The following is a 54,298-nucleotide window of genomic DNA, read 5'->3' as shown; positions in this document are numbered from 1 at the left end:
TTCCTCCTATCGGTGCTGGCCGCCTGTTCGGCCGGCACCCCCTATTTCCGGGATATCCCTGCAACCCGCATCGCCGTGAACGGCAGTGTCTTTGACGTGCGCGTGCGCGGGGATCTGGCCGAGGCCGTGCGGATCAACACCCAATACGCCCCGCGTCTGGGTCCGATCAAAGATCGGGCGGGGCTGGCCATGGCGCAGGTTTCGGATTGTCCCATCCTGGATGTGCTGGGCGACGCGGCGGTGACTGTTGGTGTGCTGGACTGTGACCGCGAGGCGGGGGAACGTCTGTTGCTGACCGCCATCTCGACCCCGAATTACGAATGCGTCGATTATGGTATCTATGAGGATATCGGGAAGGACTACGGCTTTCAGGTGTTCGAGTGTACGCCGTACTGAGATACGCGTATTCCTGCGCATTTCGGCAAGATATTGTGGATAAGTCGGGGTGATGTCCCATATCCTGCGCATCTTCGTTGACTCAGCCCCCATCCGTTGCGCAGACTTCCTTCATATAGGAATCACAGGACTCATTGCCTTTGCGCTTTAGCAAACTCAAACTCACCGGCTTCAAAAGCTTTGTTGATCCGACCGATCTGATCATCGCGGATGGGTTGACCGGTGTGGTGGGTCCGAATGGTTGTGGCAAGTCCAACCTTCTGGAAGCTCTGCGCTGGGTGATGGGCGAAAACCGCCCCAAATCTATGCGTGGTGGCGCGATGGAGGATGTGATTTTTGCAGGCGCTGCAACGCGACCGGCCCGCAACTTTGCCGAAGTTGTCCTGACCATGGACAACTCGGAACGACTGGCACCGTCGGGGTTCAACGACGCGGATCAGCTTGAGATCGTGCGCCGTATCACCCGCGACGTGGGCAGCGCCTATAAGACCAATGGCAAGGACGTGCGGGCGCGTGATGTGCAGATGCTGTTCGCCGATGCATCGACCGGGGCGCATTCACCTGCGCTTGTGGGGCAAAACCGCATTGCCGAACTGATCAACGCCAAACCGCGCGCCCGCCGCCGCATTCTGGAAGAGGCCGCGGGAATCTCAGGCCTTTATCAGCGTCGTCACGAAGCCGAGCTGAAACTGAAGGGCACCGAATCCAACTTGACCCGCGTCGACGATGTGTTGGAGCAGTTAGGCGGTCAGCTTGCGCAACTGGCGCGTCAAGCCCGTCAGGCCGCGCGCTATCGCGAGATTGGCGAGCAATTGCGCCAGGCCGAAGGCATGCTGCTTTACCGCCGCTGGAAAGAGGCTGACATGGCCCGCCAGCAAGCCGAAGAAAAGCTGCGCGAACGGATCACCGAGGCATCTCGGGCCGAGGCCGAAGCCCGCGCGGCCGCCACCAAACGTGCCGAAATCGAGGAGACCCTGCCACCTCTGCGCGAAGAAGAAGCCATTGCAGCCGCCGTCCTGCAACGCCAGCAGGTGCAGCGTGATGCGCTGTCGGATCAGGAAACCCGCGCACGTCAAACCATCGAAACGCTGACCAACCGTATTCAGCAATTGGGCAACGATATCGAACGCGAAACCGGCCTGAATCGCGACGCCGGCCAGATGATCGAGCGTCTAGAATGGGAAGCGCGTGAATTGGCCAAAGCCGCCGAAGGGCACGAGGATAAGGTGGCCGAGGCTGCTGAAATCGCGCGTGAGGCGGCGTCAGTGTTGCAGGACCGCGAAGATCACCTGTCGCAGGAAACCGAGGATATGGCACGCTTGGTCGCCCGCCACCAATCGGCGCAGCGTCTGGTTGAAGACAGCCGCAAGACGTTGACTCGATCTGAGGCCGAAGAGGAAAAGGCGCGCAGCGCCGTGGATGAGGCCCGCGAAGCGTTGTCCAACGCAAGCGAAGCCTTTGAAGCTGCGCAGGACGGCGAAGAAGAAGCCCGCGAGGCGGCTGAGGCCGCCGAAGAAGCGCTGGCCGCTGCAGACGAATTGCGCAATGACACACAGGCGCGTGAGGCCGAGGCTCGCGCGCAACGGTCCGAAGCCGAGGGCGAGTTGGGCGCGATCCGTGCGGAAACCTCGGCGCTGGCAAAACTGGTAGAGCGCGATACAGCTGAAGGCGGTCAGGTTTTGGACCTTCTTCGGGTTGAGCCCGGTTATGAAAAGGCGCTGGGTGCTGCGCTGGCCGACGATTTGCGCGCGCCGCTGGTCGAAGGCGACGGTCCTTCGGGCTGGGTTCAGGTGGCAGGCTATGATGCCGATCAGCCCTTGCCGGATGGGGTTGAACCGCTGGCGCTGCATGTGTCCGGCCCGGATCGATTGAGCCGTCGGATCGCGCAGATTGGTCTGGTTGATGCGGATCAGGGCGCGCGGCTGCAGACCTCGCTGAAGCCGGGACAGCGTCTGGTGTCCCGGTCCGGTGATTTGTGGCGTTGGGACGGCTTCCGCGCCTGGGCCGAGGATGCGCCAAGCGCCGCTGCCCTGCGGCTGGAACAGCTCAATAAGCTGGAAGCGCTGAAACAGGAGCTGACCCGCACTGAGGCACAGGCCGAAGGTGCCCGCGCCGGGCATGAGGCGCTGTCGCAACAACTGGCCGATGTCACCGAAGCGGACCGCCGCGCGAGGGATGCCCGTCGCGCCGCCGATCAGCGTATGGCCGAAACCGCTCGCGCGCTCAGCCGCGCCGAGGCCGATCGCAACCTGGCGCAAGGTAAGCTTGAGACCCTGTCGCTGGCCGTGGATCGCCACAAAGAAGATGCCATGTCCGCCCGTGCGCAACTGCGCGAGGCCGAGGGGGCGTTGACCGATCTGGGCGATCTCGACACGGCCCGCGCGCAGGTCGAGGATATCAAGCAAACGGTCGAGGCTGCGCGGATCACTATGCTGACCCATCGCTCGTCCCATGATGAATTGCGCCGCGAGGGCGAGGCCCGCACGCGACGTTCGCAAGAGGTCACAAAAGACCTCAGCGGTTGGAAGCATCGTCTGGAAACGGCGGAAAAACGGATATCAGAACTGGCCGAACGCAAGGAAAGTTCGGAAGAAGAGCTGTCCGAAGCGATGGCAGCGCCTAGCGAGATCGCCGAAGCCCGCGAGGAGCTGAACGAGCTGATTGAAACCGCCGAGGCCCGTCGCGCCGAGGCCGCCGATAAGTTGGCCCAAGCCGAAACCCAGCAGCGCGAGGTGGTGCTGGCTGAACGCGACGCGGAACGTCAGGCTTCAGAAGCGCGCGAATCTCGAGCGGCGGCTGAAGCGCGCTGCGATGCCGCCAAGGAAAGCGTGACGGCAACGGCGGAACGGATTGCTGAGGATCAGCAGCTGACCCCAAATCAGTTACTGAATCAATTGGATGTGAACCCCGATCAGATGCCTGCCGCCGACGCGCTTGAGGCCGAAGTGAACCGTCACAAGCGCCAGCGCGATGCGATGGGTGCTGTGAACCTGCGCGCCGAGGAAGATGCCAAGGAAGTTCAGGAAGAGTTTGACACACTGAACAGCGAAAAGGCGGATTTGGAAGAGGCAATCAAAGCCCTGCGCTCTGGTATCGCCAGCCTCAACCGCGAAGGCCGCGAACGTCTGTTGACCGCGTTTGAACAGGTGAACTCAAACTTTGCCATGCTGTTCAAGCACCTCTTCGGCGGTGGCGAGGCCAATTTGGTTATGGTCGAAAGCGACGATCCGCTGGATGCTGGGCTTGAGATCATGTGCCAGCCGCCGGGCAAGAAATTGTCGACGCTTAGCCTGTTGTCGGGTGGCGAACAGACCCTGACGGCGACGGCCTTGATTTTTGGCGTCTTCCTCGCCAATCCGGCCCCGATCTGCGTGCTGGATGAGGTCGACGCGCCGCTTGACGATGCTAACGTTACCCGGTTCTGCGACCTGCTGGATGAGATGTGCCGCCAGACCGATACACGTTTCCTGATCATCACCCACCACGCGGTGACGATGGCGCGGATGGATCGTTTGTTCGGCGTGACCATGCAGGAACAGGGCGTCAGCCAACTGGTCTCGGTCGATCTGAAAAAGGCCGAGCAGATGGTCGCTTGACCCATCACTGCAACGTTATGCCCTTTTCATCACCACTCGGGGTAGGGTGTAGGTATGATCCGTCTTTTGATCCTTGCCCTGCTGACCGCAAGCCCGGCATGGGCGGCCGAATGGCCAACCAAACCCGGAGATATTCCCCTTACGCCAACGGAACTGGAGGCGCTGGCCGGGCGCACGCTGACCTTCTATGATGATGGGCAGTCCAGTTTCTCGGCCGGTGGGGCCTATTCGTACACCTACGCCAGCGGAGAATCCGCCTTTGGCACCTACAGTATCGCAGAGGATGGCAGCGTCTGTATCGCATATCGAAACGGATTCAGTCGCTGTGATCTGTATGTACACAGTGGTGAGCGGTTGATCTTGATCGATCAAAAGGGTGACAGATATCCGGTGCGGCCAGAGTGAAATCAAACGCTTCCGGTCATGCCACACTTCCGATCCATTGCGGACGGCATGCGGCATAACCGTTTCGATTTGGATTTCAGCCTATTAATATCCTGAAAATCGACACAATACGTCAGCTGTAGCGATCCATCTGAGGAGCAGTTTAGTGACCGACGAAACCGAAAGTAACCTGGCCCTTGGAAAGCAGCGGGGATCGCATGGCCGTCAGCAGGACGAGGGCGTTCTGGTTATCCGCACCGTTGCTATGCCGGCCGATACCAACCCGTCGGGCGATATTTTTGGGGGCTGGCTGATGTCGCAGATGGACCTTGCGGCAGGGAACATGGCTGGCCGTGTCTCGCAGGGGCGCGGGGCAACGGTTTCGGTTGAGGCGATGCAGTTTCTGCGCCCGGTCAAGGTGGGTGATGAGGTGACGCTCTATGCCACGCTACGCAAGGTTGGGCGTACGTCCATGCGTATTCACGTCGATGCCTGGGCGCGTCCCCGATACTCTGAGAAGGCGCAAAAGGTCACGGATGCCGATTTCGTCTTTGTGGCGCTGGACGAAGACGGCGCGCCACGTCCGGTGTTAGAGGGCACGTGACGCCCTTGATACCTTAAAGGCGGCTCAACAGGTCCGGTGTTGGCCAGGCATCTGCGGGCAAGCCCAGCCGCGCCTGTTCCGCCTGTACCGCAGCCCGCGTACCTGCGCCCAGAATCCCGTCGATCTTGCCGACGTCATGACCGCGTGCTTGCAGTTTGCTTTGCAGCTGTTTCATCTGCGCGCCGGAAAGTCCCTGTGCAGCGTTCCCGGCATCATAGATTTGACCACCTTCCAGTCGTGTGCCGAAATAGGCCGCGGTCAGAACGTAGACAAAGCTTTGATTCCATTCGAAATAGACGTCGAAATTCGGATAGGCCAAAAAGGCCGGGCCGTTGTGTCCCTGCGGCAAGATCAGCGATGCAGGCAAGTTCGTCAGGGACCCGCTGCGGGCCTGCACACCCATCGCCTGCCAGTCGGTCACGGGGCGCGGTTTGCCCGGGCCGGACAGTGACCAATCCATTTGCGCGGGCACCGTCACCTCTTGCAGCCACGGCTGCCCCGGCTGCCAGCCCAGATGTGACAGCATCTTGGCGCCCGACATCAGCGCGTCCGGCGCGGATGTTTTCAACGAGACCGTGCCGTCTCCGTCCCCGTCGACACCGTTTTCCAGAATGTCGCGAGGCAGCATTTGCACCATGCCAATCTCACCAGCCCAGGCACCGGTGGTTCGGTTCGGGTCGAAATTACCCTGTTGGTATAGCTCGATGGCCGCAAAGATCTGTGGTCGAAACAATTCGGGGCGGCGGCAATCATGGGCCAGTGTCACCAGCGCATTACGGGTGTTGAAGTCGCCCTGAAACGCGCCGTAGTCGGTCTCGAACGCCCAAAAGGCCAAAAGAACCCCGCGTGAGACGCCGTATTCCTGCTCAATCCGGTCAAACACCGCGTCATATTTGCGCGACATGGCCTGCCCTCGATCGATCCGGTTTTGCGAGATCAAGTGGCGCGAGAAATCGATGAACGGCTTTTGGAACACACCCTGTGCACGGTCGGCTTTCAGCACCGCTCCGTCCTGCTGCACGCCTTTGAAAAACGCATTGACGGTGGATTTGTCGAATCCTTGCTGGACGGCTTCAGCCTTTAGCCCTTTGACGAAGGAATTGAACCCACCACCACATTGGGCAAGGGCGGGCGAGGCGAACAGAACGGCGGCAACAAAGCCAGAGAGAATGCGCATGGGCAGGTCCGTCAGAGAATAAAGCTGACCCCAACCCACACCGATAGAAGGCCAAGCGCAAGCCCCCAAACGGTCCACAGCATGTTACATGCGCGGAAAACCTCTGACGCGCCGATTTCGCGCGGAGCATTGCTGTTCACCCAGGCCAGATCGCGGACTTTCCCGTCATAGCTGCGTGGGCCGGCCAAAGCCACGTTCAAAGCGCGTGCCATGGCAGCCTCGGGCCATCCCGCATTCGGTGAGATATGGCGGCGCGCATCCGCCACCATGTCAGGCCAGCGCGCCCATTGACCGGACAGTGCCACGATCATCACGCAGGTCAGGCGCGCGGGGATCAGGTTCAGCACGTCGTCCAGTCGGGCGGCGGCCCAACCAAAGTCGCGGTACTTTTCGGTGCGGTAGCCGATCATACTGTCGGCGGTGTTGACGGCCTTATAAATCAGCAACCCCGGCAACCCGGCGAGCAGGAACCAGAAAGCAGGCGCGATGACCCCGTCGCTAAGGTTCTCGGCTGCGCTTTCGATCGCAGAGCGGGCAACCTGAGCCTCGGTCATGTCGCGAGTGTCGCGGGACACGATCATCGCGACCTTGGCGCGGCCCTCGGCCAAGGAGTCGCGCAGCCCATCGCCTACATCGCGCACATGCGACACCAGCGATTTCTGTGCCAGCAGGATGGCGCAGAGTATGATCTCAGCGACTGGTCCTAGCAGCGCTAGCACACGTCCAAGGGTAAACGCACCAACGACCAGAAGTGCCACCACTGCGACGCCTTTCAACCGCCGCTGCGCGCCGTGGTTCAGGTGCTTGTCCAGCCATCCGATGATGTTGCCCATTGCCACAGCCGGGTGGCGAACACGCGACCATAGCCAGTTCGGCTCACCCAATGCTGCGTCCAAACACATGGCGCAGACCAGCATGAAAGTGGTGCTCACAGCGCGGCCTCTAACCTGCTCCAGCCATCCGCTGGGGGCAGGCCAAGCCGCAAGTAGGTTTGGGAGTATGGGAAGACTCGGCTCCAGATATGGACACGGGCCAGGCGGTCTTGCCATTGGGCGGCGTTGTCGACGGTGTAGAGGCGAAACAGCGAGGTGCCCCCGGTCAGAGTGGCTCCTTTGTTGATCAGTAATCGATCCAGCCGGTCAGACTCGGCGGTCAGGTGCTGACGGGTGGTCCTGGCCCAGTCAACGTCCCGCAAAGCCTGCTCTCCGATCCGCAGAGCGGGGCCGGACACGGACCACGGCCCTGTCAGGTCGTTCAGCCGGGCGATCAGGTCAGGGTGACCGATGGCAAACCCCAGCCGCAGCCCGGCGAGCCCCCAGAACTTGCCAAAGCTTTTCAGCACGATCACGCCGGGGCGATTGGCCAGATGGATCAGTGAGGCTTCGGGGCGGATATCGCAAAAGCTCTCGTCAATCACGGTCAATGGGGCGTTGGCATCCGCCTCGGACCAGAGCCGGCCATCGGGGTTGTTTGGATGGACGATAACACGGGCTTCAGCCGGGCCGTCAGGTTGAACGGTCCAGCCTTGTGCGGTGAAGGCGGCGGCGTGTTCGTTATAGGTGGGTGTCGTGATCTGAACCTTACCACAAGCGGCCAGCGCCGGAATGCGGGCAATCACCGCCGACGCACCAGGTGCGGGCAGGATCGCAGCACCTGCGGGCACCGACCAGAATTGGCGTGCGGCATCAGTCAGGCGTTCAAATGCGCCATGATCCGGCAGCTCGGCCCAGTCCGAGGGAATAAGCCCGGACATCTGGTAGGGGCGGGGATTTATCCCGGTGGACAGGTCCAGCCAATCCGCACGCGTTCCGCCATAGGATGCGATGGCTCCGTCCAGCCCTCCGCCATGGTCGCGGGCGGCGCGCGGATTCAAATTCTTGTTAGGGCTTGCCATGGGGGGTCTCGCTGGAATCGCCTGTTTCGGCCCGTTTCAAGCGGATTTTTGCCGTTTACACAAGCGAATCCGCGAGTTCCGGGCCTTCGGTCAACGCCGTTAACGCTTTGTTAAGGAATAACCGTGATCACAATTCACGGGGGGTCGGCACCATTCACTCTTTTTTGGGCCGAGGTTGTCGCAAATGAATGTTTTGATTGTCGAGAGTAACCCCGACCTAGGTCGGGTCTGGAAAAGGCATCTGGAACGGCACGGCGCCGAAGTGACGCTGGTGGCCGGGCAAGAAGCCGCGATTCTGGCGCTGTATGGTCAGGAGTTCGATATCATCGTGCTGGATCTGGTGCTTGAAACCGGCAGCGCACTGGCCGTGGCCGATTTCGCCAGCTATCGCCGCCCCGAGGCGCGGGTGATCTTTGTCACCAACACCACTTTTTTTTCGGACGGGTCGATCTTTGCCCACAGCCCGAATGCCTGCGCCTATGTGCAAAGCGCAACGCCGCCAGAGGACCTGGCGGCGATGGTCGAACATTACGCGGCGGGTCGCTGACCGCGCCTATGCGGTTCCAGATAATCCAGTTCCGGGTTCACCGGAATGATCCGGTTCGGATTGATCGTCTCGTGGCTATAGTGATAGTGGCGCACGATATGGTTCATATTCACCGTCTGCGCGACGCCCGGCCACTGATATAGCTCGCGTGTGTATGCCCACAGGTTCGGATAGTCGATCAACCGCCGCTTGTTGCATTTGAAATGCAGATGATAGACCGGATCGAACCGGATCAGGGTGGTGAACAATCGCCAATCCGCTTCGGTCACCTGATCACCCATCAGATAGCGGTTTCGGGCAAGGTGATCTTCAAGCCAGTCCAGTGTGTCGAACAGCGGATGCACTGCGGCGTCATAGGCCTGTTGCGTGGTGGCAAAGCCGGATTTGTAGACGCCGTTGTTGATGTCGGAATAAATGCGGGCGTTGACCTCTTCGATATCGTCCCGCATCGCCTTGGGCCAGTAGTCATCGGTGTTGCCGGTAATGCCGTCAAAGGCCGTGTTGAACATGCGGATGATTTCCGAACTTTCGTTCGAAACGATGGTCTGTTGTTGCTTGTCCCACAGGATCGGCACAGTGACACGGCCCGAATAAGCTGGATCAGCCTTGGTATAGATCTGGTGTGCGTAATCGAACCCATAGAGGGTGTCGCCGGTTGCTCCGTGGTCGTCAGTTTCAAAGGTCCATCCCTTGTCCAGCATGTCGGGATGCACCACCGAGACTGAGATCAGATCGCTCAGCCCTTTTAGTTCGCGAAAGATCAGTGTGCGGTGTGCCCAAGGGCAGGCGTGGCTGACATAAAGGTGATAGCGACCTGGTTCCGCCCTGAAACCGTCCTTGCCGGACGGCCCTGCGCTGCCATCTGCGGTCAGCCAATTGCGAAACTGCGCGGCGCTGCGTTTGAAGGCGCCGCCGGTGGATTTGGTGTCATACCAAGTGTCGTGCCATTTGCCGTCGACCAACAGGCCCATTGCGTATCCTCCGCTTGTACGTTTCGACAAACATAGGGTGTTGAACACAGCCTTGACACATGAAGGGTCGCGCACTGGCTCTGCGCCTGCGCACAGGGCATGCGATGATTTCCCAGCAACAGATCGTCAGCGCATGGCGCTATGTGACGGCCTTCACTAGATTTTTACAGTTGACCCGTCACAATGGAATCCATTGCCGGGGGAATAATTGTTATGAGTACCTATGTTTCAAAGGAAATAACCGCAGAATTAGACGCGGCGCGAATCGCGGGGTTGAAGAAATCCAGCCGCCTTCGTGTCGAGGTTGACGACAATACGTTCAAAATACTCAGATTGCGGAAAGATGGCTTTACGGTTGAGGCCGCTACGACGCCGCAATTGCGTGGATTGGTCGATATCTACGATGGTGCGCGCCATTTGTATCAATGCCTGATCATCGCCGACGATGAAGAGGCCGGTGAGATGCGGTATGAGTTCAAGCGCAATACAGCCGCGGCCGACAAGGCTCCGCTGGATTTCTACCGCGCACCCGACGCGCCGATTGCCTTGCTGGGGCACAAAGACTAGGGGCGGATTTCCACCACGGTGCCGTCTGGCGTCAGGCTCCACAGTTGCGCCATTTCTGCGTTTGAAAGGGCGATGCAGCCCGCAGTCCAATCTCCGGGCAGGGTCAATTCTGCGATACCGTTTGGTTGCCCGTGAATGAAGATATCTCCGCCCGGATCGATCCCCTGACTTTGGGCGCGGGCGATGTCCTCGGGCAAGGGGTAGTTGATCCCGAGGGAAAGGTGGTACGCGCTTTGCGGATTGCGTCGGTCGATCCGGAAGATACCGACCGGAGTCTTACCGTCGCCTTCCTTCTGTTTGTTCCCTTCGGGCTCAAATCCCAATGCCACGTCGGTCTGCATAACAATCGCACCGTTCAGCGTCGCAGTCAGCCGACGGGCGGATTTTTCGATCAGGATGTGATCGATTTGGGTCGCCACTTGTGCCATTGGTGGCGCCGGAGGGCGTGGGCCAAACCTATGCCAACCAAACCATACCGCGCCCGCCAGAACGACAAACAGGGATAAAAGCGCAACCTTGCGCATGGCTCTATTGGAGGTCGCCAAACGCGCGTTTCAGGCGGGCGCAGGCTTCCTCGACGCGGCTGCGCTGGGTGGCCAGATTGAACCGTTCGAAAGTCTCGCCGCCCGCGCCGAATCCGGGGCCGGAGGAAGTGGCAATGCGGGCGTCCTCGCGCAGACGTCGAACAAACTCGTCGTGATCCATCCCGGTGCCCGAGAAATCGACCCAGGCCAGATAGGTGGCCTGCAAGGGCATCGACCACAGACCGGGTATTTCGGCGGTGGCGGCGTCGAACAGTTTGCGGTTGTCGTCCAGATGCGCCACCTGAGCATCCGCCCATGCCGCGCCTTCCGGCGAATAGGCGGCGGTGATCATGGCCACGCCCAAGGCGCTGGGCGCATAATCCAACGTTTTCAGCCGATGCCGCATAGTGGCGCGCAGCTTGTCGTCGGGGATGATCATGTTGCCGGTCCGCTGCCCCGCGATGTTGAACGTCTTTGACGCCGCAGTCAGCGTCACGGTCCAGGCGCGTGCCTCGGGTGCGGCCTTGTCCATCGGCACGAATGTATGACCGGGATAGACCAAATCCTGATGAATTTCATCCGACACAAGGATTAGCCCGTTGCGCTCGGCAAAGGCGGCGACGGCCCGCAGTTCCTCGGGGCTCCAGACCCGACCCGAGGGGTTTTGCGGCGAGCACCACATCAACAGCTTTTCTGACCCGTCCAGCCGTGACTGTGCATCCTCAAGATCAATGCCATAGCTGTCGCCTTGCCGCGCCAGCGGGCATTCCACCACGCGCCGCCCGGCGGTGTTAATCTTATGAGCAAACTCGTGATAGACTGGGGTGAAGATAACGACGCCATCCCCCGGCTGCGTCCAGACGTCCAGACACAGGGCAATTGCATTGCCCAATCCTTGCGAGGTCAGCACCCAATTGGTGTCAACCGCCCAATCGTGGCGGCTCTGCATCCACCACTGTACAGCGGCAAGGTATTGCGGGTGTTCCCAGGAATAGCCAAAGGCCCCATGATCGGCGGCATCCCGGACCGCCTCAATCACGCAGGGCGCTGTGGCATAATCGGAGTCGGCGGTCCACATGGCCAGCCCGTCCTGCGGAGAAACCCCATAGAGTTTCTCCATCTTGTCCCATTTTGAACTGTTGGTGCCCCGGCGGTCGATCAGGTCGTTGAAAGTCATGTCTGCTCCATCTGTCCGCAGGAAAGCTAGCTACAATTCCCGCAGGTGCAAGGGGGGCGTTGCGGCGGGGGGCGGGATGGCCTAAATCAACCCCATGAAACGCAATATCCTGATCCATCCCGACCCTCGTCTGAAAAAGGTCTGCGCCCCGGTGACCGACCTGTCGGACGAACTGCGCAAACTGGCCGACGACATGCTTGAGACGATGTATGATGCGCCCGGCATCGGGCTGGCGGCGCCACAGATCGGCGTGCTGGACCGGCTGATTGTGATGGACTGCATCAAAGAAGAAGGCGAGACACCTCGCCCCCTGATCATGTTCAACCCCGAGGTCATCGCCTCTTCAGACGAGACCAACGTCTACGAGGAAGGCTGCCTGTCGATCCCTGAGCAGTTCGCCGAGGTGACGCGCCCGAAAGTGGTGGACGTGACGTGGATGGATCGCGACGGGAACTTGCAGCAAGAGACGTTCGATGGCCTCTGGGCAACCTGTGTGCAGCACGAGATCGACCACCTGAACGGTAAGCTGTTCATTGATTATCTCAAGCCGCTGAAACGTCAGATGATCACCCGCAAGATGCAGAAACTTAAGCGTGAGCAGGCCCGCGCATGACCGTTCGTGCCTGCCTGCCATGGCCCGACAAACGTCTGCGGACCAAGGTCGAGGATGTGTCTGAAGTAACTGACGAAATTCGCACCATCTGGGATGACATGATCGACACGATGGAGGCCATGCCCGGCGTTGGCCTTGCCGCCCCGCAGATCGGCGTGATGCTGCGGCTGGCGGTCGTTGACGGTTCGACCGAGAGGGGCCGTGCAGTACGTCTGGCGAACCCCGAAATTCTGCATAGCTCGATCGAGCTGCGCGAACACGAAGAGGCCAGTCCAAACCTTCCCGGCGTCTCGGCGAAGGTGAAACGCCCACGTGCGGTGACGGTCCGGTTTCTGAACGAACAGGGTATGATCGACCGCCGCGACTTTGTCGGGATCGAGGCCACCAGCGTGCAGCATCAAATCGACCATCTGAACGGCCGGATGTATTTTGATCGTCTCAGCAAGGTCAAACGCGACATGCTACTGCGCAAAGCCAAGAAACAGGGGTAGAAATGCGCGTCATTTTCATGGGCACGCCCGATTTTTCGGTCCCAGTTCTGGATGCGCTGGTTGAGGCCGGGCATGAGATCGCCTCAGTCTATTGCCAGCCTCCGCGCCGGGCAGGGCGGGGTAAGAAGGACCGTCCGACGCCCGTACATGCCCGTGCCGAGGCATTAGGTTTGGCCGTCCGCCATCCGGTTTCACTAAAGTCACCTGAGGAACAGGATGCCTTTGTCGCACTGAACGCTGATGTGGCCGTAGTGGTGGCCTACGGGCTGCTGCTGCCGCAACCCATTTTGGACGCACCGGTGCAAGGCTGCCTGAATATCCATGCAAGCCTGTTGCCACGCTGGCGCGGGGCCGCTCCGATCCATCGGGCGATCATGTCGGGCGATGCGGAAACCGGCATCTGTATCATGCAGATGGAGGCCGGTTTGGACACCGGCCCCGTGCTGCTGCGGCAGGTTACCAGAATCGGCCCACAGGAAACCACGGCGCAGCTGCATGATCGTTTAGCGCCGATGGGGGCTGATCTGATCGTGAATGCGCTGGCCCGTCTGCCCGAACTGACGCCCGAGCCTCAGCCCGAGGACGGCGTGACCTATGCCTCGAAGATCGACAAGGCTGAGGCGCGGGTCGACTGGGCCCGCCCGGCGGTCGACGTGGATCGCCAGATCCGTGGCCTGTCCCCTTTTCCTGGTGCGTGGACTCTGATCGGGGGGGATCGGGTCAAGCTGCTGGCCTCGAAACTGGCAGAGGGGCAGGGGGCGCCCGGAGAGGTTCTGAACGATACGCTGCGTGTGGCCTGCGGTGAGGGGGCAATTGACCTGTTGCGCTTGCAGCGGGCAGGGAAAGGGGCACAGGATACCGAAACCTTTCTGCGGGGATGGCCGGTCGTGGCCGGAACCTGCCTGACCGCGGAGTAAGACAGATGTTCATGGTCTTGATGGGCACCGTCGTGATTGCCGGTATCGTGGGCTACCTGGCTGAAAAAACCGGCTTTACCCATAACGGATACCTGCCCTCGATCATCATTTGCGTGGGTGGGGCGTTTCTGTTCTATTTTGTCCGCATCATGTTCGGTATCAGTTTTGGCCCGCCCGGCCTGAATGCTGTGATTTCGTCCATCGGTGCGTTGATCATCGTGCCAACCCATTGGAGAAAATAACGTGCCCGTCATTGCCCTGATCGTCATTGGTGCTGCCGCCGGATTCCTGGCCACCCGGTTAATGCGGATCGAGGCAAATATACCAACGACCATGCTGATTGGAATCGTAGGTGCGCTGGTGGGTGGGTTCCTGTTGCGCTTTTTTATCACCGTGGCGGGTTGGCTGTCGGGCTTTGTGGGCGCGGTGTTGGGTGCGCTGTTGGTGATCTGGATCTGGCAAACCTATCTGCGCCGCTAACCTCTTGACCTTTGGACAGGATACCGACCAGATCGCCGGAATATCCAACCTGAAAGGTGCCTCATGCCTCATGACCTGAATTCCGGTGACGTCGCTTTGATGGGGGTGCCGATGGATCTGCACTCGTCCTTTCTGCAAGGGCCGGCCTTTGCGCCGGGTCGTATCCGCGAAGCGCTGCATTCCGGGGCCGCCAACCTGACAGCCGAGGATGGAACCGATCTGGGCGCGACGGACCGCTTCAAGGATACCGGCGACCTGGATGTGTTCGAGATGATCGGGCAGGAACCCATCGACCGGATCGAAAAGGGCGCTTCCGCCCGCATCGCAACCGGTGCGCGGCTTTTGTCGTTGGGCGGGGACCACTCGGTCGCTTATCCGCTGATCAAGGCGCATGCTGAGCGGTATGAGGGGCTGAACATCCTGCATATCGACTCGCACCCCGACCTTTATGACAGCCAGCAGATCGGCCCTTTGGGCCACGGTTGCCCATTCGCGCGGGTGATGGAAACTTGCCGGATCAAACGCCTGGTGCAGGTGGGTATCCGCACCATGAACAGACACCAGCAGGAACAGGCCGACAAGTTCGGGGTCGAGGTTGTCGACATGCGTGCTTGGCGTCCCGATATTGAAATCCGCTTTGATGGTCCGGTCTACCTGTCGCTGGATCTGGACGCGCTGGATCCGGCCTTTGCGCCCGGAGTGTCGCATCACGAACCCGGCGGGTTGAGTACTCGGGAAGTGATCAACCTGATCCACCGGTTCGAAGGTCAGCTTGTTGGTGCGGATATTGTCGAGCTGAACCCCCATCGCGATCCCTACGGAATGACCGCAATGGTGGCGGCGAAATTCGTCAAGGAAATCGGTGCGCGGTTGTTGTCGCGTTAATGGCGGGGCGGGCGGCTTTTGTAAGCGGGCAGCCTCCAGCCGAACATCAACGAACCCGCCCGCAAGGCCCAGCATATCAGCGCACAGGTTGCTAGCGTCACAAGTTCGTCGACCCCAAGACGGTATGCGATCACGGCGGTCACAGCACCCGCGAAAGCGCACGAGACGTAGAGTTCCCCCTGTTTCAAAACCAGCGGCACCTCGTTACAGACAACATCGCGCATCAGCCCGCCCAGACAACCGGTGCAAACCCCCATCAGAACCACGATGGTTCCGGATTGTCCTAGCGACAGCGCCGCGCCAGTCCCGGCAGCCACCGCAATCGAAAGGGCAAAACTGTCCAGCCAGACCAGCCAGTTATAACGGCTTTCAACCAGGTGAGCGGTGAAGAACACCAGCACCGCTGCTGCAACGGCGATCAGGATATAATCGGGCTGGCCGACCCAAAATATGGGGTGACGATCCAACAACAGATCGCGCACAGTGCCGCCGCCCACTGCTGTCAGGCAGGCGATGAAGGCAAAACCCACCAGATCTAGCTGTGCCCGGCTGGCCACCAATGCGCCCGTCAGTGCGAAAACCAGAACCGAAGCATAGTCAAGAAAGGCCAGCCAGCTCATGCCTGTGTCTTTTTGGGCTTAAAGGGCGCCATCCCGGCGCGAGCCAGTTCATCTGCCTTTTCATTCTCGGGGTGGCCCGCGTGGCCTTTGACCCATTCCCAGGTCACATCGTGACGGGTCTGAGCCTCATCCAGCCGTTGCCACAGATCGACATTCTTGACCGGCTTTTTGTTCGAGGTCTTCCAGCCGTTTCGCTTCCATCCAAAAATCCAGCCGGTTACGCCGTTTTTTACATAAGCGCTGTCCGTGATGACGGTGATTTTCGAAGCACGCTCGAGTGTCTCAAGCGCGCTGATCGCGGCCAGCAGTTCCATGCGGTTGTTAGTAGTCTCGGCCTCGCCGCCCTTCAGCTCGCGCTCTTTCAGGACTTTGTCGCCATCCATTGCGCGCAGTAGTACGCCCCAGCCGCCGGGGCCGGGATTGCCGGAACAGGCGCCGTCGGTATAGGCAAACAGCTCAGGCATGGGCCAGCACCAGAATGAACCCGTCATAAGACCCGGCCAGACCTGTGCCCATACCGGTGGTAATCCGGTCGATGGTGAACCCGGCCTGTTCAAGCGCGGCCTCGATCTCGGTCTGAGAGAAATAGGTGTAGTAGCGATCCAGATCGTCGCGGTGTTCGCCCGTGCCCAGCTTCAGGCCGAGGAAAAAGATGCCCTCGGGCTTCAGTGCCCGGTGAATGGCCGCCAGGTGGCGCGGGAAATCTGTGCGGGGGGCGTGTAGCAGGGAAAAGCTGGCATAGATGCCGTCATAGGCGTCCACCTCGTTCACATCGTCAAACGTGCCCAGATGCGCGTCGACACCATTTTCCCGCGCGTGATTGACGAAGGCAGGGGTTGCGTCAAGCGCGCGAACCGACAGACCCTCGCGCATGAAAAAGGCGCTATCTGATCCCGGGCCCGAGCCCAGATCCAGAATGTGGCCACTGCCAACGGCTTCGGTAAAGGCCAGGCGGGCCTCAATCTGTTCCGGGGGCAGGGGGACTTGCAGGTACTCCGCCACATGTGTCGTATAGGCGTGGATCGTTTTGTCGTCGGTCACAGGTACACTCCCACAGCCAAGCAGGCCAGCACGATAGCAGTCAGCGTAACACGCAGCCGCAGCCACCAGGTTGGGGTCAGGCGCCAATAGGCAAAGATGGCATCCAACACCAACAGCCCGGCGAAACCGTACATTAGATTGGTGCCGGTGCTGACAGGGCCGCCCCCGGTTTTGAAGAACGCCCATAGCGCGGGCAGAACCGACAGGGCGTAACATGTTGCCGCCTTGCCACCTGAGGTTTTGGTGGCGAACCCCCACAGAACGCCGGACATGAAACTCAGGATTACCGAGCCATAGAACAGCTGTACATATGGCCCGACGAAACGCGAGCCAAACATCTGCGTACCCCAACTGTGCAGATCATCGTTCAGATAAGTCAGTGCGCCCCAGACAAACGGTATCAGCCCCGCCAATCCAAGAAAAAGCGGGGCCGTTGGTATGCCCCTCATGCAGGTTCTCTCAGCACGCGGGGTACTTTGAACTCGACATTTTCCGTGGCCGTTTCGACCAGCTCGACGGTCACGTCATAGTGGGCGCGGAAGGCGTCGATCACTTCGTTGACCAGCACTTCAGGAGCCGATGCCCCGGCGGTGATCGCAACCGTTGAGATTCCTTCGAGCGCCCGCCAATCGATCTCGGTCGCGCGTTGCACCAGCTGCGCATAATTGCAGCCCGCACGCGAGGCGACCTCGACCAGGCGGCGCGAATTCGAGGAATTCGGCGCGCCGACAACCAGCAAGGCATCCGATTTCGGGGCTACGGCCTTGACGGCCTCTTGCCGGTTGGTGGTGGCGTAGCAGATGTCTTCCTTATGCGGTCCAACGATAGCCGGGAACCGTCGTTCCAGCGCGGCGATGATGTCCTTGGTGTCATCCACCGACAGGGTGGTCTGGGTGACAAAGGCCAGTTTGGCCGGATCGCGCACCTGTACGGTGGCCACATCCTCGACGGTTTCGACCAGCAGAACCTCACCCTCGGGCAGCTGGCCCATGGTGCCGACGGTTTCGGGGTGACCTTTGTGACCGATCATGATCATTTGCAACCCGGCCTCGGCGTGGCGCTGGGCCTCGACATGAACCTTGGACACCAGCGGGCAGGTTGCATCGACATAGATCATCTCGCGCTGTGCCGCGGTGGCTGGGACGGATTTTGGCACGCCATGGGCTGAGAAGATCACCGGGCGGTCGTCGGGGCATTCGTCCAGTTCTTCGACGAACACGGCACCTTGCGCGCGCAATCCGTCGACAACAAATTTGTTATGCACGATCTCGTGGCGCACATAGACCGGCGCGCCCCATTTCTGTAGCGCCATCTCGACAATCTTGATGGCGCGGTCGACACCGGCGCAGAATCCGCGCGGGGCAGCAAGGTAAAGTGTCAGGGGTGGCTTAGTCATGTCACGGTCTCCTTAGGCCACAGGTAAGTCTTTTCCCGGCCTTGGTCCAGACAGGAGCTTGTCATTTCCCTGACATGAATCGGTGCTAGCCAATAGATGTTTCAGCACCTGTTCATTGTTAAAAAGGCGCGGTCAGAAGTGAGACACTGACCGCGCCGATTACTTTCCCCGGGTTTGATAGGTGACCGGGGTCTATTGTCCACCGGCAGCCGCAACGCTGCGCGGTTCCATCGGCATTTCCCGCGGAGGCCGTCCGATTACATCACGCAAGTCTTCCAGCTCGATGAAGTTATCGGCCTGGCGGCGCAACTCGTCCGAAATCATCGGCGGTTGGCTGCGGATGGTCGAAACAACCGAAACACGCACGCCTTGACGTTGCAGACTGGCAATCAGCGGGCGGAAATCCCCATCGCCCGAAAACAGCACGATATGATCAACGCGCGGTGCAAGTTCCATGGCATCAACGGTCAGTTCGATGTCCATGTTCCCTTTGACTTTCCGACGCCCCATGCTGTCGGTGTATTCTTTTGCCGGTTTGGTCACCATCGTGAAGCCGTTGTAATGCAGCCAGTCAACCAAGGGACGGATCGGCGAATACTCGTCATTTTCCAATAGCGCTGTGTAGTAGAAAGCACGAAGCATCTTGCCGCGGCGCATGAACTCCTGGCGCAGCAATTTGTAGTCTATGTCAAACCCCAGTGCTTTTGCGGCCGCATAAAGATTCGAGCCGTCGATGAACAGCGCTAGCCGTTCGTCTTTATAAAACATAAATAGATCCTTCCGGTACTAACCAGAACGCCGGATGATTAGGTGAGTGAGCTAGAAAATAGGCGGCGCGCTGATATGCCTATAATTAGGGCTTTTATCATGTATCGCAACCATGCAATTCACCGAATATAGCGAGGAGTAGGAGCAAATCTTTGTCAGAAGCAGTGATTGCACTGGGGGCGAATCTCAATTTGAGAGCATCTGGGCCCAAGGTGACACTTCAAAAGGCAATTGACGCGATTTTGCGTCAGGGGGTGCTGATTCGCGCCGTCAGCCGCTTTTTCGAGACCCCTTGTTTCCCTGCCGGAGCTGGGCCGGATTACGTCAATGCCGCCGCATTGATCGAGACTGAAAAGACCCCCGCCGAGGTTCTGCAATTACTGCATGAGGTCGAACACGAATTCGGCCGTGAGCGGGTGCAACGGTGGGGCATGCGAACCTTGGATTTGGATCTGGTCTGTTACGACGACCTAGTCCTGCCGGATCGTGCCGAATACGACCGTTGGCTAAACCTGCCGCCCGAGGTGCAGAAACAGCAGGCGCCCAAGCAATTGATCTTGCCGCATCCACGCTTGCAGGACCGGGCATTTGTGTTGGTTCCGATGGCGGATGTGGCCCCTGATTGGCGGCACCCGGTGCTTGGTCGGACCGTCACCGAGATGGTCGCAAGTCTGCCCACCGAGGATATCGAGGCCGTCACCCCTCTGTGAATGGTGCAATTGACGCCATTTCCTGCTTGTCAAGGCGGGGATTCGCCCTTAGATAAACGTCTTCCTGACATGGATTCAGTAACGGAGAGCGCCCCATGGCCCGCGTGACGGTTGAAGATTGCGTAGACAAGGTTCCAAACCGGTTTGAACTGGTGATGCTTGCCGCCCATCGTGCGCGCGAGATTTCCGCCGGTGCATCGATCACCGTCGACCGTGACAACGACAAGAACCCCGTCGTGTCGCTGCGCGAGATCGCGGACGAAACCCAGGGTGCCGACGACTTGCGTGAACGTCTGATCGAAGCCAACCAGACCCAGATCGAGGTTGATGAGCCGGAAGAAGATCAGATGGCTCTGCTGATGGGTGCAGAATCGGACAAACCGGCCGAGGATGACATGTCGGAAGAGAAGCTGCTGCGCGCTCTGATGGAGGCTCAAGGCCAGGGGTAACCCCCAAACACGAAGGTGCGGACCGGATGATTTCTGCTGAAGACCTGATTGCGCTGGTCCGCAACTATAATCCCAAAACCAATGCCGACCGCATCGCCCGGGCTTATGAGTTCGGGATGCAGATGCATGACGGTCAGTTCCGCCATTCCGGCGAACCCTATTTCACCCATCCCGTTGCCGTTGCCGCTATCCTGACTGAACAGCGTCTGGATGATGCGACCATTATCACAGCGCTGCTGCACGACACGATCGAGGATACCAAGGCCAGCTATGGCAAAGTGTCCGAGTTGTTTGGGGATGAGGTCGCCAAGCTGGTCGATGGCGTCACCAAGCTGACCAATCTGCAGCTGTCCAGCCGTGAGACCAAACAGGCCGAGAATTTCCGCAAACTGTTCATGGCCATGTCCAAGGACCTGCGGGTCATTTTGGTCAAGCTTGCCGACCGTTTGCACAACATGCGCACCATCAAAGCGATGCGCCCGGAAAAGCAGGTGGTCAAGGCGCGCGAGACGATGGATATCTACGCGCCACTTGCGGGACGGATGGGTATGCAGTGGATGCGCGAGGAACTGGAAGACCTCGCATTCCGGGTGCTGAACCCTGAAGGCCGCCAATCTATCATCCGCCGCTTTATTACTCTGCAACGCGAAACTGGCGATGTGATCCACCGCATCACCGGCGATATGCGGCACGAGCTTGAAAAGGCAGGGATCGAGGCAGAAGTGTTTGGCCGCGCCAAGAAACCCTATTCGATCTGGCGCAAGATGCAGGAAAAGGATCAGGGGTTTTCACGCCTGTCCGACATCTATGGCTTCCGCATCATCACCCAGACCGAAGAAGACTGTTACCGTACCCTTGGCGCTATCCACCAGCGCTGGCGCGCAGTGCCGGGACGATTCAAGGATTACATCAGCCAGCCGAAATCGAACGGATATCGCTCGATTCACACGACGGTGTCAGGGCGTGATGGCAAACGGGTCGAGGTTCAGATCCGCACCCGTCAGATGCATGACGTGGCCGAAACCGGTGTTGCGGCGCACTGGTCATACCGCGATGGTGTGCGGTCGGAAAACCCGTTTGCGGTCGATCCCGCCAAGTGGATTGCCAATCTGACCGAACAATTCGACAGCGAAGATGATCACGAAGATTTCCTCGAAGCCGTCAAGCTTGAGATGTATTCGGACCAGGTGTTCTGCTTCACGCCCAAGGGTGATGTGGTGAAACTGCCGCGCGGCGCGACGCCGATCGATTTTGCCTACGCTATCCACACACGGATCGGCCATGCATGCGTCGGGGCCAAGGTAGACGGTATCCGCGTGCCGCTGTGGACTAGAATCAAGAACGGGCAATCGGTGGACGTCATCACTGCGGATGGGCAAACCCCACAGGTCACATGGCTTGAGATCGCAGTTACCGGCAAGGCCCGCACCGCCATCCGCCGCGCCTTGCGCGAGGTGGATCGTGAACGGTTCATCAAACTGGGCAAAGAACTGGCGCGTTCGGGGTTTGATCACGTCGGACGCAAGGCCACTGACAAGGCGCTGGACACCGCAGCCAAGCACCTGCGTCTGAAAGATCGGCACGAGCTGCTGGCCCGCCTCGGCAGCGCCGAGCTAACAGCGCATGATGTGGTCAGCGCCGTTTACCCGGAGCTGACCCAGGATGACGGCGATGCCATTTCCCCTCGTCGTGCAGTGATTGGTCTGGAACCGGGTCAGAAATTCGACCGCGCGCCCTGTTGCCAGCCGTTGCCGGGCGAACGCATTGTTGGCATCACTTTTCGCGGCAAGGGCGTGGTGGTTCATGCCATCGATTGCGACCGCTTGTCCGACTACGAAAGCGAACCGGATCGCTGGGTCGACTTGCACTGGCATTCTGGCACACACCCGGCAGTCTATGGGGTGACGCTGGACCTGACCATCGGCAATGACGCGGGTGTGCTGGGGCGTATCTGTACATTGATCGGTGAGAAAAAGGCCAATATCTCGAACCTGGAATTCGTTGACCGCAAACCGGATTTTTACCGTCTTTTGATCTCTGTCGAACTGCGCGACCTTGAACAGTTGCATTCGCTGATGTTGATGCTTGAGGCTGAAAGCGACGTTGCCGCGGTCGAGCGGCATCGGAATCGGGAAAAAACCGCAGTTGCGGCAGGCTGAGAAGGGGTGATCAGGAGTGGTATTCAAGCGCCGAGACCGACGCTCGCCCATTCAGATCGCTTCGGAATTTATCTATCCGCGCGGCGGCTGGACCCGTGCCTTTCATTACGTCAAACACCGCATCCGGCGGCTGCCCGATTCACCAGAGCGTATCGCGCGCGGGGTCGGGGTGGGCGTGTTCACGGCGTTCACACCGTTTTATGGGTTGCACTTCTTTATCGCGGCCCTGCTTAGCCGGATTTTCAATGGCAATTTGCTGGCATCGCTTAGCGGCACGTTCTTTGGCAACCCGCTGACCTATGTGCCCATCGGGGTTGTCTGCCTGCAAACGGGCCATTTCCTCTTGGGCGACGATTTTCAAGAGGAAGAAACCCACGGCCTGATGGACAGTTTCTTCAAGGCCCTGAGTGATCTGAAGAACAACTTCCTGGCGATGTTCACGGGCCGCGATGCTGATTGGCGCGGGCTGAGCGTGTTCTATGATGAAGTGTTCTTTCCCTACCTTATCGGTGGCATCTTTCCAGGGCTAATTGCCGGGTATATCTGCTATTATCTCAGCCTGCCGGTGGTACGCACCTATCAGCAGCGCCGCCGCGCCCGGATCAAGGCGAAATTCGATGAAATCAAACGTTTGGCCGAAACCAAGGCTGCCGTTCCGGTGGCAAACCCTCTAGGCTCGGGCCGGAATTCGGGAAAGGAATCAAGCGATGTCTGACAAACACCTGCGTCTGGGCGTGAATATCGACCACGTGGCCACCGTGCGTAACGCGCGCGGCGGGGCATATCCTGACCCTTTGCGTGCGGCCAAGCTGGCCGAAGAGGCTGGTGCCGACGGCATCACTGCTCACCTACGCGAAGACCGCCGCCATATCTCGGACGCTGATATCGATGGGCTGATGGAGGTTCTGTCGGTGCCGTTGAATTTTGAAATGGCCGCCACGCCCGAAATGCAGCAGATCGCCCTGCGTCATAAACCGCACGCGGTTTGCATCGTTCCCGAAAAGCGCGAAGAGCGGACCACCGAAGGTGGGCTTGAGGTTGCGCGCGAGGAAAACAAGCTGGCCCATTACGTCGCCCCTTTGCGCAAGGCCGGGTGTCGGGTGTCGATCTTCATTGCAGCCGATCAGCGCCAGATCGAAGCTGCCCACCGCATCGGCGCCGAAGTGATCGAACTGCACACCGGCGCCTATTGCGATGCCCACGCCGAGGGCCGTATGGACGAGGCCACGCGTGAAATGGAATCACTGCGCGAGATGTCCGCCTATGCCCACTCGCTGGGGCTGGAGGTTCACGCGGGGCACGGCCTGACCTACGACACGGTGCAACCCATCGCCGCGTTCCCCGAGGTGCGCGAGTTGAATATCGGTCACTTTCTGATCGGTGAATCAATCTTTCGCGGCCTGACCCCCGCGATTGCCGAAATGCGCCGGTTGATGGATGAAGCTCGGGGGTGATCGTGTTGTGTATCCAATGTCGGAAGGTGAGGTAATGTAATGAAAGCAATTGCATATCGTAACTTTGGTCCGGCAGAAGACGTGCTTGAACTGATCGATATACCTGATCCGGTGGCCGGGCCGGGTGACGTGGTGGTTCAGATCAAAGCCACCGGAATCAATCCATCGGATGTTAAGTTGCGGGGTGGTGCGCGGCCAGGCGCTGTCATGCAGCACCCGCTTGTCATTCCACATTCGGATGGTGCCGGAGTGGTTGTGTCAGTTGGCTCCGATGTCGATCCGTCTCGGGTCGGTGAAAGGGTCTGGATCTGGAACGGCCAGTGGCAACGCGCGTTCGGAACCGCTGCTGAGTATATTGTTTTACCGTCAGAGCAGGCCGTTACCCTTCCTGACACCACCAGTTTCGCCGAAGGTGCGTGTTTTGGGATTCCGGCAATGACCGCATGGTACGCCTTGTATGCTGACGGGCCGATCGCTGACAAAACCATCCTGGTGACCGGAGGGGCGGGCACTGTGGGGCGTTACGCCTGCCAAATGGCCGCTCTTGGCGGAGCGCGGGTTATCACCACGGTCAGCTCACAGGAAAAAGCTGCGCACTCTGGCGCAAGCGAAGTTGTGAATTACCGCACCCAGAACGTGGCCGAGACCGTGCTGGAAATGACAGACGGTGCGGGCGTTGATCGCATTGTCGAAGTGGACTTTGCGGCAAACCAGGATGCGTCTCTGGCACTGATCCGGCCGGGCGGCACCATCGCGAGTTATTCATCCGTGTCGCAAATGCGACCACAGCTCGATTTCTACGGCTTCATGTTCAAGAACATCCGCTTGCATATGTTGATTGTCTACCAACTGGATGCTGCCGCGCGGCGTCGGGGCGAAGCACAACTGAGTGAATGGCTGGAGCAGGGGGCATTGAGCCATGCGGTAGTACCAGGCGGGGAGCTGGCCAACGCAGCTTCAGCCCACCAAATGGTTGAAGCCGGTGACAAGATGGGCACCGTGGTTCTGGAGGTTTGACGTGATCCTCGGCATCGGCACAGACCTCGCGAATATCGAACGCATTCAGGGTACGCTCGACCGGTTTGGGGATCGGTTCCGCAATCGTGTTTTCACCGACACTGAACAGACCAAGGCTGAAGGCCGCGCCGATACGGCCGGGACCTATGCCAAACGCTGGGCCGCGAAAGAGGCTTGTTCCAAGGCGCTGGGCACCGGCCTGCGCATGGGTATCGCGTGGAAGGATATGGCGGTCACCAACCTTCGTACAGGCCAACCCGTCATGCATGTCACCGGTTGGGCCGCCGAACGTCTAAAAGAGATGACGCCCGAGGGCCATGAAACCATCATCCATGTCACCCTGACCGACGACCACCCTTGGGCACAGGCCTTCGTGGTGATCGAGGCCCGGCCACTTCAAGATAACGCCACGCAGCCTTGACTTGCCCCCTTTGGCCCCGCATGTAGCACCCCAACAACCAAAGGACCGGAGAGCAGTATGGCCGAGGACGTCAAAACCGGAAATCCCGTGTGGGAGACGATCAAAACCATCGTCTATGCCCTGTTGATCGCAGGCGTTTTCCGTACTTTGTTCTTTCAGCCGTTCTGGATCCCATCCGGCTCAATGAAACAGACGTTGCTGATCGGGGATTTCCTGTTCGTCAATAAAATGGCCTATGGCTATTCTTATGCCTCGTGTCCAAGCCTGATCATCCCCAGCGTCGGGCTGAACGTCGATGCGGAAGATATTTGCGGTTGGATGAAAGGTGACAACACGCGCATTTGGGGTGGTGAGCCCGTGCGTGGCGACGTCATCGTTTTCCGCCATCCTGTGACCGGGCGCGACTATATCAAGCGGCTGATTGGCCTGCCGGGGGACCGCGTTCAGGTCCGCGAGGGGCAGATCATCTTGAACGGCACACCAGTGCCGCAACAGCCCGACGGGGTCTTTACCGAAGTCGCCGAACCTCAAGGCCCGCAAGGCCTGCGCCCGCGCTGCGAGAACGGGCCTGTCGGCATCGGCGGTGTCTGCGAAAAGACCCGCCTAATCGAAACCCTGCCGAATGGGGTCTCTTACGATGTGCTGAACATTACCAATCAGGGTTCGGACAATACCGGCATTTATACTGTGCCCGAAGGCCACTATTTCTTTATGGGTGATAATCGCGACAATTCCAGCGACAGCCGCCTGCCGCAATCCGCCGGGGGCGTGGGGTATGTTCCCTATGATAACCTGATCGGGCGGGCTGATCGGATCATGTTCTCGTCCGCGGGTCGGTCAATGCTGTTCTTCTGGACCTGGCGTGGTGACCGCTTCTTCAAGGCGATCAATTGAAGCTTTCCGCCGAGATAAAAGCGTTTCAGCAGCGATTGGGGTATGAGTTTGCAGATCCCGAACTGCTGGTGCGTGCGTTGACTCATGGATCGGTCTCTTCGGCGACCCGACCTGATAACCAGCGGTTGGAGTTCCTGGGCGACCGCGTTCTGGGCCTGGTCATGGCGACAGCTTTGTTGGAGGCAGACAAGAATGCATCCGAAGGCCAACTTGCGCCCCGCTTCAATGCTCTGGTCCGCAAAGAGGCGTGCGCTGATGTGGCCCGTCAAATCGACCTGGGCGCAGTGTTGAAACTGGGCCGGTCTGAAATGATGTCAGGCGGCCGTCGTAAACAGGCCCTGCTGGGCGACGCGATGGAGGCGGTCATCGCCGCGATCTATCGCGATGCCGGGTTCGAAGCGGCACGGGATGTAATCCTGGCGCTTTGGGGTGATCGTATCCACACGGTCGAAGCTGATGCGCGGGACGCCAAAACCTCGTTGCAGGAATGGGCGCAAGCACGGGGCCAGAAGCCGCCGTCTTATGTCGAAATCAAACGCAGCGGCCCGGATCACGCCCCTGTCTTCACCATTGCCGCTCGACTGCAGGATGGCACCGAGGCCCAGGCGACGGCAGGTTCAAAACGTCAGGCAGAACAGGCCGCAGCCAAATCGCTGTTGGAAAACCTGCCAAAATAACTCGCAGCCTTAAGCAAAAGATCCTTCTTCATCTGGACGGAAAATACCTTGGGGGTGAGCCCGGATGAAATCTGGGCGAGGGGGCTGGCCCCCTGCCGGTCGGATTGGCCTAGCCAATTCGAGCCCTATACCACCCGAATATATCCGGTAAGCCCGGTCTTTTGATGCTCGATCACGTGGCAATGAAACGCCCAGTCGCCCGGGTTGTCGGCGACCAAACCGATCTCGACCACCTCATCTTTTAACAGCAACATCGTGTCGGTCAGCAATGGCGGTAACGGGCGAAGGTTCGACTTTATCGGTACAAAAGCCATCCCATGCAGGTGGATCGGGTGCAGGTTCGGAGACTCATTACGCAAGCGCAAAACATAGCTTTTACCTCGTTGCAGCGTGGTCAGCGGACCAACCTCTTTCGCGGCATCCCCCGGCCAAGGCATTCGGTTGATCGACCAGAAGCTATACCCCAGAGAGCCACAAAACCCATTGGTCGGTTCGCCACCTTCGGGCGTCCAGCCAAAGACAAATTCGTGCAATTCGGCATTGGTCAGATCAGGTTTGGCCGTGGGGTTCACCGGTAGTGGGCGCAACTCGCGCAGATTGCGCGACACGGACGCGCCAACGGCACGCAAGCGGGTCATCGGGCGATGCGGCTGCCCAGGAAACTTGGCCATCAGATCGACAGTCTGACCTTCACCTTGCGGCATTTTCACAGCAAAATCCACACGCTGTCCGGGTCCGATCAGCAAGGGGTTTTCGGCAGTGGGCGGCTGAACTTCAACTTCGACCGGGTGACCGTCCCATGCGATAATTCGGGCCTCGGCACCGTCCAGATGCACCTTGTAGATGCGGGTTGTGTCCGTATTTACCACGCGCAGCCGCACAAGGCTGCCTGCGGTGTGATCATAAACCGGGCCATTCAGCCAGTTCGCTGTTTGCACATTGCCAAAGGTTCCAGCCCGCGCGGCCCCGCGCGCGGTGTAGGCAGGCAGGAACGACCCGTCATCATTCAAGCGGAAATCCCGCAGGTTGATCACCTGCTCGCTGTCAAAACCGGGATCTTCGGCCTCGGCGATCACCAGCACTCCAGTCAGGCCATGGGCCATCTGTTCCATCGTCATGCAATGAGGGTGATACCAAAAGGTGCCCGCATCCGGAGGCGTGAATTCATAGTCAAACACCTCACCCGGTCCAATCGGCATTTGGGTCAGATAAGGCACACCGTCCATGTCATTCGGAATACGCAGCCCGTGCCAGTGCATCGCCGTATAATCAGGCAGGGTGTTGCGCACCGGCAGGCGCATCACTTCACCCTGTTTGCCAAATAAAACCGGTGGCGGCGCGTCGGGCGACAGGCTGACCATACCGGTGGTGACCTGATCGCGCAGGGCAAAGCTGGCGGGTTGGACGACCAGCTCTTGCGCACCTGCCGCTAAACCAATGCATCCCAGTCCTAACGCCCCGGCGGTGGCACCACTGCCCAAAAGAAACTCGCGACGGTTCATTTCAGCCTCATGAAAAGAAGGATTGCCTGGCTGTTATTGGCGTGGCGTGATCCAGTGATGCCATCCCGACCGCATGGCCGCAATGCGACAAATGCCTCTGGCCCGCGGGGGCTTTCTGCTATAGGGGTGCGCACTTGCAAACAGGATCGCAACACACATGACCACACGCGCCGGATTTATCGCCCTGATCGGAGAGCCCAACGCAGGCAAATCCACCCTTCTGAACCGCATGGTCGGGGCCAAGGTCTCGATCGTGACACATAAGGTGCAGACCACACGCGCCCGCATTCGCGGTGTGGCGATGGAAGGGGATGCGCAACTGGTTTTCGTCGACACGCCCGGCCTGTTCAAACCCCGGCGTCGTTTGGATCGCGCCATGGTCGCCGCCGCCTGGGGTGGCGCCGCCGACGCCGATGTCGTCGTGCTGATGGTCGAAGCGCATCGCGGCATCACCGAAGGGGTTGAACGCATCCTCGAAGGTCTGGAAGAGATAGGGCAGGGCCGTACCATCGCGCTGGCGATCAACAAGATTGACAAGGTTCCGTCCGAGAAGTTGCTGGCGCTGACCAGCGATCTGAACGCGCGCTATCCTTTTGCCGAAACTTTCATGATCTCGGCCGAGCGCGGTTATGGTGTGGACGATCTGCGTAAGTGGCTGGCCGCAGAACTGCCCGAAGGGCCGTGGCTGTATCCCGAAGATCAGATTGCCGATCTTCCGATGCGCATGATCGCCGCCGAGATGACGCGCGAGAAACTGACCCTGCGCCTGCATCAGGAACTGCCCTACCAGTTGACTGTCGAGACTGAGAATTGGGAGGAACGCAAGGACGGATCCGCCAAGATCGATCAGGTCATCTATGTCATGCGCGATGGTCATAAAGGTATCGTGCTGGGCAAACGCGGCGAGACCATCAAGGCCGTCAGCCAGGCGGCGCGGGCCGAGCTGGAAGAGTTCCTCGACCGCAAGGTTCATCTGTTCCTGCAGGTTAAGGTGCGCCCGAACTGGCTGGAAGAATCCGAGCGATATTCGGAAATGGGTCTGGATTTCAAAGACGGCAACGCATGACGCGCCTGACGGCTGATTTCTGGGTCCACGCCTATCTGGCAAGGCTGCGGTTTCAAGAGATTCCGGCTTTTGTAGTGGCCCATGGCGACGACACGGCGGGCGCGGTGCTGGTCAAGCTGAACACTCTGGACGGGCAGGCAGTGGCCTTACAACGCAGCTTTGATCTGATGAGCGGCGAGCGCAAATGGGTTGAACTCTCCAGCGGTGCGGAAATGGATGTGGATGAAGCCATTCAACGCCAGCGCAGCTTTGACCCAGACCTTTGGGTGATCGAGGTCGAGGATCGGCAGGGGCGGCATCTTCTTGGAGAAGAAGGGCTGGATTAACTGCAGCTTGGTCTGGCGGACAAAGTCTAACAATCTATTTCTATTTTGCGTTACACCCTGCACACTGAAATACTATCTGGAATTGTGCCCCTTCCTAAGAGTTTGGAATTTATGAAAACCTTCTTGTTAGCCTGCCGTCTTCCCTTTTTGCTCTTGGTTTGCACAGCGACTTCCGCAGCGGCGCAGCCCAGATTGGGTTGGATCTATCAACTTGACGGGCTTGCTGCTTTTCAGGGCGATGCGAGTTTGAGTGGAGGTGGAGAGTTCTCGGCAAGCCGTGCTTTTGTGCGAACCACCGCGCTTTATAACATGGACGGAGGGAACTCCGTTGGGGTGTCGGCTAGCTTCGGTAGGTTCGACTACAACTTTAGCGAAGCAAATAACCAGCCTTGGGAAGATATCCGAGACATTCGCGTTTCCATGCCAGTGCGGTTTCGAGTTGGAAATACAGCGACCGCCTTTATATCGCCACAGATCAGATGGGACTATCAAAGCGGCGCTACTGCCTCGGACGGACGTACCTATGGAGCTTTTGCGGGTATTGCATGGAAGCTAAGTGAGCGTCTTACCATCGGCCCTGCATTTGGCGTGTTTTCGCAGTTGGAGGATGACGATATCGATTTCTTCCCAGCCTTGTTGGTGGATTGGGATATAAACGACCGCTGGAACTTAAACACAGGCTCAGGGATTGGTGCTACGCAAGGTCCAGGACTCACGCTCAGCTACGCGCTAAATAACGAAATGAACCTGTCGCTTTCGGCTCGCTCCGAGAGAATACGGTTTCGATTGGATGGAGATGGCTTGGCTCCGAATGGGGTGGGTGAAGACAAAAGCATCCCTGTTGTGCTGGCGTTAGGTTACAGTCCCAATCCTGGCGTTTCGTTGAATGTCTTTGCAGGGGCTGAGTTGGATGGCCGTTTGACGTTGGACGATGCAAATGGTTCGGAACTCAGTCGCCAGAATTACGAAACGGCACCATTGGTCGGCTTTGCATTCAGAGTAAGGTTCTAATTGCCCTTCTGGTTCAGTTTTTCCCTCTAGACTACCCGACCTGCGACTATCCTCCGAAAACCTGGACCCATGGGGGACCGGGATTGGCCTAGTGCGATCACGGCATACTTCTGAATCTAATTGTTGCGTCAAAATCGGAGGTATTGATATCGCACAGACAATTGTCGATTGACGCGCAAAGAAACCACTCTTATCCAGCCAGTTCCACCCCGGTTTTGCGCAATACCTCGGCAATTTTGGCACCGTCCTGACCTGGGCCGGGTGCTTCGCGATCAAGGTCCGTGAACATCTCGATGGCGCGCGAACCCCTGCCGCTTATCTCAAGCAGATGTGCGCCCCCGGGGCCAAACTTGAAACTGTGTACTGTCCCGGCCGGGAAATGAACCAGCGTACCGGCGGGGGCGCTTCTGGTTTCCCCGTCCATCACAAATTCGACTTCGCCCTTCACCACGAAAAAGGTCTCATCCCATGGGTGCGTGTGGGGCGGTGGGCCATTGCCTTCGTGACCGTAATTGAGCGTGACGGCATAATCTCCGATCTGTTCAAGACGTGCCAGCACAGTGATTTTGTCGCCTAGAACGTTCAGGGGTTCAGGGTAGTCGGAAGGTGAGGTGAAAAAAGGTGTTTTCATGGTGTACTCCTGTCTGTTCTCGGGGCGTATCCCGTTCAAATCAATCAATGAACCTGCCCCAGCGGCGCGCTGGTCCCGTTGATCATAGCATTTGTCGGAAGGTCTGGGGACTTTTGCAGAATTGCAGCGGAACCGGCATATATCTTGCGCATGATCGGTTGTTGCGGTCTTGTGGCCGGGAAGTTCTATACCCATCAGGAGCCCACTTTGGATTGGCGTGATCATGGCATCCTTCTGACCTCGCGCCGCCACGGCGAAACGGCAGCGATTATCGAGGTTTTTACCGAAGGCCACGGTCGCCATGCCGGTGTCGTGCGCGGGGGTGCCAGCCGAAAGACCGCGCCGATCCTGCAACCGGGGGCGCAGTTGGACGTCCTTTGGCGGGCGCGGCTGGAAGAGCATATCGGGACGTTTCAGGTTGAACCCCTGCGGTCCCGTGCAGCTGCTGCGTTTTCGGGGCGGATGGCGCTGGCTGGGTTGAACGCTGTTGTGTCACTGTTGTCCTTTTGCTTGCCGGAACGGGAGCCGCACCCGGCCATCTACAAACAGACAGAACAGCTAATGGATTTGCTGGGTCAGGATGAAATCTGGCCGCTGGCCTATCTGCGGTGGGAGCTAGCGCTGCTGGAGGAACTGGGGTTCGGGCTTGATTTGTCCGCCTGCGCTGTGACCGGCGCGCGCGAGGGGCTAGTTTATGTCTCTCCTAAAACCGGTCGGGCGGTTAGCAGCGAAGGGGCAGGGGAATGGGCGGACAAATTGCTGCCTCTGCCACCCTGCCTGCGTGGAGAAGGCGCTGCGCCGGATACTGAGATTGCGGCTGGTTTGCAGACGACAGGGTATTTTCTGGAGCATCGCCTGGCCCCGTCGCTGGGGCATCACCCGTTGCCCGAGGCGCGGGCGCGGTTTGTGGATCAATTCACTCGACGGCTGTGAACACCATCTCGTGCCTGTCCTCATTGCGCAGGATCAGCACGTCTCCGGATACTTCGGATTGGGTCATGGCCATCAGGGCGGCGAAATAGAACCCTTCGGCCTCTAGCCCGGCACAGGCGGCGCGGGTGGCGATCAGGTCTGTCACCTCAAACCACGGGTAAGGGGCGTTCAGAGTGCCGCTATAGCTGTTGCAGGGGGCATTTCCTGCGATCGTGCCTTCTTCGGGAAAGCGCAGCAGGGCGCTGGCCTCAAAGGGTTGCCCGTCGATTTCCTGCAAGGCCCATGTCTGATCAGCCGCGCCGTAGGCAGCGACGGTTTCGTCCTTGTCGCATTGGAACAGGGCCAGCAGGGGCAGGGTCAGGATCAGGCGGGTCATGGGATGGTCTTAGCGCAACCTTTGAGCGGACGGAACCGACGTCAGTAGGGGATCTCGCCGCTAATCAATTCTTCCCGGACCTCCAGACGAGGGCGCCAGTTGTATCTGGTATCTTCCCTGACCGGAGCCCATGTTAGCGCGCCGCTGGCGCGCCAAGGGTCAAGGATGATCCCGTCATACATCGAATCCCCCTTGGCACTGATCAGGGCCGAGTGGTGGATGATCCGAAACGCCGTCGGCGGGGAAGTCGCCCAGTGCAGGTCCAGCGTGCGGAAATTCTGTTGCTTCAGGCGTGTGGTCATGGCTTGGGCCCAATCATTGCACAGCCCAAACTCGCGAAAGCCGTTGATGACCTTGGCGTTGTGGATGATGGCCGAGTCGGTGACGTTCCATTCCTGCTTCAGTTGCTGGGAATAAGAGTAGGCAATCGTGGCGGCTTTGTTTGCCTCGACCGGATCGACCTCGGGACCAAGGGCCCGGATGGCCATCGCGAGATCGTCAATATCGCTTTGGCCGACGGTCGGTTGCTTGGTGGCGCATCCGCCAAGGGCGATTGCGGCTAGAACCGCACACAATGCGAAAAGTCGTCTGGTCATTCTTCGTGCCATTCTTTCTTGAGCGCAGGATGCTCTAACCAGGTTCGTACCTGAGATCAAAGGGGAAGTTCGCCATGAGCGGATCACAACCCGCCCCGAACAGAAAAAGACCCGGCGCCAGGGCCGGGTCAGTTGGGGAAACGGGAATACCGAAAACGGTCAGCTCAGCAGTCGTCGTGCGATAACCTGAGCCTGGATTTCAGCAGCCCCTTCGAAAATATTCAGAATACGTGCGTCGCACAGAACGCGGCTGATCTTGTATTCCAGCGCAAAGCCGTTGCCGCCATGGATTTGCAGACCGTTGTCCGCAGCCGCCCAGGCCACGCGAGCGCCCAGCAGTTTGGCCATACCAGCCTCAAGATCGCAGCGTTGGCCGTGATCCTTTTCCCAGGCCGAGAAATAGGTCAGCTGCCGTGCGATCATGATCTCAACCGCCATCATCGCCAGCTTGCCCGACACGCGGGGGAAGTTGATCAGGGATTTGCCAAATTGCTTACGGTCCTGCGCGTATTGCATCGCGATGTCCAGCGCGCTTTGCGCCACGCCGATGGCGCGAGCAGCGGTTTGGATGCGGGCCGACTCGAACGTCTCCATCAGCTGTTTAAAGCCTTTGCCCTCTTCGCCGCCAAGCAGGTTTTCACCTTTGACTTTGAAGCCATCAAAGCCCAGCTCGTATTCCTTCATGCCGCGATAGCCCAAAACTTCGATCTCACCACCGGTCATGCCGGGGGTGGGGAACGGGTTGTCATCGGTGCCGGGCGTTTTCTCAGCCAGGAACATGGACAGGCCGCGGTGATCGGTGGTGTCCGGATTTGTCCGCGCCAGCAGGGTCATCACATGGGTCCGGGCCGCGTGGGTAATCCAAGTCTTGTTGCCGGTGATCTGGTAATCGCCGTTCTCATCCTTAACGGCGCGTGTGCGCAAGCTGCCAAGGTCGGACCCGGTGTTAGGTTCGGTGAACACAGCGGTGGGCAGGATCTCGGCGCTGGCCAGTTTCGGCAACCAGTTGGCTTTTTGCTCGTCGGTACCGCCTGCGATGATCAGCTCGGCCGCGATCTCGGACCGGGTGCCCAGCGAGCCGACGCCGATGTAACCGCGCGACAGTTCCTCGGACACCACGCACATCGAGGCTTTGGACAGGCCGAAGCCGCCGAATTCCTCGGGGATGGTCAGGCCGAAGACGCCCATCTCGGCCAGTTCTTCGATGATTTCAATCGGGATCAGCTCGTCCTTGAGGTGCCAGTCATGGGCGTTCGGTTCGACCTTTTCCTGTGCATAGCGGCGGAATTGGTCGCGGATCATTTCCAGTTCTTCATCCAGACCCGAAGCGCCGAACATGGTGGAACCGGCCTGATCGCCCATCAGACCAACCAGTTGTGTGCGGGCGGCCTGGGTGTTGGCCTGCGCCATCAACGTCTGGACTTCGGCGCACTGGAAACCGGACAGGGCATCCCAGCCAAGGCCCATATCTTGCAGGCGCACGACCTCACCCTGGTTCATTGGGATGCCACCAGCGACCTGATGAAGGTACTCACCAAAGGCGATCTGGTGCAGCAGTTGTTCCATTTCGCCAAATTTGCCGTCTGCATCCAGGGCCTCGGCCCAACGCTGCATCTGTTGCAGTGATTGGTTGTATGTCGCCAGCCACGAAAGGCCGTGGGCGGCAGTTTGATTGGCTTCGATCAGCGCGCCAGAGACCCGGCCGTCAGCGGTGACTATCCCACGGACCGACTCGCGGGCGCGTTCAAAAACTGCTTCAACGGCAGGCAGGGCCGCGCGGGTCAGCGTCAGAAGGTCGGGCAAAATCGCGGATGTCGTCATCTGGGTCATATCCTGTCCGTCATGGGCCATGAATCACGTCCTTCTTTAGAGTCGTCCGGTCATACCATGCTGCACGTGCAGCGCAACAAAAATACGAATTGGACAGTGAAAAAGTTCTAAAATTACCTGAGCGATTTTGCAGTGCAGCGCGCGCCAAGAGTGTTATCAGGGGCGCATGACGTTGTTTTCTTTACTCAGTCCGCAAGACCTGTTGATGGCCGCCGCTATTGCCTTTGTGGCGGGGTGGGTCAAAGGCATGGTTGGATTTGCCATGCCAATGATTCTGGTGTCGGGGCTGAGTATGTTCCTGCCACCCGATCTGGCGATCGCCGGGCTAATCTTGCCAACGCTGGTAACCAACGTGTTTCAGGCACTTCGCGAGGGCGTGCCCGCCGCCGTGTCCGCGATCAAGCAGTTCCGTATCTTCTTGTTGGTAGGTTTTGTGTTCCTGGCACTGGGGGCGCAGGTTGTGAGCGCCGTGCCCGCGTCTACGTTTCTGTTGATGATCGGCCTTCCAGTTACGGTATTCGCGCTGTTTCAAGTACTGGGAATGCAGTTGACCCTCAGCAAACCATCGGCACGTGTCGAGGTGGGCATAGGCGCGATTGCAGGGTTTGTCGGGGGAATGTCCGGTATCTGGGGGCCACCGACCGTCGCCTATCTGACCGCGCTGAACACCCCGAAGGCTGTGCAGATGCGTGTACAGGGTGTGATCTATGGGCTAGGGGCTGTGGCGTTGTTGCTGGCACATTTGGGGTCGGGCATCCTACGAGCAGAGACAGCACCTTTCTCAGCTGCTCTGATCGTGCCGGCTGTGTTCGGGATGTGGGTCGGCTTGCAGTTGCAATCGCGAATTGATCAGGTGCTATTTCGCAGGGTGACCTTGTTGGTTCTGCTGGTTGCAGGGCTCAATTTGCTGCGCCGTGGGTTAATGGTTTAATGGTGCTTGTCCGCAAGCCGAAAGGCAAAATATAGCCCCAGCATCAGGAAAAACAGACCCGAGATATCGCCGATCAAAAAGGCGACATATTCTACTCGCGCGCTGCCAAAGGCCAGATTGGTCAACCCAGAGACAAGGAAAGAGGTGACGATCCCAACCCCCATGACGCATGACCAGCATGGCTTGCGATCAGCGCGGGGAAACAGATCCCAACCTGCCCACTTGAATAGATAGAACACCGCAGGAACGGTGGTGACGGCAATGAACATCGCCATAAGTCGGCTTGGCAGAAACACGTCGCTGCCGCCGAGAACGGCAAAAACCAGGAAAACGCCGGGCAACAAGGCGAATATCGCCCGCCATCCTAACAGCCACGCCGATAGAACCCGCACCCCGTGCGGAAGAAACAAAAGACTGGCCCGACTGGGGTATTCCGGAAAAAACACGTTCTGAAGCGGCATCAGGACCTCAAAAGTGAGGTACGATGCGGCGACGTAAGCCGATGAGGCAAAGAGCGTGTCAGTAGCCCACCTGCGCACGTTGATCAGCCACCTGTACGCAGGAAGAAGGCATTACTTGGGTGCATGAACGATATACCGGCCCCGGTTGGCGGTACCGCTTTGCGACAGATACCCTTTCTGTACCAACGATTTCAGCGCACGAAAGAATGTCGGGCGCGAGACGCTTTCAACCAGCGTGTGTTCAATCAAGCCGAATGTGCGCACTTCGTCATCGGATTTGGACAGCTCTTCGGCGGCGTAATAAATATCACGCTCAACCGGAGACAGCTGTTCCAGGCCCAGCGTCCGTTCCATGCTCTGCATCAGTTTACGCAGTTCGGTCAGTTTTGAGATTTCTGTCATGTTCTACCTGTCGCTCTTCGTGTCGATGCCGCTGCTCGGCGACAAAATGCGATATACTGAATTCTTAAACAATATCAGTAAGTCTCATATTGACACTCATCCCCTTTAGCTTACACTAGTCATGTTTTCAGGTTGCTCATCGTGCTGATGTGAGAGTTCGCCCGAGCCACCCAAAGGTCTTTTCACTTTCCGCCCGGTGCGTAAGCGCCGGGCTTATTCATTCCAATGGTGCCAAAATTACCTCAGCCAGGCATACCGGGCAACGCATTTGTATGTGATGTCTGCATTATGCAACTTTAGAGAGAGTGTTTTTGCGATCCCCTCTAAAGAAAAAGGGGGCGTCAGCGCCCCCTTGTCCATTTACCCGATTGCAACGGCCTTGATGTCGTCGTCGATGAACGGCAGGTACTGCTCAAAGTTCTCGGCGAACATCTTCACCAGTTTCTCGGCCTGTTTGTCGAATGCCGCCTGATCGTCCCAAGTGCGGCGCGGGTCCAGCAGAACCTCGGCCACGCCGGGTACCGTCACCGGCACGTCAAAGCCGAAATTCGCGTCCTTGCGGAACTCGGCATCACGCAGCGAGCCGTCCAGTGCCGCAGTCAGCAGCGCACGGGTGGCTCTGATCGGCATCCGCGAGCCTACGCCATAGGCACCACCGGTCCAGCCAGTGTTCACCAGCCAGCAGGTCGCGCCGTGCTGAGCGATTTTTTCCCGCAACAGGTTGCCGTAAACTTCCGGTCGGCGTGGCATGAACGGTGCGCCGAAACAAGTCGAGAAGGTCGGCTGAGGTTCGGTGACGCCACGCTCGGTCCCGGCCACTTTCGATGTGAAGCCCGAGAGGAAGTGGTACATCGCCTGTGCCGGGGTCAGCCGCGCAATCGGAGGCAGAACGCCGAACGCATCACAGGTCAGCATGATGATGTTCTTGGGGTGACCCCCCAGCGCGCTGCTGGACGCGTTCGAAATGTATTCGAGCGGGTAAGCACAGCGCATGTTTGCGGTCAGTGAGTCGTCGTCGAAATCCAGTTCTTTGGTTTCAGGATCGAAAACCATGTTTTCGATGACAGTGCCGAATTTGCTGGTTGTCGCATAGATTTCCGGCTCTGCCTCGGCATTCAGATTGATGGTCTTGGCATAGCAGCCGCCTTCGAAATTGAAGGTGCCGCGATCCGACCAGCCATGCTCGTCGTCCCCGATCAGGGTGCGTGACGGATCGGCTGACAGGGTGGTTTTACCGGTGCCGGACAGGCCAAAGAACACGGCGGTGTCGACTGGATTGCCGACCGCATGGTTGGCCGAGCAATGCATCGGCATCACACCTTTTTCCGGCAGCATATAGTTCAGCAAAGTGAATACGGACTTCTTGTTCTCACCCGCGTATTCCGTGCCGCCGATCAGGATCAGCTTGCGATCGAAGTTCAACGCAATCACCGTCTCGGACTGGCAGCCGTGCTTTTTCGGGTCTGCCTTGAAGCTGGGGCAGTTGATGATGGTGAAATCCGCGGTGAATTCGTCCAGATCCTCGCGGTCCGGACGACGCAGCAGGTGGCGGATGAACAGGTTGTGCCAGGCCAGTTCGGTAACCATGCGAACATTGATCGAATAGGCTGGGTCTGCTCCGCCGACGAGGTCCTGCACGAAATAATCCCGACCCTTCATGTGAGTCAGCATATCTTCATAAAGCGCGTCAAAGCCTTTGGGGCTCATCTCGGCGTTGTTTTCCCACCAGATGGAATCAACGACGCTTTCAGTTTTGACAACATGTTTGTCCTTGGGCGAGCGACCGGTAAACTTGCCGGTCGTGACCAGAAAGGCCCCACCGTTTCCAAGTGTGCCCTCGCCACGCTTCAGCGCTTCTTCGATCAGCGCCGGTTCCATGAAGTTGTAATAGACATTGCCCAATCCCTCGATGCCCTGATCTTCGAGGCGGAATTGCGGGTTAACCCGTCCAGATGTCATGTGTGTCTTCTCCTGTGGCGGCGCATTGGCGATTGGCCTGGATGCGCTCTTGGGGCATTTGTCGGAAAAACCCGACGGTCAGGCGCCTCTTATCATGGTCGTTTAGGGCATGAACAGGACGGTTTGGCGCAGTTAGCGCCACCAAGCTCAAGTTTAGCGCCACCAAGAATTTCCTGATGGAAATCTGGGCAGTATTTTGCGGGCTGCAAGGCATTTTTGCCGCATAGCTGCCGCAAGAATGGCATGATTCGCAGTTACGGATTGATTCGGCGCGTCAAAACCGCCAACAATGACTTACAAAAAAGCGTATTATTGCGTAGGTGAGCAGGAATAGGGGTGAACCCGATGTCAAAGATTGCACTGGTGGACGACGACAGAAACATTCTGACGTCCGTGTCCATGACGCTCGAAGCTGAAGGATTCGAAGTCGAAACCTATAATGATGGGCAGGCGGCTCTGGATGCGTTCAATAAGAAACTGCCCGATATGGCCGTGCTGGATATAAAGATGCCGCGTATGGACGGTATGGATCTGTTGCAACGACTGCGACAGAAAACCCAGATGCCGGTGATCTTTCTGACCTCGAAAGATGATGAGATCGATGAGGTTTTGGGCCTGCGCATGGGCGCGGACGACTATGTCAAAAAGCCCTTTTCCCAACGTTTGTTGGTCGAACGCATCCGCGCATTGCTGCGTCGGCAAGAGGCGACGGCGGGTGATGCGACCAACGCCAATACTGGCGAAACCAAGGTGATGGAACGTGGCGAACTGCGGATGGACCCGTTGCGCCATGCGGTCAGTTGGAAGGGTGCGGATGTCTCGTTGACGGTGACCGAGTTCTTGTTGCTTCAGGCGTTGGCGCAGCGACCGGGCTTTGTCAAAAGCCGTGATCAGCTGATGGATGTTGCATATGACGACCAAGTCTATGTCGACGACCGGACCATCGATAGCCACATCAAGCGCCTGCGCAAGAAGATGCGCACCGCAGACCCTGAGTTTTCGGCCATCGAAACGCTGTATGGTATCGGATACAGGTACAACGAAGAATAAGTGTGGCCACTGAGAAGGGGTAACCGGGTCTCGTGCGCGATACGGAACAAGCAAACGAGTTGCACGACGGTGACGTCGTTCTGGGGGATGATTGGGTCATCCCGCAAGATCCGGATTCGGCTGAACTCCGGGCCTCGCGCCGACGTCGCAACATGTTCTCGCTGCGCGGGTCGCCCCTTGCGCGTCGGATTATTACCTTCAATCTGATTGCCCTTGTGATCCTGGTCACCGGGTTGCTGTATCTCGACGATTCCCGCGAAGAGCAGGTCCAGCAGACTGCGCGCAACCTGATCGGGGACGCGCAGCTTGTCAGCAATGTGTTCGAAGCCCAGCTGCGCCAGAACCAATCCGGAACCGCACAGGATGCGGCGGCGTTGGACGTCAAGGATACGCTGGCGGGGCTTAGCCTTCCTGACGGCGGCGAGGTCTTTGTCTATGACATGGATGGAACGCTGATCGGCTGGACGCGCGGGGTTTCGACCTCAACGCAGACCTACGCATTGCTGAAAACCGAAGCCGAAGTGCAGACCGGAAGTACCCTGATCAGTGACGCGCTGAACGCTGTGTGGACTGGGCTGTCCCGGGTGTTCACCCGTTCCGACCCCGACGAAGCACCAACGCTGGCGCAGCGCGTGCAGGAAATCATTCCATTGTCGATTCAGGGGCAGAAGCAGATTGAGGCGGTAAAGGATGACGCTGGTCAGACGGTAATCGTTGCGGCGGCTCCGATCCTGCAAGGCGGGGAGCCGGTGGGTGCCGTTGCAATGGCTGGTCCTGCTGGACAGATTGATGCGCTGGCCCGGCGCGCGCAGGAACGCATTCTGCAGATGTTTGTTGTGGCATTGCTGGTGTCCATTGGTCTCAGCCTTGTTTTGGCCTCGACTATCGCCAACCCGCTGGCCGATCTGGCCGCTGCGGCCGAGATGGGCAAGGATCGCGGTGCCGGGGTAAATCCCGGCCGTATCCGCATCCCGGACCTCAGTGCGCGGCCGGATGAAATCGGACGCCTCAGCCGCGCCCTGCGCGGGATGGTAACAGCGCTGTATAATCGTATCGATGCCAACGAACAGTTTGCTGCCGATGTGGCGCATGAAATCAAGAACCCGTTGGCCAGCCTGCAATCTGCGGTGGGAACCCTGCGCGTGGTCAAACGCGACGACCAGCGCGACAAGTTGCTGGGCGTGATCGAGCATGACGTGCGGCGGCTGGACCGTCTGGTCAGCGATATCTCGAACGCATCGCGTCTGGATGCCGAACTGGTCAAAGAAGAGGAACAACCTTTTGATCTGCTGAAATTACTGGGCAATATCGGTCAATATCTGGGCGAAGAGGCCCGTACCAAAGGCATCGACTACATTACTGATCTGCCGTCTCAGCCGATTGTCGTGAACGGGCTCGAGGCGCGGTTGGCGCAGGTGTTCGTCAACCTGATAACCAACGCGATTTCTTTCTGCGAAGACAGCGATGCCATTCGCGTCTGGGTGCGGCGTCGCGAAAACCGGGTGTTGATCGTGGTCGAGGATACCGGTCCGGGCATCCCGGAACAGGCGCTGACCAAAATCTTCAAACGGTTCTATTCACAGCGTCCCGACGAGCATTTCGGTAACAACTCGGGCCTTGGACTGGCGATCTCGAAACAGATTGTCGAGGCCCATGGCGGCGTGATCTGGGCCGAGAACATCCGCCCGACTGAGGCAGATATTACGTCAGACCCACAAGGCGCGCGCTTTGTCGTGGGGCTGCCTGTATAAGCGCATGAGTGGCAAGACCCTCTTGGACATCCAACATCAAGACAAGGCCATCCTCCATGCGACGTGTGTTGCCGTCGAGGGGCAAGGCGCATTGATTCTGGGGCAGTCGGGCTCGGGCAAATCGGCGCTGGCCTTGCAGATGATGGCGCATGGCGCAACTTTGGTGGCTGACGACCGGGTTGCTCTGTCGATGGTGGGCGATACGGCCATGGCTGATGCTGCTCCAAACCTGCGTGGATTGATCGAGGCACGGGGCATTGGTTTGCTTCGGGCACACACGGCGGGGACAACGCCGATCCGATACGTGGTGGATCTTGATCAAAATGAACCCGCCCGCTTGCCCGATCCCGACAAGACCCTAGTTCTAAAGCAATCCGTTCCCTTGCTTCGGGCGGCAGGCGTCCACAATTTGGCGGCAGCACTCATGCAACTTTTGAAAATGGGACGCGTGGACCCGGAATGGCCCAGCACATGACTTCGCAACGGCGCATCGTTCTGGTAACCGGCCCCTCGGGCGCCGGGCGCTCGACGGCGATTCGCGTTCTTGAAGATCTGGGTTTTGAAGCCATCGATAACCTGCCAATGGGCCTGCTGACGCGCCTTCTGGATGGTCCGCAAAGTGATCGACCAATGGCGCTGGGTATCGACGCCCGTAACCGTGATTTCTCGACCACCGGGTTTATTGAACTGGCCGTTCGGTTGCGACGGATGGAACAGGTGGATCTGACAACACTCTATCTGGATTGCAGCGATGATGTGTTGTTGCGGCGTTTCTCGGAAACCCGGCGTCGGCACCCTGTGGCCACCGATGCCAGCCCGGAAACCGGGGTGCGCCAGGAAAAGGAATTGTTGGCCCCGATCCGCGAGATCGCCGATACGCTGATCGACACCACTCCGCTGAACATCCACCAACTGCGCGAAGAGGTCGAACGATGGTTCGCCCCCAAGGATGGTCGGCATCTGGCGGTGTCGATCGAATCTTTCTCGTATAAGCGCGGTTTGCCGCGCGGGTTGGATATGGTGTTTGACTGCCGGTTTCTGGCCAATCCCTACTGGCGTCCGGAATTGCGGGCGGAAGACGGTCGAAACCCGGGTGTCGCGCGCTATGTACAATCGGACACGAACTACGCACCGTTTTTCGACCGGGTGGTGGATCTGCTGAAACTCTTGTTGCCAACCTTCCGTGCCGAAGGCAAAGCACACCTGTCGGTGGCCTTTGGATGTACCGGAGGGCAACACAGATCGGTGGCCATGGCCGAAGCGGTTGCAAAGGCCCTTGCAGAAGAGGGGCAGCAAGTGGCAATTAGGCACCGCGAAATAGAACGTCGATCGTTGAATGTGAGGCCGGATTGATCGGGATCGTACTCGTAGCACATGGTGGGTTGGCCAAAGAGTATCTGGCCGCAATGCAACATGTGGTCGGACAGCAGCCCGGCCTGGTCGCGATATCGATCGAGGCCGACCATGACCGTGCCGCAAAACAGGCTGAAATCTGTGCGGCTGCTGACAGCGTCGATGTCGGGGACGGGGTTGTTGTTGTAACTGATCTGTTCGGGGGCAGCCCATCGAACCTGAGCTTGCGGGCCTGCGCTCCGCAGGATCGCCGTATCCTTTACGGTGCAAATTTGCCTATGTTGATTAAACTGGCCAAAACCCGCCACCTGCCGATTGCGGATGCCGTGCGGCAGTCGATGGAGGCTGGACGCAAATATATCAATGCGCAAAATGTGACATTAGAAGAAGACCGGACAGATTAAGAATGACCAATCGAAGCCTGAAAATCATTAATGAAAAAGGTTTGCATGCCCGCGCCTCGGCCAAGTTGGTTGAGGTGGTCGAGGGCTTTGACGCACAGGCCGAAGTATCCAAAGACGGATTTTCTGCATCCGGAGACAGTATTATGGGCCTTTTGATGTTGGCAGCCTCGCGCGGAACGACTATTGACGTCGAGACGTCCGGACCGGATGCTGAGGCGTTGGCTGATGCCTTGGAAACCCTGGTGAACGACAAGTTCGGGGAAGGTTTCTGATTTCATCCGCCGCGCAACGAAGAACGGGAAGACCTGGAATTGGCGGAAACAACGCACGAGACGAAGACCGGCCCAGTGGTGGATGGGACCACGGATCAGGGTGAGATCTACGATCGTAGAACCCTGACCTATGCGAACTCGTTCGATGATGTCTGGACGTCGACGGCCATTCGCGCCATCGAATGGTGTACTGGCAAGCTGACCATTCTGCGTATGGTCAACAAGTTCGAAAAGAAGAACGAATATTATCGCGGCCAACGGTTCTGGGGTGGTGCCCTCAAGACGATGGGCATCGACCTGACCACCCCTCAAGAACAAATCGCCCGTATACCTAAAGAGGGTCCCGTTGTTGTGGTGGCGAACCACCCCCACGGTATGGTTGACGGGATGATCTTGGCTGAACTCATTGGCCAGGTGCGCAGCGATTACCGCATCCTGACCCGTTCTGTTCTGACGGGGCTGGACGAAGCCGCGACGTCTTTCATGATCCCGGTGCCATTTCCCCATGACCCCGAGGCGCAAACCAAGATGCTGGAAATGCGCAGCAAGTCGATGGACCATCTAAAAGAAGGTGGCGTCGTTGCGTTGTTCCCGTCAGGCGTGGTGATGTCCTCGGACGACTGGTTCGGTCCGGCGCAAGAGCGGGAATGGAACGTGTTCACCGCCAAGATGATCCGCCGGTCCGGCGCCCAGGTGGTTCCGATCTTCTTTCCGGGCAGAAACTCTCGCGCCTATCAGATTGCCAACAAACTATCCCCGATCCTGCGACAAGGCCTTCTACTGCATGAGATCGTGCGGTCGTGCAACAAACCGCAATCTCCGGTTATCGGCGATCCGATCTCGGACGAGGACATGCAATTGCTTGAACGCGACCCGCGTGGCTTCATGGCTTGGCTCAGAAAGCACACGATGTCGCTGGCCGAAACGCTAAAAAACTGATCCGTTTCTTCATCTGGCCAAAAATACCTCGGGGGTGAGGGGGCTGGCCCCCTCTGCCTTAACGGGTCGGAATCGGAACCTCGCCCCGATAGTCATAAAACCCACGTTCGGTTTTGCGGCCCAGCCATCCGGCTTCGACATATTTGGTCAGCAACGGGCAGGGGCGGTATTTTGTGTCGGCTAATCCTTCGTGCAGCACATTCATGATAGCCAAACAGGTGTCCAAACCAATGAAATCGGCCAATTCCAACGGCCCCATCGGATGGTTCGCGCCCAATTTCATGGATTGGTCGATAGATTGCACATTGCCCACGCCTTCGTACAAGGTATAGACCGCCTCGTTGATCATCGGCATCAGAATGCGGTTCACGATGAAGGCGGGGAAATCCTCGGCGCTGGCGGCGGTTTTACCCAGACGATCCACCACGGATTTGCAAGTCTTGAAGGTCTCTTCGTCCGTAGCGATCCCGCGGATCAATTCGACCAGCTGCATCACTGGCACCGGGTTCATAAAGTGAAACCCCATAAACCGTTCGGGCCGGTCCGTACGACTGGCCAGGCGGGTGATTGAAATTGACGACGTGTTCGACGTCAGAATCGTGTGCGGTTGCAGGTGCGGCTGGAGGTCCTCGAAGATCGCCTGCTTGATTGACTCTCGCTCGGTGGCGGCCTCGATCACCAAATCCGTTTGCCCCAGTTCCGGCAGTGCCAGTGTCGTCTTTACGCGTTTAAGGGCGGCTTGCATCGCCTCATCGGTGATTTTCCCGCGCGAGGCCTGACGTGCCATGTTGCCTTCGATTGCGGCAACGGCAGCTTCCAGTGCATCCTGGTTTACGTCATTCAGCAGAACGTCATATTCCGCAAGGGCCAGGACGTGGGCGATACCATTGCCCATCTGGCCTGCGCCAATCACTCCGACTGATTTTACGTCCATGTTCTGATGCCTCTGTGTCTCGGGATTGAAGGGACAGTACCGGCAGATCGGTAGGGGCGGCAAGGGGATCGGACCCATCGAATTTGTTTAAAATGCGCGCATTAGGAATTTCTCAAGACATGCGGCTGCAAGATGGCAACCGGGTGAAAAATGGGTGAGTGTTATGAGCTATCATCAAACAGGCTCGGCAGGTGCCGGGCATGCCGTATGCCAATACGGTCAGTCGCGTCTTTGGTTTCGGGGGCCAGAGAGGTCTTTGGACACGGCCTATATGGCCTGTGTCGGCGGGGATGAGACCTATGGCCGATTTGTTGACCGTCCTTATGCAGCGATTCTAGAGGACAGGCTGGACCGGCGCTGCCTGAATTTGGGCAGCCTGTTTTGCGGGGTCGAGGCGCTGTGCGGCGATGCAGGCCTGTTCACGCTGTTGAATGGGGCCGAACTGTGTGTGTTACAGGCGCCCGGGGTTCTGAGTCAGTCAAACCACTTTTACCGTGTCCATCCCCGGCGCAACGACCGGGTTTTGTTGCCAACTCAGGATCTGATCGACCTCTACCCCGAGGTTGACTTTACCGATGTCCATTTTGTGGGCCACCTGATGCGGCGTTTGCAAGACTATCAGGATGCCCGCTTTGAGGTTGTGGCAGAAGAGCTGCGTCGTAATTGGGTTCGGCAAATCAGCGACCTGCTGCAAAGGTTGAAGGTACCGGTCCTGCTGTTGGCGCTGAAGGTGCTGCCGCAAAAAAATGATGAACATCAGGAAGAGAGGGCACCAATCACAGTCACTCCTGAAATGCTAAAGGCCGTGCGGCCTTTCTGCGCCGATTGTGTCGAAGGCACGGCTTATGTGTCCGGGCAATCTAATGAGCTTGAGGATATGTTGTTCGGTACATTACAACAGCCGATGGCCGAGCACATGATTGGCCCGGCGGCACATCGGTCAATCGCGGAGGCATTGGTCGGACCCATTCGGAACCTGCAATGAAAAAGGCCCGCCAAGTGGCGGGCCTTGCTAGATTTTTCGGCGAAAAATCTTTTCCTGCTATCAGCCAAGCTTTTCGGTCAGTTCCGGCACGGCCTGGAACAGATCGGCAACCAGTCCGAAGTCTGCGACCTGGAAGATCGGAGCTTCTTCGTCTTTGTTGATCGCGACGATGACCTTGCTGTCCTTCATACCGGCCAAGTGCTGGATCGCGCCCGAGATGCCGACGGCGACATACAGGTCCGGGGCAACAACCTTACCGGTCTGCCCAATTTGCCAGTCGTTCGGTGCATAGCCCGAATCGACCGCCGCGCGCGAGGCACCAACCGCCGCGCCCAGCTTGTCGGCCAGCCCCTCGATCAGTTTGAAGTCCTCTTCCGAGCCGACACCACGGCCGCCCGAGACAACGACCCCAGCCGAGGTCAGTTCCGGACGGTCGCTTTCGGCGACCTTGTCCTCGACCCAGGACGACAGGCCTTCCGAACCCGGAACCGAAACGGTTTCAACCGGGGCCGCGCCGCCTTCGCCCGCCGCGTCAAAGCTGGCGGTCCGCAGGGTGACAACCTTTTTGGCGTCGTTCGATTTCACAGTCTGGATGGCGTTGCCCGCATAGATCGGGCGCTCGAAGGTCGAGCCGTCGACCACGCCGGACGCATCCGAGATCACCATCACGTCCAGCAGGGCTGCAACGCGCGGCATCACGTTCTTGGCGTCGGTGGTGGCAGGGGCAACGATATGTTCATAATCGCCTGCCAGGCTGACGATCAGCGCAGCGGTCGATTCCGCCAGGCGATGACCCAGCGAGGCATCCTCGGCCACCAGAACCTTGGAGACACCGTCGATCTTGGCAGCAGCCTCACCAGCAGCGGCGGCGGAACCACCAGCGGCCAGAACCGTAATGTCGCCCAGTGCCTTTGCGGCTGCAACAGCCTTGGCGGTGGCGTCCAGCGCCAGCTCGCCATTGTTAACCTCGGCAAGAAGAAGAACAGCCATTACACAGCCCCCGCATCTTTGAGTTTCGTAACCAGCTCATCAACCGAGCCGACAATGATGCCCGCAGCACGCGCCGGAGGTTCCTCGGTCTTGACGATCTCAAGGCGCGGGGAAACATCTACGCCGTAATCGGCGGCAGTTTTCTCATCCAGCGGCTTTTTCTTCGCCTTCATGATGTTGGGCAGCGACGCATAGCGCGGCTCGTTCAGACGCAGGTCAACAGTGACGATGGTGGGCATCTTGACGCTGATGGTCTGCAGGCCGCCGTCCACCTCGCGGGTGATCTTGGCGGCGTCGCCTTCGATGTCCAGCTCGGATGCGAAGGTGCCTTGCGACCAGCCCAGCAGAGCCGACAGCATCTGGCCGGTGGCGTTCATGTCATTGTCGATCGCCTGCTTGCCCGCCAGAACGATGCCGGGCTGCTCTTCTTCGACCACTTTGGCCAGGATCTTGGCGACGGCCAGCGGCTCGATGTCTTGATGCACGTCATCGGCGGCCACAACCAGAATGGCGCGGTCGGCGCCCATGGCCAACGCAGTACGCAGCGTTTCCTGCGCCTGTTTCACACCAATCGAAACGGCCACAACCTCATCGGCCTTGCCGGCTTCTTTCAGGCGGATCGCCTCTTCCACCGCAATCTCGTCGAACGGGTTCATCGACATTTTGACATTGGCGAGATCGACACCGCTACCGTCCGCTTTAACGCGAACCTTCACATTGTAGTCAATCACGCGTTTGACAGGCACGAGTACCTTCATTTTAGCGCTTGCTCCTCACAAAAAACGGTAAGCCGCGTTGCGACTCCACCAATGCTCTCGGACGACTGAATAACGTCTGAATTCGCCCTGCAACAGAGCAAAATCGTCACGTCATGGGTTTGGGACGTCGCGTTTCGTGTTTTTTGACGTTAGGGCCCGCGACTTAGCGGTTCGCACCCGGAACCCACAGCACATCTCGCGTGCCGTTTTCATTGGCGCAGCGCGCGGCGACGAAGAACCAGTCGCTGAGACGGTTGAGGTATTTCACTGCGACCGTGTTCACCGGTTCCATGTTGGTCAGTTCAACCGCCAGCCGCTCGGCCCGGCGCGAAACAGTGCGGCACACGTGCAGATGCGCGGCCAGACGCGAACCGCCAGGCAAAATGAAGCTGCGCAGTGGTGCCAGTGCTTCGTTCATGGCATCGATTTCCGCTTCCAACCGGTCGATTTGGGTGGGCACGATGCGCAGCGGGGGATAATCGGCCTCGGCATCCTTTTCCATGTCGGGGCGGCAGAAATCGGCACCCAAGTCGAACAGATCGTTCTGGATGCGGGACAGGGCGGCTTCGACATCGCCCTCGGCTTCGGTGCGGGCCACGCCGACAAAGGCGTTCAGTTCGTCCACGGTGCCATAGGCAGCCACACGGCCGGAATATTTGGCAACGCGCTCACCATTGCCCAGCGCGGTTTTGCCGTCATCGCCAGTGCGGGTGTAAATCTTGTTGAGAACGACCATCTATTGGGCTCCTTGTCCACGCAGCCAGACGTAAAGCACGATCAGCATCACGGCAATGAACTGAAACAGGATGCGCAGGCGCATCATCTTGTTACTTTTCATCGCGGCCTCTTTGCCGCTTTTGCCAAAGTTTGAGATGCCAATAGCCAGCACGACGACAACAGCCGCCATGGCCAACAGCAAAACGACCATCATTAGGTCCATGGGTACACCGTCCGCGTTTTTTGTTTCCTTGGGCTATCATCTAGCCCCGTGAGTGTAAAAAGCGAACGGGTAATATTGCCTCAGACGTCCGACAAAATGCGATCAATCGTGCGGGTCGGCAGAATGCGGCGCAGGTACCCGGCGATATAAGTTGGTGTCGTCACATAGTATCGCGCACGTGGCCGTTTCGATTCGACAGCATGGGCCAGCTTATCAGTCACGGCCGACGCGGGCAGTTCGAACCGGTCCGGCCCCGAGGATTCGTATAGCCTTTTCAACAACGAAGACTCGTACCGCTCTCGTAGGGGCGAGTTCTGCCATTTGATGAATTTTTCAAAGAAAGGGATCGAATTTTCGCGAATTTTCGAGGTGATTGGGCCGGGTTCGATCAAGACGACCTTAATGTCCGTATCTGCCAATTCCAGGCGCAGCGTGTCCGTCAGACCTTCGACCGCGTATTTCGTGGCCACATAGGCGCCGCGCCAGGGATAGGCCACCAGGCCCAGCACGGACGAGTTCTGAACGATTCGCCCATGTCCTTGCGCCCGCATGGCTGGGATCACCTGCCGGGTCAGCTCGTGCCAACCAAAGAAATTGGCCTCAAATATTGCGCGCAAGCCATCCGTCGGCAAATCCTCGACCGCACCAGGCAGGCCATGCGCACCATTGTTGAACAGCGCATCCAGCGTACCGCCCGTCGCCTCGAACACCGAAGCCAGCCCCGAGGTGATGCTGGCGGCGTCGGTGTAGTCAATATGCGGGCTTTCAAAGCCTTGTGCCCGCAGCCGGTCGCAATCGCGCTGCTGACGGCAGGAGGCAAACACCCGCCAACCTCGGGCGCGCATGCCGTGCGCCGCATCCAGTCCAATGCCCGAGGAGCAGCCGGTGATAAGAATGGTCTTTTGCATGGTCTTCCTGAATCTGAACCTGATCTATAGCTATGGCGCGGTTCAGGTCAGGACAATGACACGGCTGCGTCAGTTCGCGGTTTTTCGCACCAGTGAGGCCGAAATCCATCCGACCTGTTGCTGAGGCAACACGCGCAGGCGCAACCAGCCAGTTCCGGATTCGCTCAGCACTTCGACTTTCTGGCCGATGGTGGCCTTGCCGACGATCGGATAGATCGTACCCGGCCCGTCGCGCATGTTTACGCGGGTTCCCGATATTTCGCGAATGTCCTTTTCGGGTTCGGGGATGGCGGGTGTTTCGGCCACATCTTCCTGCACGTCATCCGTGATCTGGCGCAGCCCGGCTACACCATCCTCAAGCGAAGCAAGCGTGATGTTGGCGTCTCGGTCCGCGAAAACCGTAAGGGTTGAGAAAGACCCCAGCGTGGCATCATCGGCCACAAATTCGACCACCTCTTCCACGGCGGGCTTGGGTTGCACACGTGCAGTTGGCGCACGAACTGCGACATTGGTCACAAGCTCTTCGGCCCGAGCAGGAGCAATGATTTGCGTCGGGGCGGTTGCGATACGAACGGGTTGCTCGGCACGCAGCCCACGCGGTTCGAAATCCGGCCCGCCGCTCATTACGTAAAAGCACCAACCAAGTGCAGCGAAAGTAAAAACAATAAGGCGCGTCATGGCGCATCCCCCAGGGTCAATCGTAAGATACAAGAAATAGGCAGCAGTCTAATCCAGTCAGCGTACCATATTTCAGGGTCCAAGTCGAAAGACGGGGGAAATCGGGGGGTTGCCTCCCCCTGTTGCAAAAAGCGCCACTTGTCCCCAGTAAAATGCGTGCTGCTCGCTTTACCAGCGCGCGGTTGCGGCGTATCACATCATGTATGACCGATACGATCGACGACCCCAACATGGAGGCCCCCGACAACGGGGGCGAGATAGCCGAACCGCTGCGCCGCGCGATTGGCGAACGCTATCTGACCTATGCTCTGTCCACCATCATGCACCGTGCGCTGCCCGATGCGCGCGACGGGCTGAAGCCGGTTCACCGGCGAATCCTCTATGCGATGCGCGAGTTGCGACTCAGTGCGACTGGTGGTTTCCGGAAGTCTGCGAAGATTTCCGGCGACGTGATGGGCAACTATCACCCGCACGGCGACGCCGCGATTTACGATGCGATGGCGCGTCTGGCGCAGGACTTCAACGTCCGTTATCCGCTGGTCGACGGGCAGGGGAACTTCGGCAATATCGACGGCGATAACCCTGCGGCCTCGCGATACACCGAGGCACGGATGACCATCGTCGCCGAGGCGCTGCTTGAGGGGTTGAACGAAGACGCCGTCGATTTCCGCGATAACTATGACGGCACGCTGACCGAACCGGTCGTGCTGCCCGCGCAGTTTCCGAACCTGCTGGCCAATGGCTCCAGCGGCATCGCGGTCGGTATGGCGACAAACATTCCGCCGCATAACATCGCCGAGCTGTGTGACGCCTGCCTGCATCTGATCAAAACACCGGACGCGCGCGACGATACCCTACTGAACTACGTGCCCGGCCCCGATTTCCCGACTGGTGGCGTCATTGTCGAGCCGCCCGAAAATATCGCGCAGGCCTATCGCACCGGGCGCGGTTCCTTCCGTCTGCGCTGTAAGTTCGAGGTTGAGGATCTGGGCCGTGGCCAGTGGCAGATCGTGGTCACCGAGATCCCCTATCAGGTTCAGAAATCCAAGCTGATCGAAAAGATCGCGGAGCTGATCCAAACCAAGAAAATCCCGATCCTGGCAGACGTTCGCGACGAATCCGCCGACGACATCCGCCTGATCCTTGAGCCGCGTTCCAAAAACGTGGACCCCGAGGTTTTGATGGGAATGCTTTACCGCAACTCGGACCTTGAGGTGCGGTTCAGCCTGAACATGAACGTGCTAATCGACGGCGTGACGCCCAAGGTCTGTTCGATGAAGGAAGTGCTGCGCGCCTTCTTGGATCACCGGCAAGAAGTGCTGTTGCGCCGCTCGCGCCACCGGATGGCGAAAATCGACCATCGGTTGGAAGTGCTGGAGGGCTTTATCGTTGCCTTCCTGAACCTCGACCGCGTGATCGACATCATCCGTTACGATGACGACCCTAAAGCCGCGCTGATGCGCGAGGACTGGGGGATCGATCATGTCCGTGCCACTAGCGAGGCGGACTATGTTTCACCCAAACCGGGTGAGGGCGAGCTATCCGAGGTTCAGGTCGACGCGATCCTCAATATGCGCCTGCGCAGCTTGCGCCGTCTGGAAGAGATGGAGCTGGTGCGCGAGCGCGACGAGTTGATGATGGAGCGTGCCAATCTTGAGGACTTGCTGGCCGATCCGGCCTTGCAATGGGCCAAGATCGCCGAGCAGTTGAGAGAGACCAGAAAGACCTTTGGCAAAGACTACGAAGGCGGCGCGCGTCGAACCCAGTTTGCCGAAGCCGGACAGGTTGAAGAGGTTCCGCTTGAGGCGATGATCGACAAAGAGCCGATCACGGTCGTCTGCTCTCAGATGGGTTGGATTCGCGCCATGACCGGCCATATCGACCTGAAGCGAGAGCTGAAGTTCAAGGACGGCGACGGCCCGCGTTTCATCTTCCACGCGGAAACGACGGACCGACTGCTCGTATTTGCCTCGAACGGGCGATTTTACACGGTCAGCGCCGCCAACCTGCCCGGCGGGCGGGGCATGGGCGAACCGCTGCGTCTGATCGTCGATCTGCCGAACGAGGCGCAGATCATCGATATCCTGATCCATAAACCCGGGCGCAAGCTGCTTGTGGCCTCGGATGCGGGTAACGGATTCATGGTGCCCGAGGATGAGGTGCTGGCCCAGACCCGCAACGGTAAACAGGTGCTGAACGTCAAAGGTGATGAGACCGCAATGATCTGTAAGCCTATCGATGGCGATCACGTGGCGGTGGTGTCTCAGAACGGTAAATTCCTGGTCTTCCCAACCGAAGAATTGCCCGAGATGACCCGAGGCAAAGGCGTGCGTCTGCAGAAATACAACATGGCGCGTGGACGGCAGGGCACACTTGAGCTGGATGGCGGCTTGTCCGACCTGACCACCTTTAACTGGGAAGAGGGTCTCAAATGGTCGATGGGTGGGGATAAAACCCGGCACGAGGCGGATATGTCCCAATGGCTCGCCAAGCGCGCCAGTGTTGGGAAAAAGCCACCCTATGGTTTCCCGCGCGACTATAAATTCTCGTGATTGCGCGCCGGGTGCAGGTAGAATTTTGCTGATACGGCTTGGCACAGGCCGTATCGGTGCGCTAGACCAAAGAAAAACAGGCCTATCGAGAGACAATATGCTGCGCATTCTGACCCTGATCACCGGATTTGCCCTGATGGGTGCTTGTACCCAAACGCAGATTTATGAAGAGCCTGAATCGCTGGGCGAATTCAAGCTGCGGGTCAACTATGCCTTTGCCGACAAGGCTGTTCAGGGGCCGGTCAGCCGCGATGCTACGCCGGATGAATGGACCTCCGCTATTCAGAATGCAGTCGATATTCGGCTGGGGCGTTATGAGGGTGTGCAGGAATATGACATCGGCATCAGCCTCGAGGGGTATATGCTGGCCCCTCCGGGCATTCCGGTTATCTACAACCCCAAAAGCACTGCGATCGTGCTGGTCAACGTGTATGACGTGAACAAGAAAGAGTTTCTTGCCAAGGGCAAGCAGTTCCAGGTTCTCGAAGATACGACTGGCGAAAGTGCTCTAGCGGGATCGGGTCATTCGCGCACCAAAGAAGAGCAAATGAGCGGTTTGGCCCTGAAAGTCGCGGACCGAGTCGAGGAATGGCTGGCCGAAGAACACAAGGACAATGGCTGGTTTGATCGCCGCCCGGACCTGATCCAACCTCTCGTTTCCAGTGAACTCACGCAAAATCCGGCGTCTTAACCGTCTTTTAACGCAGGATGTGCTTGATTTTCCCCTTTGAACCAAATATCTCGCGCGCGCAGATGTAACCACGGGACCAAGGGTCCCCCAAATCGCAAAAGGGTGCCTGAGGAATGGCAAAGGAAAAGTTTGAGCGTACAAAACCGCACGTCAACATCGGCACGATTGGGCATGTTGACCACGGTAAAACCACGCTGACCGCAGCAATCACCAAGTATTTCGGTGACTTCAAAGCGTATG

At 58.6% G+C, this 54,298-nt stretch carries 64 protein-coding genes (1 of these 64 cut by a window edge); 37 read left to right on the top strand and 27 right to left on the bottom strand.

The window, feature by feature from the left end:
- The 4 genes from AB1A64_RS13855 to AB1A64_RS13840 all read left to right on the top strand — a co-directional run.
- On the top strand, positions 1-396 hold the 3' portion of the coding sequence (locus tag AB1A64_RS13855) for a hypothetical protein (RefSeq protein WP_366551950.1). It extends 15 nt beyond the left edge of the window; 396 of the gene's 411 nt are visible here — the last part of the coding sequence; the start codon falls outside the window, past its left edge; the stop codon is at positions 394-396.
- A 140-nt stretch (positions 397-536) separates the two neighbouring features.
- Positions 537-3,992, top strand: a complete 3,456-nt coding sequence (locus AB1A64_RS13850) for an AAA family ATPase (protein ID WP_366551949.1) — start codon at positions 537-539, stop codon at positions 3,990-3,992.
- A 54-nt stretch (positions 3,993-4,046) separates the two neighbouring features.
- The gene (locus AB1A64_RS13845) at positions 4,047-4,397 is read left to right on the top strand and encodes a hypothetical protein (protein ID WP_366551948.1); all 351 of its coding nucleotides are present in this window, start codon (positions 4,047-4,049) and stop codon (positions 4,395-4,397) included.
- 244 nt (positions 4,398-4,641) lie between these two features.
- On the top strand, positions 4,642-4,980 hold the full coding sequence (locus AB1A64_RS13840) for an acyl-CoA thioesterase (protein ID WP_366552125.1): 339 nt from the start codon (positions 4,642-4,644) through the stop codon (positions 4,978-4,980).
- A gap of 13 nt (positions 4,981-4,993) precedes the next feature.
- Here AB1A64_RS13840 and AB1A64_RS13835 read toward each other — a convergent pair whose 3' ends face one another.
- The 3 genes from AB1A64_RS13835 to AB1A64_RS13825 are packed head-to-tail and all read right to left on the bottom strand — an operon-like array spanning position 4,994 to position 8,051.
- The gene (locus AB1A64_RS13835) at positions 4,994-6,157 is read right to left on the bottom strand and encodes a lytic murein transglycosylase (RefSeq protein ID WP_366551947.1); all 1,164 of its coding nucleotides are present in this window, start codon (positions 6,155-6,157) and stop codon (positions 4,994-4,996) included.
- An 11-nt stretch (positions 6,158-6,168) separates the two neighbouring features.
- Entirely contained in the window at positions 6,169-7,089 is a 921-nt protein-coding gene (gene cbiB / locus AB1A64_RS13830) for an adenosylcobinamide-phosphate synthase CbiB (RefSeq protein WP_366551946.1), read from the bottom strand.
- Positions 7,086-8,051, bottom strand: coding sequence for a threonine-phosphate decarboxylase (locus AB1A64_RS13825; RefSeq protein ID WP_366551945.1), 966 nt, complete (start codon positions 8,049-8,051; stop codon positions 7,086-7,088). Before AB1A64_RS13825 ends, cbiB begins: the two co-directional genes overlap by 4 nt.
- A gap of 184 nt (positions 8,052-8,235) precedes the next feature.
- Here AB1A64_RS13825 and AB1A64_RS13820 point away from each other — a divergent pair, with 184 nt between their 5' ends.
- Positions 8,236-8,598, top strand: coding sequence for a response regulator (locus AB1A64_RS13820; protein ID WP_170507384.1), 363 nt, complete (start codon positions 8,236-8,238; stop codon positions 8,596-8,598).
- Here AB1A64_RS13820 and AB1A64_RS13815 read toward each other — a convergent pair.
- A complete protein-coding gene (locus AB1A64_RS13815; protein ID WP_366551944.1) occupies positions 8,580-9,569 on the bottom strand; it encodes a glutathione S-transferase family protein in 990 nt (329 codons plus the stop codon). The two genes, AB1A64_RS13820 and AB1A64_RS13815, sit on opposite strands and share 19 nt — an antisense overlap.
- A gap of 213 nt (positions 9,570-9,782) precedes the next feature.
- On the opposite strand from AB1A64_RS13815, the gene AB1A64_RS13810 reads away from it, so the two are divergent.
- Positions 9,783-10,136, top strand: a complete 354-nt coding sequence (locus AB1A64_RS13810; RefSeq protein WP_366551943.1) for a hypothetical protein — start codon at positions 9,783-9,785, stop codon at positions 10,134-10,136.
- Here AB1A64_RS13810 and AB1A64_RS13805 read toward each other — a convergent pair.
- Together AB1A64_RS13805 and AB1A64_RS13800 are read right to left on the bottom strand one after the other, a co-directional pair.
- A complete protein-coding gene (locus tag AB1A64_RS13805) occupies positions 10,133-10,564 on the bottom strand; it encodes a L,D-transpeptidase family protein (protein ID WP_366551942.1) in 432 nt (143 codons plus the stop codon). The genes AB1A64_RS13810 and AB1A64_RS13805 overlap by 4 nt on opposite strands.
- A 100-nt stretch (positions 10,565-10,664) precedes the next feature.
- Complete coding sequence (locus AB1A64_RS13800) at positions 10,665-11,837, bottom strand: MalY/PatB family protein (RefSeq protein ID WP_366551941.1); 1,173 nt, start codon at positions 11,835-11,837, stop codon at positions 10,665-10,667.
- 94 nt (positions 11,838-11,931) lie between these two features.
- Between AB1A64_RS13800 and def (AB1A64_RS13795) the strand changes: the two genes are divergently transcribed.
- The 6 genes from def (AB1A64_RS13795) (at position 11,932) to speB (ending at position 15,223) form a co-directional block, all read left to right on the top strand.
- A complete protein-coding gene (gene def, locus AB1A64_RS13795) occupies positions 11,932-12,450 on the top strand; it encodes a peptide deformylase (protein WP_170411354.1) in 519 nt (172 codons plus the stop codon).
- Positions 12,447-12,941 carry a peptide deformylase gene (def, locus tag AB1A64_RS13790; RefSeq protein WP_366551940.1) on the top strand — a complete coding sequence of 165 codons (495 nt, stop codon included), beginning with the start codon at positions 12,447-12,449 and terminating at the stop codon, positions 12,939-12,941. Before def (AB1A64_RS13795) ends, def (AB1A64_RS13790) begins: the two co-directional genes overlap by 4 nt.
- 2 nt (positions 12,942-12,943) lie before the next feature.
- Complete coding sequence (gene fmt, locus AB1A64_RS13785) at positions 12,944-13,858, top strand: methionyl-tRNA formyltransferase (protein ID WP_366551939.1); 915 nt, start codon at positions 12,944-12,946, stop codon at positions 13,856-13,858.
- Positions 13,859-13,863: 5 nt separating this feature from the next.
- The gene (locus tag AB1A64_RS13780) at positions 13,864-14,100 is read left to right on the top strand and encodes a hypothetical protein (RefSeq protein ID WP_366551938.1); all 237 of its coding nucleotides are present in this window, start codon (positions 13,864-13,866) and stop codon (positions 14,098-14,100) included.
- A 1-nt stretch (position 14,101) separates the two neighbouring features.
- Positions 14,102-14,338: a GlsB/YeaQ/YmgE family stress response membrane protein gene (locus AB1A64_RS13775; RefSeq protein WP_170377505.1), complete on the top strand. Its 237-nt coding sequence runs from the start codon at positions 14,102-14,104 to the stop codon at positions 14,336-14,338.
- A gap of 63 nt (positions 14,339-14,401) precedes the next feature.
- On the top strand, positions 14,402-15,223 hold the full coding sequence (gene speB, locus AB1A64_RS13770) for an agmatinase (RefSeq protein WP_366551937.1): 822 nt from the start codon (positions 14,402-14,404) through the stop codon (positions 15,221-15,223).
- On the opposite strand, the gene AB1A64_RS13765 is transcribed toward speB, so the two are convergent.
- The 6 genes from AB1A64_RS13765 to AB1A64_RS13740 form a co-directional block, all read right to left on the bottom strand.
- Positions 15,220-15,843, bottom strand: a complete 624-nt coding sequence (locus tag AB1A64_RS13765) for a trimeric intracellular cation channel family protein (RefSeq protein WP_366551936.1) — start codon at positions 15,841-15,843, stop codon at positions 15,220-15,222. The two genes, speB and AB1A64_RS13765, sit on opposite strands and share 4 nt — an antisense overlap.
- Positions 15,840-16,307: a ribonuclease HI gene (rnhA, locus tag AB1A64_RS13760; protein ID WP_366551935.1), complete on the bottom strand. Its 468-nt coding sequence runs from the start codon at positions 16,305-16,307 to the stop codon at positions 15,840-15,842. The genes AB1A64_RS13765 and rnhA overlap by 4 nt, the downstream gene beginning before the upstream one ends.
- Positions 16,300-16,884: a class I SAM-dependent methyltransferase gene (locus AB1A64_RS13755; RefSeq protein ID WP_366551934.1), complete on the bottom strand. Its 585-nt coding sequence runs from the start codon at positions 16,882-16,884 to the stop codon at positions 16,300-16,302. Before AB1A64_RS13755 ends, rnhA begins: the two co-directional genes overlap by 8 nt.
- The gene (locus AB1A64_RS13750; protein ID WP_366551933.1) at positions 16,881-17,333 is read right to left on the bottom strand and encodes a DUF3429 domain-containing protein; all 453 of its coding nucleotides are present in this window, start codon (positions 17,331-17,333) and stop codon (positions 16,881-16,883) included. The genes AB1A64_RS13755 and AB1A64_RS13750 overlap by 4 nt, the downstream gene beginning before the upstream one ends.
- Positions 17,330-18,280: a 4-hydroxy-3-methylbut-2-enyl diphosphate reductase gene (gene ispH / locus AB1A64_RS13745; protein ID WP_366551932.1), complete on the bottom strand. Its 951-nt coding sequence runs from the start codon at positions 18,278-18,280 to the stop codon at positions 17,330-17,332. Before ispH ends, AB1A64_RS13750 begins: the two co-directional genes overlap by 4 nt.
- Positions 18,281-18,472: 192 nt before the next feature.
- Entirely contained in the window at positions 18,473-19,048 is a 576-nt protein-coding gene (locus tag AB1A64_RS13740; protein ID WP_058283597.1) for an NYN domain-containing protein, read from the bottom strand.
- Positions 19,049-19,176: 128 nt separating this feature from the next.
- On the opposite strand from AB1A64_RS13740, the gene folK reads away from it, so the two are divergent.
- The 9 genes from folK (at position 19,177) to rnc (ending at position 26,829) form a co-directional block, all read left to right on the top strand.
- Positions 19,177-19,758, top strand: a complete 582-nt coding sequence (folK, locus tag AB1A64_RS13735; RefSeq protein ID WP_366552124.1) for a 2-amino-4-hydroxy-6-hydroxymethyldihydropteridine diphosphokinase — start codon at positions 19,177-19,179, stop codon at positions 19,756-19,758.
- A 95-nt stretch (positions 19,759-19,853) separates the two neighbouring features.
- Positions 19,854-20,207: a DNA-directed RNA polymerase subunit omega gene (gene rpoZ, locus AB1A64_RS13730; RefSeq protein WP_058283599.1), complete on the top strand. Its 354-nt coding sequence runs from the start codon at positions 19,854-19,856 to the stop codon at positions 20,205-20,207.
- A 26-nt stretch (positions 20,208-20,233) separates the two neighbouring features.
- Entirely contained in the window at positions 20,234-22,366 is a 2,133-nt protein-coding gene (locus AB1A64_RS13725) for a bifunctional (p)ppGpp synthetase/guanosine-3',5'-bis(diphosphate) 3'-pyrophosphohydrolase (protein ID WP_170360026.1), read from the top strand.
- A 16-nt stretch (positions 22,367-22,382) separates the two neighbouring features.
- A complete protein-coding gene (locus AB1A64_RS13720; protein ID WP_366551931.1) occupies positions 22,383-23,081 on the top strand; it encodes a DUF2062 domain-containing protein in 699 nt (232 codons plus the stop codon).
- A complete protein-coding gene (locus AB1A64_RS13715; RefSeq protein WP_366551930.1) occupies positions 23,074-23,820 on the top strand; it encodes a pyridoxine 5'-phosphate synthase in 747 nt (248 codons plus the stop codon). The genes AB1A64_RS13720 and AB1A64_RS13715 overlap by 8 nt, the downstream gene beginning before the upstream one ends.
- A gap of 39 nt (positions 23,821-23,859) precedes the next feature.
- Entirely contained in the window at positions 23,860-24,837 is a 978-nt protein-coding gene (locus tag AB1A64_RS13710; protein ID WP_366551929.1) for an NADPH:quinone reductase, read from the top strand.
- A gap of 1 nt (position 24,838) precedes the next feature.
- Positions 24,839-25,258 carry a holo-ACP synthase gene (acpS, locus tag AB1A64_RS13705; RefSeq protein WP_366551928.1) on the top strand — a complete coding sequence of 140 codons (420 nt, stop codon included), beginning with the start codon at positions 24,839-24,841 and terminating at the stop codon, positions 25,256-25,258.
- 57 nt (positions 25,259-25,315) lie between these two features.
- Entirely contained in the window at positions 25,316-26,152 is an 837-nt protein-coding gene (gene lepB / locus AB1A64_RS13700) for a signal peptidase I (RefSeq protein ID WP_366551927.1), read from the top strand.
- Positions 26,149-26,829, top strand: coding sequence for a ribonuclease III (rnc, locus tag AB1A64_RS13695; RefSeq protein ID WP_366551926.1), 681 nt, complete (start codon positions 26,149-26,151; stop codon positions 26,827-26,829). The genes lepB and rnc overlap by 4 nt, the downstream gene beginning before the upstream one ends.
- A gap of 125 nt (positions 26,830-26,954) precedes the next feature.
- On the opposite strand, the gene AB1A64_RS13690 is transcribed toward rnc, so the two are convergent.
- Positions 26,955-28,331 (bottom strand): multicopper oxidase family protein, encoded by a 1,377-nt coding sequence (locus tag AB1A64_RS13690; protein WP_366551925.1) that lies wholly within the window; start codon positions 28,329-28,331, stop codon positions 26,955-26,957.
- A 157-nt stretch (positions 28,332-28,488) separates the two neighbouring features.
- Between AB1A64_RS13690 and era the strand changes: the two genes are divergently transcribed.
- The 3 genes from era (at position 28,489) to AB1A64_RS13675 (ending at position 30,734) form a co-directional block, all read left to right on the top strand.
- Positions 28,489-29,397: a GTPase Era gene (gene era, locus AB1A64_RS13685; RefSeq protein WP_170350374.1), complete on the top strand. Its 909-nt coding sequence runs from the start codon at positions 28,489-28,491 to the stop codon at positions 29,395-29,397.
- Positions 29,394-29,723: a DUF1491 family protein gene (locus tag AB1A64_RS13680; RefSeq protein ID WP_366551924.1), complete on the top strand. Its 330-nt coding sequence runs from the start codon at positions 29,394-29,396 to the stop codon at positions 29,721-29,723. Before era ends, AB1A64_RS13680 begins: the two co-directional genes overlap by 4 nt.
- A gap of 111 nt (positions 29,724-29,834) precedes the next feature.
- Positions 29,835-30,734: a hypothetical protein gene (locus tag AB1A64_RS13675; RefSeq protein ID WP_366551923.1), complete on the top strand. Its 900-nt coding sequence runs from the start codon at positions 29,835-29,837 to the stop codon at positions 30,732-30,734.
- A gap of 190 nt (positions 30,735-30,924) precedes the next feature.
- Here AB1A64_RS13675 and AB1A64_RS13670 read toward each other — a convergent pair whose 3' ends face one another.
- Positions 30,925-31,365, bottom strand: coding sequence for a cupin domain-containing protein (locus tag AB1A64_RS13670; RefSeq protein ID WP_366551922.1), 441 nt, complete (start codon positions 31,363-31,365; stop codon positions 30,925-30,927).
- 207 nt (positions 31,366-31,572) lie between these two features.
- Here AB1A64_RS13670 and recO point away from each other — a divergent pair, with 207 nt between their 5' ends.
- Positions 31,573-32,298 carry a DNA repair protein RecO gene (gene recO, locus AB1A64_RS13665; RefSeq protein ID WP_366551921.1) on the top strand — a complete coding sequence of 242 codons (726 nt, stop codon included), beginning with the start codon at positions 31,573-31,575 and terminating at the stop codon, positions 32,296-32,298.
- Here recO and AB1A64_RS13660 read toward each other — a convergent pair.
- The 3 genes from AB1A64_RS13660 to AB1A64_RS13650 all read right to left on the bottom strand — a co-directional run bounded on the left by AB1A64_RS13660 (position 32,282) and on the right by AB1A64_RS13650 (position 35,121).
- Positions 32,282-32,674 carry an META domain-containing protein gene (locus AB1A64_RS13660; RefSeq protein WP_366551920.1) on the bottom strand — a complete coding sequence of 131 codons (393 nt, stop codon included), beginning with the start codon at positions 32,672-32,674 and terminating at the stop codon, positions 32,282-32,284. The two genes, recO and AB1A64_RS13660, sit on opposite strands and share 17 nt — an antisense overlap.
- A 41-nt stretch (positions 32,675-32,715) precedes the next feature.
- Positions 32,716-33,270 (bottom strand): hypothetical protein, encoded by a 555-nt coding sequence (locus tag AB1A64_RS13655; RefSeq protein WP_366551919.1) that lies wholly within the window; start codon positions 33,268-33,270, stop codon positions 32,716-32,718.
- A gap of 159 nt (positions 33,271-33,429) precedes the next feature.
- Complete coding sequence (locus tag AB1A64_RS13650) at positions 33,430-35,121, bottom strand: acyl-CoA dehydrogenase family protein (RefSeq protein WP_366551918.1); 1,692 nt, start codon at positions 35,119-35,121, stop codon at positions 33,430-33,432.
- 145 nt (positions 35,122-35,266) lie between these two features.
- Here AB1A64_RS13650 and AB1A64_RS13645 point away from each other — a divergent pair, with 145 nt between their 5' ends.
- Positions 35,267-36,031 (top strand): sulfite exporter TauE/SafE family protein, encoded by a 765-nt coding sequence (locus AB1A64_RS13645; protein ID WP_366551917.1) that lies wholly within the window; start codon positions 35,267-35,269, stop codon positions 36,029-36,031.
- Here AB1A64_RS13645 and AB1A64_RS13640 read toward each other — a convergent pair.
- The 3 genes from AB1A64_RS13640 to AB1A64_RS13630 form a co-directional block, all read right to left on the bottom strand.
- Positions 36,028-36,492, bottom strand: coding sequence for a hypothetical protein (locus AB1A64_RS13640; RefSeq protein ID WP_366551916.1), 465 nt, complete (start codon positions 36,490-36,492; stop codon positions 36,028-36,030). The two genes, AB1A64_RS13645 and AB1A64_RS13640, sit on opposite strands and share 4 nt — an antisense overlap.
- A 111-nt stretch (positions 36,493-36,603) precedes the next feature.
- Positions 36,604-36,894: a hypothetical protein gene (locus AB1A64_RS13635; protein WP_366551915.1), complete on the bottom strand. Its 291-nt coding sequence runs from the start codon at positions 36,892-36,894 to the stop codon at positions 36,604-36,606.
- Between the two features lie 360 nt (positions 36,895-37,254).
- Complete coding sequence (locus AB1A64_RS13630; RefSeq protein ID WP_366551914.1) at positions 37,255-38,853, bottom strand: phosphoenolpyruvate carboxykinase; 1,599 nt, start codon at positions 38,851-38,853, stop codon at positions 37,255-37,257.
- 345 nt (positions 38,854-39,198) lie between these two features.
- Here AB1A64_RS13630 and AB1A64_RS13625 point away from each other — a divergent pair, with 345 nt between their 5' ends.
- The 7 genes from AB1A64_RS13625 to AB1A64_RS13595 are packed head-to-tail and all read left to right on the top strand — an operon-like array spanning position 39,199 to position 44,622.
- Positions 39,199-39,903: a response regulator transcription factor gene (locus AB1A64_RS13625; RefSeq protein WP_170350387.1), complete on the top strand. Its 705-nt coding sequence runs from the start codon at positions 39,199-39,201 to the stop codon at positions 39,901-39,903.
- A 32-nt stretch (positions 39,904-39,935) separates the two neighbouring features.
- Positions 39,936-41,654: an ATP-binding protein gene (locus AB1A64_RS13620; protein WP_366551913.1), complete on the top strand. Its 1,719-nt coding sequence runs from the start codon at positions 39,936-39,938 to the stop codon at positions 41,652-41,654.
- A 4-nt stretch (positions 41,655-41,658) separates the two neighbouring features.
- Positions 41,659-42,129 (top strand): HPr kinase/phosphatase C-terminal domain-containing protein, encoded by a 471-nt coding sequence (locus tag AB1A64_RS13615; protein ID WP_366551912.1) that lies wholly within the window; start codon positions 41,659-41,661, stop codon positions 42,127-42,129.
- Positions 42,114-43,007, top strand: a complete 894-nt coding sequence (gene rapZ / locus AB1A64_RS13610) for an RNase adapter RapZ (RefSeq protein WP_366551911.1) — start codon at positions 42,114-42,116, stop codon at positions 43,005-43,007. Before AB1A64_RS13615 ends, rapZ begins: the two co-directional genes overlap by 16 nt.
- A complete protein-coding gene (locus tag AB1A64_RS13605; protein WP_366551910.1) occupies positions 43,004-43,411 on the top strand; it encodes a PTS fructose transporter subunit IIA in 408 nt (135 codons plus the stop codon). Before rapZ ends, AB1A64_RS13605 begins: the two co-directional genes overlap by 4 nt.
- A gap of 2 nt (positions 43,412-43,413) precedes the next feature.
- Positions 43,414-43,683 (top strand): HPr family phosphocarrier protein, encoded by a 270-nt coding sequence (locus AB1A64_RS13600; RefSeq protein WP_170328297.1) that lies wholly within the window; start codon positions 43,414-43,416, stop codon positions 43,681-43,683.
- Between the two features lie 39 nt (positions 43,684-43,722).
- Positions 43,723-44,622: a lysophospholipid acyltransferase family protein gene (locus tag AB1A64_RS13595; RefSeq protein ID WP_366551909.1), complete on the top strand. Its 900-nt coding sequence runs from the start codon at positions 43,723-43,725 to the stop codon at positions 44,620-44,622.
- A 58-nt stretch (positions 44,623-44,680) separates the two neighbouring features.
- Here the strand turns inward: AB1A64_RS13595 and AB1A64_RS13590 are convergent, their stop codons facing one another.
- Positions 44,681-45,556: a 3-hydroxybutyryl-CoA dehydrogenase gene (locus tag AB1A64_RS13590; RefSeq protein WP_366551908.1), complete on the bottom strand. Its 876-nt coding sequence runs from the start codon at positions 45,554-45,556 to the stop codon at positions 44,681-44,683.
- Positions 45,557-45,719: 163 nt separating this feature from the next.
- On the opposite strand from AB1A64_RS13590, the gene AB1A64_RS13585 reads away from it, so the two are divergent.
- Entirely contained in the window at positions 45,720-46,541 is an 822-nt protein-coding gene (locus AB1A64_RS13585; protein WP_366551907.1) for a DUF6473 family protein, read from the top strand.
- Positions 46,542-46,601: 60 nt separating this feature from the next.
- Here the strand turns inward: AB1A64_RS13585 and AB1A64_RS13580 are convergent, their stop codons facing one another.
- The 6 genes from AB1A64_RS13580 to AB1A64_RS13555 form a co-directional block, all read right to left on the bottom strand.
- A complete protein-coding gene (locus AB1A64_RS13580; RefSeq protein ID WP_366551906.1) occupies positions 46,602-47,531 on the bottom strand; it encodes an FAD-binding protein in 930 nt (309 codons plus the stop codon).
- On the bottom strand, positions 47,531-48,289 hold the full coding sequence (locus AB1A64_RS13575; RefSeq protein ID WP_366551905.1) for an electron transfer flavoprotein subunit beta/FixA family protein: 759 nt from the start codon (positions 48,287-48,289) through the stop codon (positions 47,531-47,533). Before AB1A64_RS13575 ends, AB1A64_RS13580 begins: the two co-directional genes overlap by 1 nt.
- A gap of 163 nt (positions 48,290-48,452) precedes the next feature.
- Positions 48,453-49,025, bottom strand: a complete 573-nt coding sequence (locus AB1A64_RS13570; protein WP_366551904.1) for a cob(I)yrinic acid a,c-diamide adenosyltransferase — start codon at positions 49,023-49,025, stop codon at positions 48,453-48,455.
- The gene (locus AB1A64_RS13565) at positions 49,026-49,229 is read right to left on the bottom strand and encodes a twin transmembrane helix small protein (protein ID WP_366551903.1); all 204 of its coding nucleotides are present in this window, start codon (positions 49,227-49,229) and stop codon (positions 49,026-49,028) included.
- Between the two features lie 80 nt (positions 49,230-49,309).
- Entirely contained in the window at positions 49,310-50,137 is an 828-nt protein-coding gene (locus AB1A64_RS13560; protein WP_366551902.1) for an SDR family NAD(P)-dependent oxidoreductase, read from the bottom strand.
- Between the two features lie 69 nt (positions 50,138-50,206).
- Positions 50,207-50,815 carry an SH3 domain-containing protein gene (locus AB1A64_RS13555; protein ID WP_366551901.1) on the bottom strand — a complete coding sequence of 203 codons (609 nt, stop codon included), beginning with the start codon at positions 50,813-50,815 and terminating at the stop codon, positions 50,207-50,209.
- A 203-nt stretch (positions 50,816-51,018) separates the two neighbouring features.
- On the opposite strand from AB1A64_RS13555, the gene AB1A64_RS13550 reads away from it, so the two are divergent.
- From AB1A64_RS13550 to AB1A64_RS13540, 3 genes are all read left to right on the top strand, one after another.
- Positions 51,019-53,367, top strand: coding sequence for a DNA topoisomerase IV subunit A (locus AB1A64_RS13550; RefSeq protein WP_366551900.1), 2,349 nt, complete (start codon positions 51,019-51,021; stop codon positions 53,365-53,367).
- A 97-nt stretch (positions 53,368-53,464) separates the two neighbouring features.
- Positions 53,465-54,058, top strand: coding sequence for a hypothetical protein (locus AB1A64_RS13545; RefSeq protein WP_366551899.1), 594 nt, complete (start codon positions 53,465-53,467; stop codon positions 54,056-54,058).
- A 113-nt stretch (positions 54,059-54,171) separates the two neighbouring features.
- A partial coding sequence (locus AB1A64_RS13540; RefSeq protein WP_231739787.1) for a GTP-binding protein occupies positions 54,172-54,298 on the top strand: 127 nt, incomplete at its 3' end.

This window comes from Ruegeria sp. ANG10 (genome assembly GCF_040705255.1).
GTDB lineage: Bacteria > Pseudomonadota > Alphaproteobacteria > Rhodobacterales > Rhodobacteraceae > Ruegeria.
This window is presented reverse-complemented; position numbering and strand designations above follow the sequence as displayed.

Excerpts from the sequence above, each read along its gene's own strand:
- AB1A64_RS13845 (WP_366551948.1), top strand. The coding sequence starts at position 4,047 with ATGATCCGTCTTTTGATCCTTGCCCTGCTGACCGCAAGCCCGGCATGG.
- AB1A64_RS13840 (WP_366552125.1), top strand. The coding sequence starts at position 4,642 with ATGCCGGCCGATACCAACCCGTCGGGCGATATTTTTGGGGGCTGGCTG.
- AB1A64_RS13835 (WP_366551947.1), bottom strand. The coding sequence starts at position 6,157 with ATGCGCATTCTCTCTGGCTTTGTTGCCGCCGTTCTGTTCGCCTCGCCC.
- AB1A64_RS13825 (WP_366551945.1), bottom strand. The coding sequence starts at position 8,051 with ATGGCAAGCCCTAACAAGAATTTGAATCCGCGCGCCGCCCGCGACCAT.
- AB1A64_RS13820 (WP_170507384.1), top strand. The coding sequence starts at position 8,236 with ATGAATGTTTTGATTGTCGAGAGTAACCCCGACCTAGGTCGGGTCTGG.
- AB1A64_RS13815 (WP_366551944.1), bottom strand. The coding sequence starts at position 9,569 with ATGGGCCTGTTGGTCGACGGCAAATGGCACGACACTTGGTATGACACC.
- AB1A64_RS13810 (WP_366551943.1), top strand. The coding sequence starts at position 9,783 with ATGAGTACCTATGTTTCAAAGGAAATAACCGCAGAATTAGACGCGGCG.
- AB1A64_RS13805 (WP_366551942.1), bottom strand. The coding sequence starts at position 10,564 with ATGGCACAAGTGGCGACCCAAATCGATCACATCCTGATCGAAAAATCC.
- AB1A64_RS13800 (WP_366551941.1), bottom strand. The coding sequence starts at position 11,837 with ATGACTTTCAACGACCTGATCGACCGCCGGGGCACCAACAGTTCAAAA.
- def (WP_170411354.1), top strand. The coding sequence starts at position 11,932 with ATGAAACGCAATATCCTGATCCATCCCGACCCTCGTCTGAAAAAGGTC.
- def (WP_366551940.1), top strand. The coding sequence starts at position 12,447 with ATGACCGTTCGTGCCTGCCTGCCATGGCCCGACAAACGTCTGCGGACC.
- fmt (WP_366551939.1), top strand. The coding sequence starts at position 12,944 with ATGCGCGTCATTTTCATGGGCACGCCCGATTTTTCGGTCCCAGTTCTG.
- AB1A64_RS13780 (WP_366551938.1), top strand. The coding sequence starts at position 13,864 with ATGTTCATGGTCTTGATGGGCACCGTCGTGATTGCCGGTATCGTGGGC.
- speB (WP_366551937.1), top strand. The coding sequence starts at position 14,402 with ATGCCTCATGACCTGAATTCCGGTGACGTCGCTTTGATGGGGGTGCCG.
- AB1A64_RS13765 (WP_366551936.1), bottom strand. The coding sequence starts at position 15,843 with ATGAGCTGGCTGGCCTTTCTTGACTATGCTTCGGTTCTGGTTTTCGCA.
- rnhA (WP_366551935.1), bottom strand. The coding sequence starts at position 16,307 with ATGCCTGAGCTGTTTGCCTATACCGACGGCGCCTGTTCCGGCAATCCC.
- AB1A64_RS13750 (WP_366551933.1), bottom strand. The coding sequence starts at position 17,333 with ATGAGGGGCATACCAACGGCCCCGCTTTTTCTTGGATTGGCGGGGCTG.
- ispH (WP_366551932.1), bottom strand. The coding sequence starts at position 18,280 with ATGACTAAGCCACCCCTGACACTTTACCTTGCTGCCCCGCGCGGATTC.
- AB1A64_RS13740 (WP_058283597.1), bottom strand. The coding sequence starts at position 19,048 with ATGTTTTATAAAGACGAACGGCTAGCGCTGTTCATCGACGGCTCGAAT.
- rpoZ (WP_058283599.1), top strand. The coding sequence starts at position 19,854 with ATGGCCCGCGTGACGGTTGAAGATTGCGTAGACAAGGTTCCAAACCGG.
- AB1A64_RS13725 (WP_170360026.1), top strand. The coding sequence starts at position 20,234 with ATGATTTCTGCTGAAGACCTGATTGCGCTGGTCCGCAACTATAATCCC.
- AB1A64_RS13715 (WP_366551930.1), top strand. The coding sequence starts at position 23,074 with ATGTCTGACAAACACCTGCGTCTGGGCGTGAATATCGACCACGTGGCC.
- AB1A64_RS13710 (WP_366551929.1), top strand. The coding sequence starts at position 23,860 with ATGAAAGCAATTGCATATCGTAACTTTGGTCCGGCAGAAGACGTGCTT.
- lepB (WP_366551927.1), top strand. The coding sequence starts at position 25,316 with ATGGCCGAGGACGTCAAAACCGGAAATCCCGTGTGGGAGACGATCAAA.
- AB1A64_RS13690 (WP_366551925.1), bottom strand. The coding sequence starts at position 28,331 with ATGAACCGTCGCGAGTTTCTTTTGGGCAGTGGTGCCACCGCCGGGGCG.
- era (WP_170350374.1), top strand. The coding sequence starts at position 28,489 with ATGACCACACGCGCCGGATTTATCGCCCTGATCGGAGAGCCCAACGCA.
- AB1A64_RS13680 (WP_366551924.1), top strand. The coding sequence starts at position 29,394 with ATGACGCGCCTGACGGCTGATTTCTGGGTCCACGCCTATCTGGCAAGG.
- AB1A64_RS13675 (WP_366551923.1), top strand. The coding sequence starts at position 29,835 with ATGAAAACCTTCTTGTTAGCCTGCCGTCTTCCCTTTTTGCTCTTGGTT.
- AB1A64_RS13670 (WP_366551922.1), bottom strand. The coding sequence starts at position 31,365 with ATGAAAACACCTTTTTTCACCTCACCTTCCGACTACCCTGAACCCCTG.
- AB1A64_RS13660 (WP_366551920.1), bottom strand. The coding sequence starts at position 32,674 with ATGACCCGCCTGATCCTGACCCTGCCCCTGCTGGCCCTGTTCCAATGC.
- AB1A64_RS13655 (WP_366551919.1), bottom strand. The coding sequence starts at position 33,270 with ATGACCAGACGACTTTTCGCATTGTGTGCGGTTCTAGCCGCAATCGCC.
- AB1A64_RS13650 (WP_366551918.1), bottom strand. The coding sequence starts at position 35,121 with ATGGCCCATGACGGACAGGATATGACCCAGATGACGACATCCGCGATT.
- AB1A64_RS13645 (WP_366551917.1), top strand. The coding sequence starts at position 35,267 with ATGACGTTGTTTTCTTTACTCAGTCCGCAAGACCTGTTGATGGCCGCC.
- AB1A64_RS13640 (WP_366551916.1), bottom strand. The coding sequence starts at position 36,492 with ATGCCGCTTCAGAACGTGTTTTTTCCGGAATACCCCAGTCGGGCCAGT.
- AB1A64_RS13635 (WP_366551915.1), bottom strand. The coding sequence starts at position 36,894 with ATGACAGAAATCTCAAAACTGACCGAACTGCGTAAACTGATGCAGAGC.
- AB1A64_RS13630 (WP_366551914.1), bottom strand. The coding sequence starts at position 38,853 with ATGACATCTGGACGGGTTAACCCGCAATTCCGCCTCGAAGATCAGGGC.
- AB1A64_RS13625 (WP_170350387.1), top strand. The coding sequence starts at position 39,199 with ATGTCAAAGATTGCACTGGTGGACGACGACAGAAACATTCTGACGTCC.
- AB1A64_RS13615 (WP_366551912.1), top strand. The coding sequence starts at position 41,659 with ATGAGTGGCAAGACCCTCTTGGACATCCAACATCAAGACAAGGCCATC.
- rapZ (WP_366551911.1), top strand. The coding sequence starts at position 42,114 with ATGGCCCAGCACATGACTTCGCAACGGCGCATCGTTCTGGTAACCGGC.
- AB1A64_RS13600 (WP_170328297.1), top strand. The coding sequence starts at position 43,414 with ATGACCAATCGAAGCCTGAAAATCATTAATGAAAAAGGTTTGCATGCC.
- AB1A64_RS13590 (WP_366551908.1), bottom strand. The coding sequence starts at position 45,556 with ATGGACGTAAAATCAGTCGGAGTGATTGGCGCAGGCCAGATGGGCAAT.
- AB1A64_RS13585 (WP_366551907.1), top strand. The coding sequence starts at position 45,720 with ATGAGCTATCATCAAACAGGCTCGGCAGGTGCCGGGCATGCCGTATGC.
- AB1A64_RS13580 (WP_366551906.1), bottom strand. The coding sequence starts at position 47,531 with ATGGCTGTTCTTCTTCTTGCCGAGGTTAACAATGGCGAGCTGGCGCTG.
- AB1A64_RS13575 (WP_366551905.1), bottom strand. The coding sequence starts at position 48,289 with ATGAAGGTACTCGTGCCTGTCAAACGCGTGATTGACTACAATGTGAAG.
- AB1A64_RS13570 (WP_366551904.1), bottom strand. The coding sequence starts at position 49,025 with ATGGTCGTTCTCAACAAGATTTACACCCGCACTGGCGATGACGGCAAA.
- AB1A64_RS13565 (WP_366551903.1), bottom strand. The coding sequence starts at position 49,229 with ATGGACCTAATGATGGTCGTTTTGCTGTTGGCCATGGCGGCTGTTGTC.
- AB1A64_RS13560 (WP_366551902.1), bottom strand. The coding sequence starts at position 50,137 with ATGCAAAAGACCATTCTTATCACCGGCTGCTCCTCGGGCATTGGACTG.
- AB1A64_RS13555 (WP_366551901.1), bottom strand. The coding sequence starts at position 50,815 with ATGACGCGCCTTATTGTTTTTACTTTCGCTGCACTTGGTTGGTGCTTT.
- AB1A64_RS13550 (WP_366551900.1), top strand. The coding sequence starts at position 51,019 with ATGACCGATACGATCGACGACCCCAACATGGAGGCCCCCGACAACGGG.
- AB1A64_RS13545 (WP_366551899.1), top strand. The coding sequence starts at position 53,465 with ATGCTGCGCATTCTGACCCTGATCACCGGATTTGCCCTGATGGGTGCT.